The sequence below is a fragment of the Streptomyces sp. NPDC031121 genome (genome assembly GCF_055570615.1).
This window is the reverse complement of record NZ_JBVIGV010000009.1, coordinates 297,098-353,357: the sequence shown is the minus strand read 5'-3', so window position 1 is coordinate 353,357 and position 56,260 is coordinate 297,098. Positions and strand designations below refer to the sequence as shown.

Sequence of the window (56,260 nt, the reverse complement as noted above, 5' to 3'; positions counted from 1 at the left end):
GTGGCGGCAGCGGGCTACCTTCGTCACACAGAGTGACTGCGACGGAGGGGATTGCCATGGAGCTCGCAACGCGGGTGTGCCAGACGGGCGGGGGAGCCGCAGTACCGGCGGCCGGCGGGGCCGAGCCCTTGCCGCCGGGAGAGGCGGTGGGCGGCGTGCGCGCCGCCGCAGAACTCGGCCTCAACAGGAGCGAGTTCGCCCGGGCCGTGCAGCTCGGCATCGTACGGGCTGGACCGCCCGCCCCGGGCGGCGCGGCGCGGTACGCGCGGGCGGAGCTGGACCGCGTCCGGGCGGCCGAGGGATTCCCGCAAGCCCTCCGCGCGCAGGTCGAGACCATGGCCGGGGCGGGCGCCGCCTCCGCCGTGCTGGGCATCGGGCCGACCCGGTTCAACCGGCTCGCCCGGTGCGGGCACCTCACCCCCGTCGGCTACCGCATCAACCGGTACCGGGCGGTGGTGTGGCTCTACCTCGCCGCGGAGCTGCGGGAGTTCGGGGTGCGCCGGACGGCCCTGCTGCACGGCGGCGTCACCCCGCAGGACCGGGAGCTGATGGCCCGCGGGGCGGACCTGCGGCCCCGCCGGTGGCGCGACCGGCACGTGGAGCTGCTGCTCGGCCGGACCGCCGGCCCCTGGGAGCGGGCCGCCGTCCTGGCCTCCGTCCTCCCGGAGGAGGAGGTGGCCCGGGCCGCCCCGGACCCGGCGGAGCGGATCGTGCTCGCCGCGCTCGGCCCGCCCCCGCCGTACGGGCACCCGCAGATCCCGGCGGCCGCGGCCGTGGCGCAGCGGCTGCTGCTGGCCGACCAGCCGGACGAGGTGCAGGGGTACCGCACCAGTCTGGACTTCGCGCTGACCGGGGCGCGGGCTCAGTCGAACGCGACCGGGGAGAGGGGGCCGACGTAGACCCAGGCCCCGCCCTCCCGGCTGAAGGCGCTGTTCTCGTGCAGGGAGCCCGTGTGCCGGCCCTCGCGGTAGTGGGCCCGGAACTCCACCGAACCCTCCGTCTCGAACAGCCCCCCGCGGTCGGTGCCCAGGATCTCCAGCTTCACCCAGCGCTGCCCCGGGTCGAGGTCGAGCCGGTCGGGGCGGGTGGCCGGGTGCCAGGAGCGCATCAGGTAGGCGGTGTCGCCGACGGCGAAGGCGCTGAAGCGGGAGCGCATCAGCAGTTCAGCGGTGGGCGCCTGCCCGGCGCCGGAGTGGAAGCGGCCGCAGCAGTCCGGGTAGGCGGCGGGCAGCCCGCAGGGGCAGGGGTGGGCCGGGCTCGGCATGGGTGTGCTCAGCTCTTCGGGGTCGGTTCGGCGGGAGCGGCCGGCTGCGGCCGCCCGGGCGGATAGGGGCGGAAGAGTCCTTCCTGGACCACGGAGACCAGCAGCCTGCCCTCCAGGTCGTAGATGCGGCCGCGGGCCAGGCCCCGGCCGCCGTGCGCGATCGGCGACTCCTGGTCGTACAGGAACCACTCGTCCGCGCGGAAGGGCCGGTGGAACCACATGGCGTGGTCCAGGGACGCCATGTCGAAGCCCCGTGTGCCCCACAGCGGCTCCACGGGGAGGCGCACGGCGTCGAGGAGGGTCATGTCACTGGCGTAGGTGAGGGCGCAGGTGTGCACCAGCGGGTCGTCGCCCAGCGGGCCGACGGCGCGCATCCACACCGCGCTGCGCGGATCGGCGCCCTTGAGCTCTTCGGGCGTCCAGCGGAGCCGGTCCGCGTACCGGATGTCGAAGGGCTGGCGGCGGGCCATCCGCTCCAGCGCCTCGGGCAGTGCGCCCAGGTGGGCGCGGATCTCGTCGGCGACCTTCGGCAGGGTGTCCGGGTGCGGGAAGTCGAGGCGGGGAGGCAGCTGGTGCTCGATGCTGCCCTCCTCCGGATGGTGGAAGGAGGCGGTGAGGTTGAAGATCGTCTTGCCCTGTTGGACCGCGGTGACGCGCCGGGTGGTGAAGGACCGCCCGTCCCGGACCCGCTCCACCTGGTACACGATCGGCACCCCGGGGATGCCGGGGCGCAGGAAGTACGCGTGGAGGGAGTGGACGGGCCGGTCGCCCTCGGTGGTGCGGCCGGCGGCGACGAGTGCCTGGCCGGCGACCTGCCCGCCGAAGACCCGCTGGAGGGACTCCTGCGGGCTCGCGCCGCGGAAGATGTTGACCTCGATCTGCTCCAGGTCGAGCAGGTCGACGAGTCTCTCGGCGGGGTTCGTCATCAGGGCCTCTCCACTGTCGGTTCCGGCGGTTCCGGCGGTTCCGGTCGGCTGCGGGCGTCGGTCAGAGCGCGCCGAGCTCGCCGACCGAGGTCAGCCGGATCACGGCCCGGCCCTCCTCGTCGGAGGCGGCCAGGTCGACCTCGGCGCTGATGCCCCACCCATGGTCGCCGTTCGGGTCGGCGAAGGTCTGGCGGACTCGCCACAGGCCGTGCGCCGGGTCCTCCTCGATCTGCAGCAGCTTCGGGCCGCGCGCGTCCGGGCCGGTGCCCAGGTCGTCGTACTCGTCCCAGTAGGCGTCCATCGCCTCGCCCCACGCGTCGGCGTCCCACCCGGAGTCGGCGTCCAGCTCGCCCAGCTCGTCGATGCGGTCCAGGGCGGCCAGCTCGACCCGGCGGAACATGGCGTTGCGGACCAGGACGCGGAAGGCGCGCGCGTTCGCGGTGACCGGCTTGACCTGGTCGGCCTTCTCCTGGGCCTCCTCCGCCGTCTCCAGCTCCGGGTTCGCCAGCTGCTCCCACTCGTCGAGCAGGCTGGAGTCGACCTGTCGGACCAGCTCGCCCAGCCAGGCGATGAGGTCTTCGAGGTCCTCGGACTTGAGGTCGTCGGGGATGGTGTGGTCCAGCGCCTTGTAGGCGCTCGCCAGGTACCGCAGCACGATGCCCTCGGTGCGGGCGAGCTCGTAGAAGGAGGTGAACTCGGTGAAGGTCATCGCGCGTTCGTACATGTCGCGGATGATCGACTTGGGGGAGACGGGGTGGTCGCCGACCCACGGGTGGCTCTTGCGGTACACGTCGTAGGCGTGGAGCAGGAGTTCCTCCAGCGGCTTCGGATAGGTGATGTCCTGGAGCCGCTCCATCCGCTCCTCGTACTCGATTCCGTCCGCCTTCATCGCGCCCACCGCGATCCCGCGCTCCTTGTTCTGCTGGGCGGCCAGGATCTGCCGCGGGTCGTCCAGGGTGGACTCGACGACGGACACCATGTCCAGCGCGTACGAGGGCGACTCGGGGTCCAGCAGGTCGAAGGCGGCGAGCGCGAACGTCGACAGCGGCTGGTTCAGCGCGAAGTCCTGCTGGAGGTCGACGGTCAGCCGGATGGTGCGGCCCTCGGCGTCCGGGGTGTCGAGCTGCTCGACCACCCCGCCGTCCAGGAGCGAGCGGTAGATCGCGATCGCCCGCCGGATGTGCTTCAGCTGGGCCTTGCGCGGCTCGTGGTTGTCCTCCAGGAGGCTGCGCATCGCCTGGAAGGCGTCGCCCGGACGGGCGATCACCGACAGCAGCATGATGTTGGTGACCTTGAACCGGGAGGTGAGCGGCTCCGGCTCGGCGGCGATCAGCTTCTCGAAGGTGGTGTCCGACCAGGCGACGAAACCCTCGGGCGCCTTCTTCCGGACGACCTTGCGCCGCTTCTTCGGGTCGTCGCCCGCCTTGGCCAGCGCCCGCTCGTTCTCGATGACGTGCTCCGGCGCCTGGGCGACGACGAAGCCGGCCGTGTCGAAGCCCGCACGCCCGGCCCGGCCGGCGATCTGGTGGAACTCGCGGGCGCGCAGCGTGCGCACCCGGTTGCCGTCGTACTTCGTCAGCGCCGTGAACAGCACCGTGCGGATGGGGACGTTGACGCCCACACCGAGGGTGTCGGTGCCGCAGATCACCTTGAGCAGGCCCGCCTGGGCGAGCTTCTCCACCAGGCGCCGGTACTTGGGCAGCATCCCCGCGTGGTGCACGCCGATGCCGTGCCGGACGTAGCGGGAGAGGTTCTGGCCGAACTTCGTGGTGAAGCGGAAGTTGCCGATCAGCTCGGCGATCCTGTCCTTCTCCTCGCGGGTGCACATGTTGATGCTCATCAGCGACTGCGCCCGCTCGACCGCCTGCGCCTGCGTGAAGTGCACGATGTACACCGGCGCCTGCCGGGTCTCCAGCAGTTCGGTGATCGTGTCGGTGATCGGCGTGGTGACGTACTCGTACGACAGCGGGACGGGCCGGGTCGCGGAGCGGACCACCGACGTCGGGCGGCCGGTGCGGCGGGTCAGGTCCTCCTCGAACCGCTTCACGTCGCCGAGGGTGGCCGACATCAGGACGAACTGCGCCTGCGGGAGCTCCAGCAGCGGGATCTGCCAGGCCCAGCCGCGGTCCGGCTCCGCATAGAAGTGGAACTCGTCCATCACGACCTGGCCGATGTCGGCGTACCTGCCGTCCCGCAGCGCGATGGACGCCAGCACCTCGGCGGTGCAGCAGATCACCGGGGCGTCGGCGTTCACCGAGGCGTCGCCCGTGAGCATGCCGACGTTCTCGGTGCCGAACAGCTTGCACAGGTCGAAGAACTTCTCCGACACCAGCGCCTTGATGGGAGCGGTGTAGAAGGTGACCTTGTCCTGGGCCAGCGCGGTGAAGTGCGCGCCCGCCGCGACGAGGCTCTTTCCGGAGCCCGTCGGGGTGGACAGGATCACGTTCGCTCCGGAGACGACCTCGATCAGCGCCTCCTCCTGGGCCGGGTACAGGCTGATGCCCTGGTCCTCCGCCCACGAGGAGAAGGCCTCGAAGAGCGCGTCGGGGTCGGCGTTCGGCGGGAGCTGATCAATGAGGGTCACACCCCCCATCTTGCCTGCCTTCCGCCCGGATGAGGGAACCGGCGGAAGGAAAGAAGATCATCGCAGGTACGCTGAGCCGTCGATCGGGACCGCGCGACGCGTTCGGCGGGGCCCGCGGGCACACGACCTGGGGTGGGGTAACGAGCATGATGGGTCCGGCGCACTCGCTCTCCGGGGCGGCAGCCTGGCTGGGGGTGGGCGCGGCCACCGCGGCCGCCGGGCACCCGATGCCCTGGCCGGTCCTCGTCGTCGGCGCGCTGATCTGTGCCGGCGCCGCCCTCGCCCCCGACCTGGACCACAAGTCCGCGACGATATCGCGGGCCTTCGGCCCGCTGTCCCGCGGCCTGTGCGAGATCGTCGACAAGCTCTCGTACTCCGTCTACAAGTCCACCCGCTCCCGCAAGGACGCCCGCCGCTCCGGGGGCCACCGCACCCTGACGCACACCTGGCTGTGGGCGGTGCTGATCGGCGCCGGCTCCTCCGTCCTGGCCGCCGCCACCGACCGGTGGGGCGTCCTCGTCCTGCTCTTCGTCCACCTGGTGCTGGCCGTGGAGGGCCTGCTCTGGCGGGCGGCCAGGATGTCCAGCGACATCCTCGTCTGGCTGCTCGGGGCGACGAGCGCCTGGATCCTCGCCGGCGTCCTCGACCAGCCCGGCAACGGCGCCGACTGGCTGTTCGGCCCCGAGTACGCCTACGTGTGGCTGGGCCTCCCCGTCGTCCTCGGCGCCCTGGTCCACGACATCGGCGACGCCCTGACGGTGTCCGGCTGCCCGATCCTGTGGCCCCTGCCGATCGCAGGGAAGCGCTGGTACCCCGTCGGACCGCCCAAGGGGATGCGCTTCCGGGCCGGCAGCTGGGTGGAGCTGAAGGTGCTCATGCCCGCGTTCATGCTGCTCGGCGGCTTCGGCGGAGCCTCCGCCCTCGGGTTCATCTGACCCGCACCCGCGGACCCGGCACCGGGCGCCCCGCGGAGGCCGCGGGGCGCCCGGATCACCCGTGCCAGGAGCGCCACAGGGCCGCGTACGCGCCCCCGGCCGCGACCAGCTCGTCGTGCGAGCCGAGCTCGCTGATCCGCCCGTCCTCGACGACCGCGATCACGTCGGCGTCGTGCGCCGTGTGCAGCCGGTGGGCGATCGCGATGACCGTCCGCCCGTCCAGCACCCGGGCCAGCGAGCGCTCCAGGTGCCGGGCCGCCCGCGGGTCCAGGAGCGACGTCGCCTCGTCCAGGACCAGGGTGTGCGGGTCCGCCAGCACCAGCCGGGCCAGCGCCACCTGCTGCGCCTGCGCCGGCGTGAGCGCCGTGCCGCCCGAGCCGACCTGCGTGTCGAGCCCGTCCCCGAGGGCCCGCGCCCAGCCGTCCGCGTCGACCGCGCCCAGCGCGGCCCACAGCTCGGCGTCCCCGGCGCGGGCCCGCGCGAGCCGCAGGTTGTCCCGCAGCGAGCCCGTGAAGACGTGGTGCTCCTGGTTCACCAGGGCCACGTGCTCCCGGACCCGCTCGGCCGGCATCCGCGACAGCTGCGCCCCGCCGAGGGTCACCTCCCCGGTCCGCGGCGCGTAGATGCCCGCCAGCAGCCGCCCGAGGGTGGACTTGCCCGCGCCCGACGGGCCGACCAGCGCCACCCGGGTTCCCGGCGGCACCGCCATCGACACCTGGTGCAGCACGTCGACGCCCTCCCGGTAGCCGAACCGGACCCGGTCGGCGCGGACGTCCCTGCCCTGCGGGCGGACGGAGGCGTCGCCCGCGTCCGGCTCGATCTCCCGCACGCCCACCAGGCGGCCCAGCGACACCTGGGCGATCTGGAGCTCGTCGTACCAGCGCAGGATCAGGCCGATCGGGTCGACCATCATCTGCGCGAGCAGCGCACCCGTCGTCAGCTGCCCCACCGACAGCCAGCCCCGCAGCACGCAGTAGCCGCCGACCAGCAGCACCGAGCCGAGGATCGTCACGAAGGTGACGTTGACGACGGGGAAGAGGACCGTCCGCAGGAAGAGGGTGTACCGCTCCCACGCCGTCCACTCCCTGATCCGCCGCTCCGACAGCGCGATCCGCGCCGGGCCGAGGCGGTGCGCCTCGACGGTGCGCCCGGCGTCCACCGTCTCCGCCAGCACCGCCGCGACCGCCGCGTACCCGGCGGCCTCCGAGCGGTACGCCGACGGGGCCCGCCGGAAGTACCAGCGGCAGCCGGCCACGAGCACCGGCAGGGCCACCAGCGCGGCCAGGGCGAGCGGCGGCGCGGTCAGCGTCAGTGCCCCGAGGAGCAGGCCCGCCCAGACCACGCCGATGGCGAGCTGCGGCACGGCCTCCCGCATGGCGTTGGCCAGCCGGTCGATGTCGGTGGTGACGCGCGACAGCAGGTCGCCGGTGCCGGCCCGCTCCAGCACGCCGGGCGGCAGCCCCACCGACCGGACGAGGAAGTCCTCCCGCAGGTCGGCCAGCATCTCCTCGCCGAGCATCGCGCCCCGCAGCCGGACGAGCCGCACGAAAGCGGCCTGCACCACGAGCGCCGCCGCGAACAGCAGCGCCGTCCGCTCCAGGTGCAGCTCGCGCGAGCCCTCCGCGAGGCCGTCCACGACCCGGCCCAGCAGGTACGGGCCCACCATCGAGGCGGTCACGGCGACCGCGTTGACCCCGACGAGGACGCCGAACGCCCGCCGGTGCCGCCGCAGCATCCCCCGCACGTACGCCCGTACGGTCGCCGGCGAGCCCACGGGCAGGGTGGCCGCCGATTCCGGGGCCGCCGGGTCGTACGCCGGCTGTGCCACGCCGATCATGCCGATTCCTCGATCCCTGTGAGTTCTCCCCCGAGCCGGGCCGGCCCGAGGCTCGCCACGCGCTGCTCCTCTTCCGTGTCCCGCGTGACGACGGCCCGGTAGCGCGGCTCGCGGCGGAGCAGCTCGCGGTGGGTGCCGGTCGCCGCCACCGCGCCGCCGTCGACCAGCACCACGCGGTCGGCGCGGTCCAGCAGCAGCGGCGAGGAGGCCAGCACCACGGTGGTCCGCCCGGACCGAAGCGCCGCGATCCCCTCGGCGATGCGCGCCTCGGTGTGGGAGTCGACCGCCGACGTCGGCTCGTCCAGGACCAGCACCTCCGGGTCGGCGGCCAGGGACCGGGCCAGGGCCAGCCGCTGGCGCTGCCCGCCCGACAGGGACCGGCCCCGCTCCGTGATCCGGGCGTCCATCGGGTCGTCCACCCCGTCGGGGGCCGCCTGGAGCAGCGCGTCCAGCACGTCCCCGCAGCGTGCGGCGGCCAGGGCGGCCGCCGGCTCCACCTTCCCGGAAGACGGCACGTCGAACAGCTCCCGCAGCGTCCCCGACAGCAGCACCGGGTCCTTGTCCTGGACCAGCACCAGCCGGCGCGCTGTGTCCAGCGGCAGCCCGTCCAGGGCGACCCCGCCCAGCAGCACCGACGGGACGTCCTCCGAGGCGCCGCCGGCCTCCTCTCCGGCGGCCGCCGGGTGCCCGCCGAGCCGCTCCGCCAGCCGTCCCGCGGCGTCGGGGTCGCCGCACACCACCGCGGTGAGCCGGCCCGCGGAGGCCACCAGGCCGGTGGCCGGGTCGCGGAGGTCGCCGGCGAGACCGGCGCCCCCGTCCCCCTCCTGCCCGGCGTCCGCACCAACCGGGCCGGTGCGGGTCAGGGACAGGACCCGGGCGGCCCGCTGGGCGGAGGGGCGGGAGAAGGAGTACGCCATCGCGATCTCCTCCACGTTCCGCAGCGGGTACAGCATCGTGGCCACCGCGCTGAACGCGGCGACCAGCTCGCCCACCTCCAGCCGCCCCGCCTGGACGAGCGAGGCCCCGTACCAGACCACCGTGACCAGCAGGATGCCGGGCAGCAGCACCTGGATCGCGGCGATCAGCGCCCACATGCCCGCGCTGCGCACGGCCGCCTCGCGGACCGCCTGCGAGGCCTCGCGGTAGCGGCCGAGGAACAGCTCCTCCCCGCCGATGCCGCGCAGCACCCGCAGGCCGGCGACGGTGTCGGAGGCCAGCTCGGTCGCCTTGCCGGCCTTGTCGCGCTGGATGTCGGCGCGCCGGGTGGCGTGCGGCAGCAGCGGCAGGACGGACAGGGCGAGCACGGGCACGCCGACGGCGACGACCACGCCGATCGACGGGGCGAGGAAGAGCAGGCCGGCGCAGATCGCGACGATGGCGCAGGCGGCGGCCAGGAACCGGGAGACGGCCTCGACGAACCAGCCGATCTTCTCCACGTCGCCCGTCGAGACCGCGACGACCTCGCCGGCGGCGACCCGCCGGGTCAGGGCGGCGCCCAGTTCGGCCGTCTTGCGGGCCAGCAGCTGCTGGACCCGCGCCGCCGCGGTGATCCAGTTGGTGACGGCGGTGCGGTGGAGCATGGCGTCGCCCACGGCGATCGCCGTGCCGATCAGCAGCAGGAACGCGCCGGCCCGGAGGAGCCCGCTGCCGTCGCGTTCGACGACCGCTCCGACGCCCGTGCCGACCGCGTACGGGAGCCCGGCGATGCCGCCGAAGTGGACCAGGCCCCAGCACAGGCTCCTGGCCTGCCCGCCCAGTTGGCCGCGCCCCAGCCACAGCAGGAAGCGCGGACCGGAGCGGGCGTCGGGAACTCCGGGGTCCGGATACGGAAGGTCGCTGATCTGCATGACGCCCCATGTCTGGTCGAGGAGTTCAAACCGTGCAAGGTTCGCCTCGCGGGACCCTCCGGGGCAATCGATTTTGCGTCGGCCGAAGCCTCACCCGCGGTGTGCTGCGCCGGCGCTGCGCCGGCGCGTCCCCGCAGGCCCGGCACGGTCCCCCGAACTCCCGGCCCGGGTCCGTGCAGGCCGGGTCAGGGGCGCGTCGCCCGCTCCAGTTCCACCAGCACCGACCGGTAGGCGCGGCCGGTGGCCCGCTCCATCCCCACCTCGCACATCCGGTTCGCGGACAGGTGCGCGTCGAACGCGCGGGCTCCCACCTCCTGCGCCTCGCGCGCCGTCGCGGCCGCCGTCAGCTCCGGGTGGAGCATGCCCCGGTCGCCGGCGAAGCCGCAGCAGCCGGCGTCGTCCGGGAGGACCACCTCCGCGGCGCAGGCGGCGGCCACCTCCCGCAGGTGCCCGTCCGTGCCGAGCCGGTGCATCGAGCAGGCGGGGTGGAGGACGGCCGATCCGGCGGTGCGCCGGATCCGCAGGCCGGGCAGCAGCTCCCGCGCCGCCCAGGTGACCGAGTCGACGACCGTGAGCTCCGCGTGCAAAGCCCGGTTCCCGTCGGTCAGGTAGGGGACGACCTCCTGCGCGATGCCGAGCGTGCAGGAGGAGGCGTCCACGACGAGGGGCAGCAGCCCGCCCGCGGTCCAGCCCCAGGCGGCCTCGACGATCCGGTTGGCCATCACGCGGTTGCCGGCCTCGTAGCCCTTCGAGTGCCAGATGGTCGCGCAGCAGGTGCCGGCCGCGTCGCCGGGGATCCACACGCGCTTCCCCGCCCGCTCGGAGACGGCGACGAGCGCCTCCTGGACCGACGGGCCGGGATCGCCCGGCGGGCCGCCGAGGATCCGGTTGACGCACGACGGGTAGTAGACGGCGGCGGCCCCCCTGCGGCGCGTCGCCGGGGGCCTGCGGGCCGCCGCGCCGGGCAGCTGCGGCAGCCACGCGGGCACCAGGTCGGGCCGTACGAGCCGGCGTGCCGCCCCGGTCACCGCGGCCGGCAGCCGGCCCCCGGTGGCGCGGGCGGCCCGGTCGGCGGCGGCCGCGGCCAGCCGCGCCGCGGCCTCGACGCCCCGGAAGCCGCGGGCGGCGAGTTCCGCCGCCCGCTCCTCCGCGGGGCTGTGCCGGCGGCGCCGGAAGTCCTTCATGAGGGCGCCCGTGTCGATGCCGACCGGGCACGCCGTCTTGCACGCGGAGTCGCCGGCGCAGGTGTCGACGGCGTCGTACCCGTACGCGTCGAGCAGGGCGTCCTGGACGGGGGAGCCGGGCTGCTGGCGCACCATCTCCCGGCGCAGCGCGATGCGCTGGCGCGGAGTGGTCGTCAGGTCGGCGCTGGGGCACGCGGGCTCGCAGAACCCGCATTCGATGCAGGGGTCGGCCACGGCCTCGATCGGCGGGATCGTCTTCAGGCCGCGCAGGTGCGCCCGCGGGTCGCGGTCGAGGAGGACGCCCGGGGCGAGTACGCCCTCCGGGTCGACGAGCCGCTTGGTGCGCCACATCAGCGCGGTCGCGGCGGGGCCCCACTCCAGTTCCAGGAACGGCGCCATGTTGCGGCCCGTGGAGTGCTCGGCCTTGAGCGAGCCGTCGAACCGCTCCACGACGAGCCGGCAGAAGGCGTCCATGAACGCGCCGTACCGCTCGACGTCGGCCGGCCGGGCCGCGTCGAAGGCGAGGAGGAAGTGCAGGTTGCCGTGGGCGGCGTGGCCGGCGACGGCCGTGTCGAAGCCGTGCTCCGCCTGGAGGTCCAGCAGGGCCGCGCAGGCCTCGGCGAGCCGGGCCGGCGGCACGGCGAAGTCCTCGGTGACCAGGGTGGTGCCGGCCGCGCGGGCTCCGCCGACCGCGGTGACGAACGCCTTGCGGGCCTTCCAGAAGCCGCCGATGGCGGCCGGGTCGCGCGTGAAGGCGCCCGCAGCCGGGGGAACGGGGGTGACGAGGTCCAGCCCGGCCAGGAGGCCGGCGGCCCGCTGCTCGCACTCCGCCAGCGCGGCCGCGTCCGGGGCGCGGAACTCCACCAGCAGGGCGGTGGTGTCCTTCGGCAGGCCGGCCCAGTCGGCGGGGGCCCCGGCGGTGCCGGCGCAGGCGCGCAGGGTGTTGCCGTCCATCAGCTCGACGGCGGCGGCCCCGGCGCCGTTGAACAGCGGGACGGCCGCCGCGGCGGCGGGCAGGGAGGGGAAGAACAGCAGGGCGGCGGCGGCCGCGCGGTGCAGCGGGAGGGTGTCGAAGACCAGCTCGGCGAGGAAGCCGAGGGTGCCCTCCGAGCCGACCATGAGGCCGCGCAGGATCTCCACGGGGGTGCCGCCGTCCAGGTACGCGTCGAGCCGGTAGCCGGTGGTGTTCTTGATCGCGTACTTGGCCCGGATGCGGGAGACCAGCCCCGGATCGGACTCGATCTCCCGTTTGAGCTCCATCAGGCCCCGGCACAGCGCCGGTTCCGCGCGGGCCAGCTCCTCGTCGGCGAGGGGGTCGGCGGTGTCGACGACGGTGCCGCTCGGCAGGACGAACGTGAGCGCGGACAGGGTGCGGTAGGCGTTGCGGGTGGTCCCGGCCGTCATACCGGAGGCGTTGTTGGCGACGACCCCGCCGAGCGTGCAGGCCGCCGCGCTGGCCGGGTCGGGGCCGAGGACGCGCCCGTACCGGGCGAGGGCGGCGTTGGCGCGCGCGACGGTGGTTCCCGGCCGGACCCGGATCCGCCGCCCCTCCTCCAGCACCTGGACGCCCGTCCAGTGGCGGCGTACGTCGACGAGGACGTCCTCGCCCTGCGCCTGGCCGTTCAGGGACGTGCCGGCGGCGCGGAAGACGACGTCCCGGCCGTGGCCGCGGGCGTAGGACAGCACGGCCGAGACGTCGTCGAGGTCCTCGGCGAGGACGACGGCCTGCGGCACGAACCGGTAGGGGGAGGCGTCGGAGGCGTACCGGACCAGGTCGGACGCCCGCCACAGCACCTTCCGCGGCCCGAGGAGCCGCGTCAGGCCGCCCCGCAGCGGCTCCGGCGTGCCCGCCGCCCGCCGGTCGGGCAGCCGGTCGGGGGAAGGGCCTCGGATGCCGGCGGGGCGCAGGGCCCCGGGCTCGGGTTCCAGCAGCGGCATGGGCGACCCTCGCTCCCGTCAGCAGTGGCGCCCCCGCGGGGCGTCGGTCAGCGCATCCAGCAGGCCGCCGAGCTGGTCCCGCTGTTCGGCGGTCAACGGGGCAAGGATCTCCTCCGCGGCGTCGGTGCGCGCGCTGCGCAGCCGGCGCAGCGTTTCGCGCCCCGTGTCGGTGAGCTCGATCCGTATGACGCGCCGGTTGGCGGGGTCGGGCGCGCGCCGCACGCAGTCGGCGGCCTCCAGGCCGTCCACCAGGGTCGTCACCGCCCGGGGCACCACTTCGAGGCGCGCGGCGAGGTCGGCCATCCGGGGCGGCAGGTCGCCCTCGGCGTACGAGACCAGGCGCAGCAGCCGGCTCTGCGCGGGGGTGATGCCCAGCGGCTCCAGGTGGCGCTTCTGGATCCGGTGCAGGCGCCGGGTCAGCCGCAGCAGCTGCTCGGCGAGCACGCCGTCTGTGCTGTCGGTCTCGGGAGCGGTGCTCATACTGGGAAACAGTACCAGGACCGGGCTCATTGTGAACGTAGGTAACAATGACCTATGCTCAGTGGGAGTCCCGTCAGAAGGAGGCCCATGCGCCCCGAGGAACCGAACTGGACACCGCCCGAGGAGCCCCTCGACCCGCGCCGCCCCGGCCCGAAGGAGCGGCCGCGCGAACTGCGCCGGATCGTCGGCCTCTTCCGCCCCTACCGCGGCCGGCTCGCCGTGGTGGGGCTGCTCGTCTGCGCCTCCTCCCTGGTGGGCGTCGCCTCGCCGTTCCTGCTGCGGGAGATCCTGGACGTCGCCATCCCGCAGGGGCGGACCGGGCTGCTCAGCCTGCTCGCCCTCGGGATGATCCTGACCGCCGTCGTGACCAGCGTCTTCGGCGTCGTCCAGACGCTCGTCTCCACCACCGTCGGCCAGCGCGTCATGCACGACCTGCGCACCGCCGTCTACGCCCGGCTCCAGCGGATGCCGCTGGCGTTCTTCACCCGCACGCGCACCGGCGAGGTGCAGTCCCGGATAGCCAACGACATCGGCGGCATGCAGGCCACCGTGACCTCCACCGCGACCTCGCTCGTCTCCAACCTGACGGCCGTGATCGCGACCGTCGTCGCTATGCTCGCCCTCGACTGGCGGCTCACGCTCGTCTCGCTGCTCCTGCTGCCGGTCTTCGTCTGGATCAGCCGCCGCGTCGGGAACGAGCGCAAGCAGGTCACCACGCAGCGGCAGAAGCAGATGGCGGCCATGGCCGCCACCGTCACCGAGTCCCTGTCGGTCAGCGGCATCCTGCTGGGCCGCACCATGGGCCGCGCCGACTCCCTGACCCGGTCCTTCTCCGAGGAGTCCGAGAAGCTCGTCGCGCTCGAAGTGCGGGCCAGTATGGCCGGACGCTGGCGGATGTCGACCATCGGCATCGTCATGGCCGCCATGCCGGCGATGATCTACTGGGCCGCCGGCATCACCCTCCAGTCCGGGGCGCCCTCACTGTCCGTCGGCACGCTCGTGGCCTTCGTGACGCTCCAGCAGGCGCTGTTCCGGCCGGCCGTGAGCCTGCTGTCGACCGGCGTGCAGATACAGACCTCCCTCGCCCTGTTCGCCCGCATCTTCGAGTACCTCGACCTGCCGGTGGAGATCACGGAGCCGGAGAACCCGGTGCGCCTGGGCCGGGCCCGCGGCGAGGTGCGGCTGGAGGGCGTGGACTTCGCCTACGACGACCGGGGCGGCCCCGCGCTGAAGGGAATCGACATCACCGTCCCGGCCGGCGGCTCCCTCGCCGTGGTCGGTCCGACCGGATCCGGCAAGAGCACCCTCAGCTACCTGGTGCCCCGGCTGTACGACGTCACGGGCGGCCGGGTCGCGATCGACGGCGTGGACGTGCGGGACCTCGACTTCGACTCGCTGGCCCGCTCCATAGGCGTGGTCTCCCAGGAGACCTACCTCTTCCACGCCTCGGTCGCCGACAACCTGCGCTTCGCCAAGCCCGACGCCACCGACGAGGAGATCGCCGAGGCGGCCCGCGCCGCCCAGATCCACGACCACATCGCCTCCCTCCCCGAGGGGTACGACACCCTGGTCGGCGAGCGCGGCTACCGGTTCTCCGGCGGGGAGAAGCAGCGCCTGGCCATCGCCCGGACCATCCTGCGCGACCCGCCCGTGCTGATCCTCGACGAGGCGACGAGCGCCCTCGACACCCGGACGGAGCACGCGGTGCAGCAGGCGATCGACGAGCTCTCGGCGGGCCGCACCACGATCACCATCGCGCACCGCCTCTCGACCGTCCGCGACGCCGACCAGATTGTCGTCCTGGAACAGGGCCGCATAGCCGAGCGCGGCACCCACGACGAGCTCATCGCCGCCGGAGGCCGGTACGCGGCCCTGGTCCGACGTGACCGCGAGACCGCCCGCGCACCCCTGGGGCCGCCCGGGCCCGAGGAGCCGCGCGCAGCCGGCACGACCGGCGCGTTCGGCGGGGAACTCGCCCCCTCCACACCGGTGAACGTGTGATTGTATGACCGCTCGTGGGGTGGTGTGCCGGGAATGCGGCCCGCGCCGGGTTAGCGTGCCCGCATGCGTCATGAGTACCGTCCGCCACGGCGCCGCTCCCGGCTGACCCGCCGGGGCCGTCTGGCGCTCTTCCTCGGCATGCTGCTCGCCACCGGCGCGCTCATCGCCGTCCCGCTGCTGCGGGGCGCCGACGACGCCGCCGACAAGCCCCGCCATCTCCTCGTCCCGGAGGGCTGGCGCGCCCCCCAGGTCTACGCCGCGATCGACCGCGTCCTCGGCCTGCCCGCCGGCTCCGCCAAGGCCGCCGCCGCGACGGCGGCGCTCGACCTGCCCGCCGAGGCGAAGGGCAACCCGGAGGGCTTCCTGTTCCCCGCCACGTACCCGGTCACCTCCCGCACGACCGCCGCCGAACTCCTCACCGCCATGGTCCGCACCGCCAACCGGAAGCTCGCCACGAAGGCCGTCGCCGACGGAGCCCGGGCCCACGGCATGACCCCGTACCAGACCGCCACCCTCGCCAGCATCATCGAGGCGGAGGCCGACTCCCGCGCGGACATGGGCAAGGTCGCCCGCGTCGTGCACAACCGGCTGGCCCGGTCGTTGCCCCTCCAGATGGACTCCACCCTCAACTACGCGCTGAACCGGCACACCGTGGGCACCAAGCTCAGCGAGACCCGCATCGACCACCCCTTCAACACCTACCGGCGGCAGGGCCTGCCCCCGACCCCCATCGACAGCCCCGGCCTCCAGGCCATGGCCGCGGCCGTCGCGCCCACCCCGGGAGACTGGCTCTACTTCGTCACCGTCAAACCGGGGGACACCCGCTTCTCGGCGACCTACGACGAGCACCGCAAGCACATGGCCGAGTTCAACCGGCTCCGCGCGGCCGCAGACGCCGGCACGCGCATGGTGGCCGGCCGCGCCCAGCAGCAGCCCGGAGCGCACACCGGCTGACGCCGCCCCTCAGGAGGCGGCCGCCGCCGGGACCGGCTCCCGGGAGCGGCCGCCGCCGCGGGAGGGCGCGCGGGCCAGCAGGCGGCGGATCTCCCGGACCGCCGCGCCGCCCGCCCGGTTCGCCCCGATCGTCGACGCCGACGGCCCGTAGCCGACCAGGTGGACCCGCTCGTCCCGGACCGCGCGGGTCCCGTCGAGCCGTATGCCGCCGCCCGGCTCGCGCAGCCGCAGCGGCGCCAGGTGGTCGACCGCCGCCCGGAAGCCGGTCGCCCACAGGATCACGTCCGCCTCCAGGTGCCGCCCGTCCGCCCAGGCGACACCGGTCGGCGTGATCCGGTCGAACACCGGCTGCCGCTCCAGGACCCCCGAGGCCAGCCCGGCGCGCACGGCCTCGTTCAGCGCGAGCCCGGTCACGCTGACCACGCTCTGCGGGGGAAGGCCGCGCCGCACCCGCTCCTCGACGAGCGCCACCGCGGCCCGCCCCTCGGCCTCCCCGAACGGCCCGTCCCGGAACACCGGCGGCCGGCGCGTCACCCAGGTGGTCTCCGCGGCCGCCTCCGCGATCTCCAGCAGGTGCTGCACGGCGGAGGTGCCGCCGCCGACCACCACGACCCGCGCCCCGGCGAACGCCTGCGGCCCCGGGTACTGCGCCGTGTGGAGCTGCCGGCCCCGGAACGACTCCTGTCCCGGGTAGCGCGGCCAGAACGGCCGGTCCCACGTCCCGGTGGCGTTGACCAGGGCCCGCGCGGACCAGGCCCCGGCCGGGACTTCCACGCGCAGCCGCCCGTCCCGCCCCTCCCGCACGGCGGTGACGTGCACGGGCCGCCGCACGTCCAGGCCGAACCGCTCCTCGTAGGCGGCGAAGTACGCGCCGATGACCTCCGAGGAGGGGCGCAGCGGGTCTGCGCCCTCCAGCTCCATGCCGGGCAGGGCGTGCATGCCGTGGACCCTGCCGTACGTGAGGGTGGGCCAGCGGAACTGCCAGGCCCCGCCGGGGCGCGGCGCACGGTCCAGGACGACGTGCCCGATGCCCGCCCTGGACAGGTGGTAGGCGGTGGACAGGCCGGCCTGCCCGGCGCCCACGACCACCACGTCGACGTCCTCGCCGCCGGGCCCGGACCGTGCACCGCGCATGATGTCGTTCACGGTTGCACCAACCGGCCGGGCGGCCGGAATCTTCCCCCGGAGGCCGTTCAGGGCCGCCGCAGCAGCGCCGGGACCGGCCGTGCGGGCTGGAGCGTCAGTCCGGGGAATACCGGCACCGGCTCGGGCCCGGTGTCGAGGTGGAAGCGCCGGGCCAGCACCGCGAGCACGAGCGCGGCCTCGACCAGCGCGAACCGCGCCCCGAGGCAGGCCCGCGGTCCGCCGCCGAAGGGGATCCACGCCTGCTCGGCGGCCTGCCCCTCGGCGCCGGCGTCCCACCGCTCCGGCCGGAACTCCTCCGGCTCCGGGAACCACCGCCCGTCCCGGTGCATCGACCAGGGGCTCGTCCACACCGCGGTCCCCTCCGGGACCGCCCGCCCGCCGATCGCCGCCCCGTCCCCGGCGACCGCGGAGATCAGCCAGACCGGCGGGTACAGCCGCAGCGCCTCCTTGACCACCTGGCGGGTGAAGGGCAGCCGCTCGTAGTCCTCGTACGAGGGCAGCCGGCCATCCAACACCCGGTCCAGCTCCTCCGTCAGCCGGGCGCGCGCGTCGGGCGACCCCGCCAGCAGCTGCCAGGCCCAGGTCAGGGTGGTCGAGGTGGTCTCGTGGCCGCCGATGTACAGGGTGATCGACTCGTCGCGCAGCTCCTTGCGGGTCAGGGGCGCCCCCGTGTCGTCGCGGGCGGCGAGGAGCCGGCTCAGCAGGTCGTCGCGTTCGGTGCCGTCGGCGCGGGCCGCCTCGTGCTCGCGTATGACGTGGTCGATCTCGCGGTCCAGCACGGCGACGGCCCGCCGCAGCCGGCGCCGCCCGGGCGTCTGCACCCACGGCGGCAGGAACAGCGTCAGCCCGCGGAACTCCGCGCCGAGTTCCCGCTGGGCCGTGGCCATCGCGGCGCTGATGGGCGCCTCGCGCCCCGCGGCGTCGCTGCCGAACAGGGTCCGCACCGCTATCCGCTGGGTGAGCCCGGCCATCTCGCGGTGCACGTCGATGCGGTCACCCTCGGACCAGCCGCGGACGAGCACGTCCGCGCACTCCACCATCGTCGCGGCGTACGAGCGCACCTGGCGGGGCCGCACCGCCGGCTGCACCAGGGCGCGCTTGCGCCGCCACTCCTCCCCGGTGGCGACGACGACGCCGTCGCCGAGGAGCTGGTGGAAGGCCCAGCCCAGCTCCATCGGCTTGAACGTCTTCTCGACGGAGCCCAGCAGCTCTCCCGCGTGCTCCGGCCGCGACACCAGCACGTTGCGCTGGGGGCCGAGTGCCCAGGGCACCCAGTCGCCGTGCCCGTCGCGCAGGGACTCGAAGAAGGCCAGGGGATCGCGGGCGAAGGCCGGCAGGTTGCCCACGAGGGGCCACCGGCGCGGTCCGCGCTCGGTGCCCGGGGGCGTCAGGGTCGCTGTCACGGACGCATCGTGGCAGCGGACGGCCCGCCCCGCCAGATCCCCGCCGGCCCGATCCGGGCTCCACCGGAGCGAGTTGGACCGGAACGGCACCGCCGCCCGGCTGCCCCGCTCAGGGTTTGCGGGCGGCCCGTCCGACCGCCTCCACCAGCGGCAGCAGCCGGTGCGGGACCCGCTCGCGCAGCGCCACCTCCGTGCGGGTGCGGACCACGCCCGGGAGGCGGATCAGCCGCTGGATGACGTCCTCCAGGTGCTCGTTGTCGCGGGCCGCGACCCGCGTGAGCAGGTCCCCGCCGCCGGTGATCGAGAACGCCTCGATGATCTCGGGCACCGCCGCGAGCGCCTCGCCGACCTCGTCCAGGTGCCCCTGGGTGACCTCGACGTGCACGAACGCGAGCACCGGATGCCCGAGCGCGGCCGGAGACAGCACCGGACCCGTTCCCGTGATCACACCGGTGCGCTCCAAACGGTCCAGCCGCGCCTGGAGCGTGCCGCGCGCCACCCCGAGGATGCGGGCGTACTCGCGGATGCTGGTACGCGGCTGCTCGATCAGGAGCCGCAGGATGCGGGTGTCGAGTTCGTCCACCGCCATGCGGCGACTGTACCAACGGCCCGCCGCCCGGCCGCGCCCCCGCCGCGGCCGGTGCATCCGCGGAGGCCGGACCGGCCGAACCCCGTACGGAACCGCGCCGCGCAGGCGGCCGCGGCGGAGCGGACGAAGCGGCGGGGACGACGGAAGGAGAACCATGGCCGGCCTGCACTGCCTGGTCACCGGCGCCACCGGCTACATCGGCGGCCGCCTCGTGCCCGAGCTCCTCGACGCGGGCCACCGCGTCCGCTGCCTGGCGCGCTCCCCGGAGAAGCTGCGCGACCACCCCTGGGCCGGGCGGGTGGAGGCCGTCCGCGGCGACGTGGGCGACGCGGCCTCCGTCGCGGCGGCCATGCGGGGTATCGACGTCGCCTACTACCTCGTCCACGGGCTGGGCGCCGGATCCGGCTTCGAGGACCGCGACCGGGCCGCCGCCCGGACCTTCGCCGACGCCGCCCGCGCCGCCGGCGTCCGCCGCATCGTCTACCTGGGCGGCCTGACCCCGGCGGGCGTCCCCGCCCGCGGCCTCTCCCCGCACCTGCGCTCCCGCGCCGAGGTCGGCGACATCCTCCTCGACTCCGGCGTCCCGGCCACCGTGCTCCGCGCCGCCGTCGTCATCGGCTCCGGATCGGCGTCCTTCGAGATGCTGCGCTACCTCACCGAGCGGCTGCCCGTCATGGTCACCCCCAGCTGGGTCGGCACCCGCGTCCAGCCCATCGCCGTCCGCGACGTGCTGCGCTACCTCGTGGGCAGCGCCGCCATGCCGCCCGACGTCAGCCGGGCCTTCGACATCGGCGGGCCCGACATCGTCACGTACGAGGAGATGATGCACCGCTACGCCGCCGTGGCCCATCTCCCGCCGCGGTTCATCCTGCGGGTGCCGATGCTGACGCCGCGGCTGTCCAGCCACTGGATCGGCCTCGTCACCCCGGTGCCGCGGGCCCTGGCCCGCCCGCTCGCCGAGTCGCTGCGCCACGAGGTCGTCTGCGCCGAGCACGACATCGCCCGTTACGTCCCCGACCCGCCGGGCTCGCCCATCGGCCTGGACGAGGCGCTGGAACTCGCCCTCAAGCAGGTCAAGGAGGCCCGCGTCGCCACCCGCTGGTCCTCGGCCGGCACCCCGGGCGCCCCCAGCGACCCGCTGCCCACCGACCCGGACTGGGCGGGCGGCAGCCTCTACACCGACGCGCGCGAGCGGGACGTGGACGCCTCCCCGGCCGCGCTGTGGCGGGTGGTGGAGGGGATCGGCGGCGAGAACGGCTGGTACTCCTTCCCCCTGGCCTGGGCGGTACGGGGCTGGCTGGACCGGCTCGTCGGCGGCGTCGGCATCCGCCGCGGCCGCCGCGACGCGGACCGGCTGCGGGTCGGGGACTCCCTCGACTTCTGGCGGGTCGAGGAGATCGAGCCGGGCCGGCTGCTGCGGCTGCGCGCGGAGATGCGGCTGCCGGGCCTGGCATGGCTGGAGATGTACGCCGAGCCGGCCGGCCCCGCCGGGACGCCCGACGGCCGCAGGTCCCGCTACCGCCAGCGGGCGCTTTTCCACCCCCACGGGCTGCTCGGACACCTCTACTGGTGGGGCGTCTCCCCCTTCCACGCCGTCGTCTTCGGCGGGATGGCCCGCAACATCGCCCAGGCCGCGAGCCGCCTGGAGGAGCAGCCCGCCGCTCCGGCCCCCGCTTCCGCATCCGCCGGCGGCGCCCCGGCCGAAGCAGGGGGCGAGGGGAATCCTCCCGGACCCCCGCACGACCCGGAGCGGAGCCCGAAGCCATGAACGTCGCGGTCGTCCTGTACACCTCCGACCTGCGCTTGCACGACCACCCGCCGCTCCGCGCGGCCCTCTCCTCCTGCGACGAGGTCGTCCCCCTCTTCGTCCGCGACCGCGCCGTCGACGCGGCAGGCTTCGCCGCACCCAACCGGCTGGCCTTCCTCGCCGACTGCCTGACCGGCCTCGACGCCGCCCTCCGGGACCGCGGCGGCCGCCTCGTCCTGCGCTCCGGCGACGTCACCCGCGAGGTGTGCGCCCTGGTCCGCGAGTGCGACGCCGACGAGGTCCACATGGCCGCCGGGGTCAGCAACCACGCCCGCGCCCGCGAGGAGCGCCTGCGGGCCGCCCTCGAGGCGGAGGGCCGCCGGCTCTACGTCCACGAGGCGGTGATCACCGCCGCAGCGCCCGGAGCGGTGCTCCCCGCGTCCTCCGACCACTTCGCCGTCTTCACCCCGTACTCCCGCCGCTGGGCCGACCTCCCGCTGCGCCCGGTGCTCGCCGCCCCGCGCACCGTGCCCGTCCCCGACGGCCCCGGATCGGAGCCTCTGCCCCGCCGCCGGGACGTCGCGGGCACCTCCCCGGGCCTCGCGGCCGGCGGCGAGCGCGAGGCGCGGTCCCTCCTGGCGCGCTGGCTCCGCAGCGGCGTCGCCCGCTACGAGGAGGCGCACGACGACCTCGCGGGCGACGCCACCTCGCGGCTCTCCCCGCACCTGCACTTCGGCACCCTCTCGCCCACCGAGGCCGTCCAGCGCGCCCGAGCCGCCGGCGGGCCCGGCACGGAGGCGTTCGTCCGCCAGCTGTGCTGGCGCGACTTCCACCACCAGGTGCTGGCCGCCCGCCCCGACTGCGCCTCCCGGGACTACCGCGCACGCGGGGACCGCTGGCGCACCGGCCGGGACGCCGAGGAGGAGACCGAGGCCTGGAAGGAGGGCCGCACCGGCTACCCCCTGGTGGACGCGGCCATGCGCCAGCTGCGCCACGAGGGCTGGATGCACAACCGCGGCCGGCTCCTCGCCGCCAGCTTCCTCACCAAGACCCTGTACGTGGACTGGCGGATCGGCGCCCGGCACTTCCTCGACCTCCTCGTCGACGGCGACCTCGCCAACAACCAGCTCAACTGGCAGTGGGTCGCCGGGACCGGCACCGACACCCGGCCCAACCGGGTCCTCAACCCGGTCCGCCAGGGGCTCCGCTTCGACCCCGACGGCCGGTACGTGCACCGCTGGGTGCCCGAGCTCGCCGGACTGGCCGCCCCGCAGGTGCACGAGCCGTGGCGGCTCCCCGCGGACGAGCGGGCCCGGTACGACTATCCCGCCCCGCTGGTCGGGCTCGCCGACGGTCTCGACCGGTTCCGCCGCGGCCGGGGCTTCGAGTGAACCGCGCGCCCGCCCGCCCGGACGTATCGTGAGCGGGATGGACAGCACGTCCCCCGCGCCCCCGGCGCAGCCGGCCCTCCCGCGGCCCGAGGCGCCCCCGGAGACTCCGCGGGCGGCCCCGCCCGAGGCCGCCCTGAGCACCGGCGCGGTGGCCCGCCGCCTGGGCGTCTCCCCGACCACGGTCCGCTCCTGGGAGCGCCGCTACGCCATCGGCCCGGCCCACCGCGAGGACGGCCGGCACCGCCGCTGGACCCCGCAGGACATCGCCCGCCTGGAGCTGATGTGCCGGCTCACCGCGCAGGGCGTCCCGCCGGCGGAGGCCGCCCGCACCGCGCTCGGCGGCGCCGCCGAGCCGCCCCGCCCCGCCGAGGCGCCGGTCCCGGCTCCGGGGGAGGGCCCCGGCGGGGCGGGCGGCGGTCTGCCGCTGGGGGCGGTCCGGCCGGAGTGCCGCGGCCTGTCGCGGGCGGCCGTACGCCTCGACGCGCCGGCCGTGGCGGAGCTGCTCGACGCGGCCCTCGCCGAGCACGGCCTCGTCACCGCCTGGGAGGAGGTGATGGCGCCGACCCTGCACGCCGTCGGCCGGAAGTGGGCCACCGCCGGCGAGCGGTACGTGGAGGTCGAGCACCTGCTGTCCTGGCACGTCTCGCAGGCCCTCCACCGGGTCCGGCCCCGGCCCGCACCCCTGCACACCCCGCCCGTCCTCCTCGCCTGCGTCCCGGGCGAGCAGCACACCCTGCCCATCGAGGCGCTGGCCGCCGCCCTCGGCGAACGCGGCGTCCCGACCCGCATGTTCGGCGCGGCCCTGCCCGCCGAGGCCCTGCACGACGCCGTACGGCGCACCGGCCCCCGGGCCGTCGTGCTGTGGGCCCAGTCCCGTACGACCGCCGACCGGGCCCTCGCCCGGTCCCTGGCCCGCATCGAATGGGGGCTGCGGGGCGCCCGCACGCACTCGGCGCTGCTGCTCGCCGGACCGGGATGGGGTGCCGGCGCACCCGTACCGGGCACGGGGCGGCTGCACGGGCTGCGCTCCGCCCTCGCCGTCATCGGAGCGCAGGAGCCGCCTCCGGCAGGGAGCGCCGCAGCTGGTGCAGGGCCCGGCGCATATGGCTCTTGACCGTCCCCAGGGGCAGCCCGGTGCGGGAGGCGATCTGCGCCTGCGTGAGGTCGCCGTAGAACGCGAGCCGCAGCACCCGCTGCTGCGCGGACGGCAGACGGGCCAGCTCCCCGAGGACCACCAGGCGGTCCACCGCCTGCTCCGCGACCGGCCGCGGCGCAGCTGACGCGCCGCCCGGGGACGGAGCGACCCGCGCGGCGGCCGCCGCCGCCCGGGCCCGCCGGGTCCGCGCCTCCAGGGCGTCCGCCACCTTGTGGCGGGTGATGCCGGTCAGCCACGCTCCCAGCCCGCCCGGTCCCGGCCGGTAGCGGTCCCGCCCGCGCCAGGCGGCGAGGAACACCTGCTGCGTGACGTCCTCCGCCTCGCGCTCGTCGCCCAGGCTCCGCTGGGCGAGGGCGTGGACCAGGGGCCGCCAGCGCCGGTAGACGGCCTCCATGCACCGCTCGTCGCCGGCCGCGAAACCGGCGGCCAAACGCTCGTCGTGCTCCGCTTCATCCATGGACCGAGCCTCTCGGGAACCGCCCCCGGCGACCAGTCGCATCGTTTCCGCATCGAATAGGGGGGCTCGGGCGCCACGGGCCGGCGCCCGACGCTCCGGCCCGCCCGCACCGCCGGGCCCGCCGCCGTCCGACCCGCTATCGTCCCCGGTGTGAGCGACCTGCTGCTGGTGAGGCACGGCGAGACCGAGTGGAGCGCATCCGGGCGCCACACGGGACGCACCGACATCCCCCTGACCCCCGCCGGCGAGGAGCAGGCCGCCTCGCTCGCCCCCTGCTTCCGCGACCTGAGCCCCGCCCTGGTGCTCACCAGCCCGCTGCGCCGCGCCGTCGCCACCGCGGAGCTCGCCGGCCTGCCGGCCGCCGCCACCGACCCCGACCTGTGCGAGTGGGACTACGGCGGCTACGAGGGCGTCACCACCGCCGACATCCACCGCACCCGGCCGCACTGGTCGCTGTGGACGGACGGCGTCCCGCCCGGCGGCGACGGCCGCCCCGGCGAGGACGCCGCCGGCGTCGGAGCCCGCGCCGACCGCGTCCTGGCCCGCGTGGCCCCCGTACTGGCCGAGGACCGCGGTCCCGCCGTCCTCGTCGCCCACAGCCACCTCCTGCGCGTGCTCACCGCCCGCTACCTCGGCCTGCCGCCGCAGGACGGCCGCCTGTTCCTGCTGCTCACCGGCACCGTCAGCGCGCTCTCGACCGAACACGGACTGCCGGTGATCGCCTCCTGGAACACCCGCCCCTGACCCTGGTCCGTTGGCCCGGCAGCGGCCCGCACGGACAGCACCACGCCGGGCCATTGGCCCAGTGATCCGGGGCCGTGTTGAGCCAACGGGCCTCCGGATGGTTATCTGTGGCGTATCCATGTACTTAGGCGCCGCGGCGCCGGGCGGCAACGAGGCCGGTCCCGGAGCGCGGTGCCTTCGCCGTGTCCGCCCGCCCACCACCCCCGGGCCGGCGCCGGACCGGCGCGCACCACCTTGAGGGGGGCGGCACACCGCCGTGAAGAGGATGTTCACTGCTCCGGACCCGGGGCGTCTGAGACTGCGCAACTCGCTGCGCGCCGTGATCGGCGTCAGCCTCGCCGTGGCCGCGGCCGAGCTGTCGGGGCTCTCCCTCACCGCCTCCATCACCGGCGGCCTCGCGGCGCTGCTGGCGCTGTTCACCGTGCTCGACCCGAGCGTCCGCGCCCAGCGCGTGACCACCGCGCTGCTGCCGGTCGCCGGCTTCCCCGTCCTCGCCCTGGCCACCACCCTGCACGGCATGCCGGCCGTCCGGGACGCGGCCTTCCTCGCGGTCGTCTTCGCCGGGGTCTACGCCCGCCGGTGGGGGCCGCGCGGGCACGCCCTGGGCGTCTTCGCCTTCATGATGTTCTTCGTCACGCAGTTCCTGCACGCGCTGCCCGCGCAGCTGCCCGAGCTGTACGCCGCCGTCGGCCTGGCCCTCCTCGCCGCGGGCGCCGTGCGCTTCCTGCTGTGGCCGATCGAGCGGCGCACCCCGCCCGCCGCGCCGCCCGCCCTGCCCGGCCGGGGACTGGCCCGGCCCACCACCCGGCAGGCCTTCCAGGCCACCGCCGCCTGCGCCTTCGCCCTGCTCGCCGGCCAGGCGCTCTCGCACGAACGCTGGTACTGGGCCGTCGGCACCGCCTGGTGGATCTTCGTCAACACCACCTCGCGCGGCGAGACCCTGGTCCGCGGGTTCCGCCGGGTCCTCGGCACCGTCGTCGGCATCGCCGCGGGCCTGCTGGTCGCCGTACCGCTGGACGGTGCGCCCGCCCCCACCGCCGCCCTGGTCGCCGTCTGCGTCTTCGGCATCTTCTACACCGCGGCCCCCTCCTACTCCTGGATGATGTTCTTCGTCACCGTCATGGCCGGGCTGCTGTACGGGCTCCTCGGCGTGCTGCACCCGGGTCTGCTGCTCCTGCGCTTGCAGGAGACCGCCGTCGGGGCGCTCGGCGCGGCGCTCGCCGTCGTCCTGATCCTCCCCGTCACCACCCACGCCGTGAACGACGCCTTCATCCAGCGCGCCCTGCACTGCGTACGGGCGGCCACCGCAGCCGCACTCGACCGGCTCGCCGGGGACGGCGCCGCCGACCCCGCGCCGCACACCGCCGAACTGGAACTGCTGCTGGGCCGCGCCCGCACCGCGCTCGCCCCGCTGGTCCACCCCCTCAGCCCGCTGCGCGCCCGCAAGGCCCGAGCCCGCCAGGTCCTCGCCCTGCTCGACGACTGCGCGCGCGAGGTCCGCGGACTCGTGGCCGTCGCCGCCGACCCGCAGGCCTCCCACGACGCCCGGCTGGCCGCCGCCTGCTGGCGCGTCGAGGCCGCCGTCGAGGCCCTGACCGCGCCGCACGGCGCCGCCGGGGCCGAGGCGCCCGCCGGTCCGCGGCCCCAGGGCCGGACCCCGGCCGCCGAGCCCGCACTGGTGCACCTGCACGGGCTGGAGCACGCCCTCGTGGCCCTGCACGCCCCGCTGCGCACCGACCCGCGCTCCCCGCTCGTCATCAGCGCCTGACCGGAGCCGACTCTCGCGCGTGACCGGGGCGGATCCTACGCCCCGTCAGGCGGCCGGGCAGGAGGTTCGGTCGCAGATCACTCGCGGGTGTGATCCGGCGCCCGGCGCGCTGACTCCGCCGAGCTGGGGCCTGTACAACGGGTCACTGTTCACAGCGCATGCATCCGGCACGCACAGGGTGGATCTGTCCGGACAGGGGGTAACGGCCCGGGATGGAAAAACTTCGGGAACGCTCGACCACGATGCAGGTGTGGGCCGCGGCTGAGGAGTTCGTCCGCCTCTTCCACCGGGAGAACCCGCAGGCGGGTGATCCGCACGCGCGGCTCGCCGCCGTGCGGGCCGAGATCGGGGACACGGGGACCTACCGGCACACGCCGCAGGAACTCGCCCACGGGGCCCGCGTCGCCTGGCGCAACAGCAACCGCTGCATAGGCAGGCTCTACTGGAACTCGCTGCGCGTGCGCGACCGCAGGCACCTGGGCGACGCCGACGCGATCGCCGAGGAGTGCTTCGCGCACCTGCGCGAGGCCACCAACGGCGGACGGATCAGACCCACCCTCACCGTCTTCGCCCCCGACGCCCCCGACCGCCCCGGCCCGCTGATCTGGAGCGAGCAGCTGATCCGGTACGCGGGCTACGGCGACCACCCCTCGATAACCGTCGGCGACGCGCGCAACGCCCCGCTCACCGGCGCGCTGCTCGCCCTCGGCTGGTCCGGCGGGGCGGGCACTCCCTTCGACCTGCTGCCGCTGGTCGTGCAGGGCGTCGACGACAAGCCGCGCTGGTTCGACACCCCCGCCGACGCCGTGCTGGAAGTGCCCATCGAGCACCCGGACGACCCCGGCTGGGCGGAGTGGGGGCTGCGCTGGCACGCCGTTCCGGCCATTTCCAACATGTGCCTGGAGATCGGCGGCATCCACTATCCGGCGGCCCCGTTCAACGGCTGGTACATGGGCACCGAGATCGGCGCCCGCAACCTCGCCGACACCGACCGCTACAACCTGCTCCCCGCCGTCGGCCGCCGCCTCGGCCTCGACACCTCCAGCGACCGCTCCCTGTGGAAGGACCGCGCGCTCGTCGAACTCAACCGGGCGGTGCTGCACTCCTACGACCGGGCGGGCGTCACCATCGCGGACCACCACAGCGAGTCCCGGAGGTTCCTGGCGCACCTGGCGCGGGAGGAGCGCAAGGGCCGGGAGGTCGGCGCCGACTGGTCGTGGATCGTCCCGCCGATCTCGGGCGCGGCGACGCCCGTCTTCCATCGCACGTACGAGGACCGGCCCAGCGCGACCGCCTACGTGCACCACCCAGGCGCCCGGGAGCGGGCCCAGGGCCGCGATTTGGTCTAGACCTTCTGTTACCGTCGGCCCGAGGACCCGGGAAGCGGCGGAGAGGGGCATCCGTGGACGGCACGGCAGGCGCGGGCGGCAGCGGCGGCACGGACGACGCCGGCGGCGCCCCCGGTACCGGGGCCGCCCCACCGCGCGTCCACATCGGCTCGTTCACCTCGGCGGGCGGCCGCGGGATCACCACCGCGGCCGCCGACCCGGCGACCGGGGCGCTCACCCCCCTCGCCACCACCGGCGACGCCCTCGCCGACCCCTCCTACCTGGCCGTCGACCGCCGCAGCGGCCTGCTCTACGCCGTCAGCGAGACCGAACGGGGCGCCGTCCGGGCGTTCCGGCCCGACGGCGCCGGCCTCGCCCCCCTCGGGCCGGCCGTCCCCGTGGGCGGCGCCGGGCCCACCCACCTCAGCCTCGCCGGGCGCGCCCTGCTGACCGCCCACTACACCTCCGGCAGCATCAGCAGCATCCCCCTCGCCCCCGACGGCAGCCCCGCCGGCCCCGCCGCCGTCCTTGCCCACCGGGGCGGCGGGCCGGACCCCGAGCGCCAGGAGGGGCCGCACGCCCACCAGGCCCTGCCCGACCCCAGCGGCCGCTGGATCCTCGCCACCGACCTCGGCACCGACTCGGTCCGGGTGTGCCGGCCGGACGCGGCCGGCGGCGCGCCGCTCCCGCACGCCGAGGTCCGGCTGCGCCCGGGCAGCGGGCCGCGGCACCTCGCCTTCCATCCGGAGGGCGGGACGGCGTACGTCGTGCACGAGCTGGAGCCCCTGCTGACCGTCTGCCGCTGGGATCCGCGCTCCGGGCGGCTGGAGCCGCTCGGCGAGGTGCCGCTCGCCCCCGCGCCCCGCGGCGTACGGGCCTACCCCTCGGCAGTGCTGGTCTCGGCCGACGGGCGCTTCGTCCGGGTCGCGGTGCGCGGCGCCGACGCGATCGCGACGCTCTCCCTGGCGGACGGCCCGCAGCGGCCCCGGCCCGTCTCCAGCACCCCGTGCGGCGGGATCTGGCCTCGCGACCTGGCCGCCGACCCCGCCGGGCTCCGGCTGTACGCCGCCAACGAGCGCTCCGGGGACGTCACCTGGTTCGACGTGGACCCGGCGACCGGCGAGCCGCACCGGGCCGGCGCCCTCGCGGTCCCGGCGGCCACCTGCGTCGTCTTCGCCTGACGGGCCGCCCGTGCACGCGGCGAGGGCCCGCCCCCCCGGATCGCGGGGTGCGGGCCCTCGTACGGACGGTGCCGACCGGGGTCAGCGGGCGGGGGCGCCCTGCGGGATCCCGAGGGCGGCGGCGTACTGGGTGACCACCAGCTTGCCGAGCGCGCCGTACGCGCCGAGCACCTCGGAGACCGCGCAGTCGGCCTCCTTGGCCGCGGTGTCCAGCAGACCCTCGGCGGCCTCCGGGCCGATGAGGTACGGCGCCAGCGCGAGCTGCGTGGAGCCCTCGCTGCGCAGCTGCTCGGCGACGGCGGCGACCGCGCCCTCCTGGTCCAGCGCGGCGGCCTTGACCGGCACCGCGAGGCGGGCGGCCAGCAGCATGCCGGTCACGCCGGCGACCTGCACGGCCTCCTCGCCGCCGGTGGTGGCGACGACGATGCCGTCGGCGGCGGTGGTGACCGTGAAGAGCCGGGCGCGGTCGGCGCGGGCCAGGCCCGCCTCCGACAGCCGCACGTGCAGGCCCTCGGCGAGCAGCGGGTGCGGGCCGAGCACCTCGGCCAGCTCCACGGCCGCCGTGGAGTCCATCACGGCCTGGCGGATCCGGCGCAGCAGACCGGCGTCGGGGCCCGCCAGCAGCGGGACGACCACCGCGTCGGGACCGGACTGCTCCGGAACCTCGTGCCCCGCGGCGCGCGCGAACTCGGCGCGCGCGACGCGCTCGGCCGCGACGGCGGTCAGCACGCCCGCCAGGGCCGGGAACTCGGCGCCCTCGGCGTCGTCACCCTCCAGGAAGCCGATACGGGCCTCCAGGCCGGGCAGCTCGGAGCGGCCCATGCTGATGATCTCTTCCGCGAGCCCGCGCGAGGCGGCAGACGGCGCGCCGGGCACGGCGAGCACCAGCGTCGGCGCACCCTCGGGGGCCACCGCGGGCTCGGGCCGGCGGTGGCGTCCCGTCTGGCGGGGTCGCGGCATTCGTACGGGCAGGCCATTTGCGGGCCCAGTGGGGGAGCTCATGGCGCCGCATGCTACTGGCTTATCGGAAGCAGGTGTTCGGGCAGGGTCCGGCCGGGCGGCATCTGTCCGTATTTATCCGTTGAATGTCGTATAAGGTTCAACCGAATGATCAACTTCCGGTCCGGGTCAGACCCCGGTCGGCAGTCGCCAGTCCACCGGCTGCGCCCCCTGTCGGGCCAGCAGGTCGTTGGTCCTGCTGAACGGCCGCGAGCCGAAGAACCCGTTGTCGGCGGACATGGGGGAGGGGTGCACCGACTCCACCGCCGGCAGGTCGCCCAGCAGCGGCCGCAGGTTGCGGGCGTCGCGGCCCCACAGGATCGACACCAGCGGCTTGCCGCGCGCCGCCAGCGCCCGGATGGCCTGCTCCGTGACGGCCTCCCACCCCTTGCCGCGGTGGGCGTTGGGCTTGCGCGGCGCCGTGGTCAGCGAGCGGTTGAGCAGCAGCACGCCCTGCCGGGCCCACGGCGTCAGGTCCCCGTTCGCGGGGCGCGGAACGCCCAGGTCAGCATGGAGTTCGCGGAAGATGTTGTCCAGGCTCGGGGGTACCGGGCGGACCTCCGGGGCCACCGAGAAGGACAGGCCCATCGCGTGACCCGGCGTCGGGTACGGGTCCTGCCCCACGATGAGCACCTTCACCTCGTCGAAGGGCTGCTGGAACGCGCGCAGCACGTTCGCCCCCGCCGGCAGGTAGCTCCTGCCGGCCGCGATCTCCGCGCGCAGGAAGTCGCCCATGGCGGCGACCTGCGCCGCCACCGGCTCCAGAGCCCGGGCCCAGCCCGGCTCGACGATTTCTCTCAACGGTCGTGCAGCCACGGGGAGTCACTCTACTGGCCCAACGCCCCACCCCGTGCCGCACCCCTTCGTGCCGGACCCTCGGCGCGGCCTCAGGCGGGCAGGACCGCCGCCCGCACGCACAGCACGTCCGGCAGGTGCTCCGCGAGCAGCTCCCAGCTGTCCCCGTCGTCGCGGCTGCCGTACAACTCGCCGTTGCGGTTGCCGAAGTAGACGCCGGCCGGGTCGGCGTCGTCGGTGCACAGCGCGTCGCGCAGCACCGTGCCGTAGTGGTCGCCCTCCGGCAGGCCCCGGGAGAGCGGCTCCCAGGTGGCGCCCGCGTCGGAGGTGCGGAACACCCGGCACCGGTGCTCCGCCGGGACGCGGTCGGAGTCGGCGTTCAGCGGGAAGACGTACGCGGTCCCGGGCCGGCGGGGGTGCGCGGCCACGGCGAACCCGAAGTCGGAGGGCAGGCCGGCGCCGATGTCGGTCCAGCTGCCGCCGGCGTCGTCGCTGCGGTACACGCCCCAGTGGTTCTGGAGGTAGAGCCGGTCCGGGTCGCCGGCGTCGCGGGCGACCTTGTGCACGCACTGCCCCCACTCCGGCTGCGGATCGGGCAGGAACACCGCCGACACGCCGCGGTTGGACGGGGCCCAGCTGTCCCCGCCGTCCCGCGTACGGAAGACCCCGGCGGTGGAGACCGCGACGGTGACGGCCGCGGGGTCGGCCGGGTGGGTCAGCACGGTGTGCAGGCCCTCGCCGCCGCCGCCCGGCATCCACTCCCCCCGGGTCGGGTGCTCCCACAGCGGGCGGACCAGCTCGAACGACTCGCCGCGGTCCGCGGAGCGGAACAGCGCGGCCGGCTCGGTCCCCGCGTACACCACGTCCGGCGCCTCCGGCCCGGCCGGGTGCAGCTGCCAGACTCGTTCCAGGGAGGCCCCGGTGTCCTTGGGGAAGCGCACGGCCGGCTGTGCGGGCTCCCGCCACGTCGCCCCCAGGTCGTCGGAGCTGAACACGGACGGCCCCCAGTGCGAGCTGTCCCCGCCGACCAGCAGCCGGGGCACCGGGCGGCGCCGGTCCACCGCCACCGCGTACACGGCCTGGGCGTTGAAATGCGGCCCCTCGAAACGCCACGGCCCACCGTCCCGCCTGCGGCCGATGAAGAGCCCCTTGCGGGTCCCCGCCAGGAGCAGCACCTCTGCCATGATCAGCACCTCCGGCCGTCCTCGGCCCGGCCGCTGTCCGCTCGTCGCGCCGGGCGCCTTCCGGCCAGTCTGCACCCGTGCCGCGGCCGCGGCCCGGCGGCAGGGCCGTGGCCCTGACCGGCTGACCGTCGGCGATCGGGAGGCGCGGTGAACGTGTGGCTACTTGAACGTAGGCGGCCGAAAGGGGTTGACTTCCAGCCTCACCACTGCTCGCGAGAGGCAATACGTGGTCACAGAGCACCTCTCCCCGCTCGACCTCGCCTTCTGGCGGATCGACTCAGCCGGCCACCCCATGCATCTCGGGGCCCTCGCGGTGCTCGACTCAGCCCCGCCGGGCCCCCGGTCCGACCCCTCTCCCGCCACCGCCCTACCCGACCCCGCGGCCCGCGCCGCCGAACTCCTCGCCGCCCGCTGCGCCCGCGTACCCGGCCTGCGTCGCCGCATCCACGACGTGCTCCTCCCGGTGGGCGCGGCCGCCTGGGCGCCGGACGCCGACTTCGACCCGTCCCGGCACGTCTTCCTCGTCCGCACCGACGACCCGCTGGCCGCCGCCGGCCCGCTGATGGCCAAGCCCCTGGACCGGGACCGGCCTCCCTGGGAGGCGCACGTCCTGGCGGGCCCCGACCCGCGCTCCTTCTGCGTCCTGTTCAAGTTCCACCACGCGCTGGCCGACGGGCTCGCCGCCCTGGTCCTGGCCGCCCACCTGTTCGACGAGGGGCCGCCGCCCGGCCGGAGCGCCGCCCGGCCCGTCCCCGCCCCGGCGCCGGCCGGATCGCTGCGCAGCCTCCAAGGCGCCCTCGCCGCCCGCCTCCAGGGCGTCGGCCAGGCGCTGGAGATCGGCGCCGCGGTGGCCCGCTCCGGTCTGCCGATCGGCGTCCCCGCCGCCCTGACGGCCGCCGCGGGCGGGAGCGGCACCCGCGCGGTGGCCGCCCTGGCCCTCGACCTGGACGACGTCAACCGCATCCGCAAGGTCGCCGGCGGCACCGTCAACGACGTCCTGATCAGCCTCGTGGCGGGGGCCCTGAGGCGCTGGCTCGCCGACCGGGGCAGCCCCGCCGCCCCGGGAGCCGGGCCGCGGGCGCTGATACCGGTATCCCGCCGCAGGCCCGGCGCCGGCGCGAAGTACGGCAACCGGCTCTCCGGCTACCTGCTCAGGCTCCCGGTCGACGAGCCCGATCCGCTGCGCCGGCTCCAGCGGGTGCGCAGCGGCATGGACCGCAACAAGGAGGCCGGCCCGTCCCGCGGGGCCGGAGCCGTCGCCCTCCTCGCCGACCACGTCCACCCGCTGGGGCACCGGCTGGGCGGCCCGCTCGTGGCCCAGGCGGCGCGGCTGCTCTTCGACATCCTGGTGACCAGCGTCCCGCTGCCCGGGTTCACCTTCTCCCTCGGCGGCAGCCGGGTCCGGGAGGTCTACCCGCTGGCGCCGCTGGCGCAGGGGCACGCGCTCGCCGTCGCGGTGTCCACGTACAAGGACACCGTCCACTACGGGCTCGTCGCCGACGCGGCGGCCGTCCCCGACGTGGCCGCGCTGGCCGAGGCGCTGCGCACCGAGTTGGAGGACTTCGTCCGCGAGGTTTCCTGACGCCCCGTCCGGGCCCGGCCTCGGGGCCCGGACGGCTCAGGCGGACGGGGCGGCGGCGTGCGCCTGCTCGCCGGGGACCGCCAGCCCGTCCGCGGCGGCGAGCAGCCCCGCCCAGTCCGGGATCTTCACCGAGCGGCGGCCGAGCGACCGGCCCAGATCCGCCTCGGCGGCCTCGATGGCCAGCCAGCCGGGCCACTCCACCGGCCGAAGCCCGGCCGCGCGCAGCGCGTCCAGCGGGTCGCCGGGCAGCTCCCGCCGCGCCAGCGCGCCCGCGTCCTGGAGGAGGGAGGAGGCCGTCTCCTTGGCGCAGGGCCGGTTGGTGCCGATCACCCCGGTCGGGCCGCGCTTGATCCACCCGGCCACGTACTCCCCGACCGAGGCCCGTCCGGCGCGCAGGACCCGTCCGGCCGCGTGCGGGACGGTCGCCTTCGCGGGGTCGAAGGGCAGGCCGGGCAGCGGGACGCCCCGGTAGCCCACCGAGCGCAGCACCAGCTGCGCCTCGACGTCCTCGTACGCGCCGGTCCCGGTGACGCCGCCGGCGCCGTCAGGGGCCGTCCGCTCGAAGCGGACCCCGGCGGCCCGCCCGCCGGGTCCGGCGAGCACCTCCACCGGGCGGAGGTAGAACCGCAGCGCGATGCGGCGCTGCGCGGGGTGGGCGCCCGCGGGGCGGCCGCCGGGCCCGGCCCAGCCGCGGAGCACCTCCAGGTTGCGCCGGGCCACCGCGGGCAGCGCGGCGGCTCCGTCGGGCCCCGCCGCGTACGCGGGGTCGAGCACCAGCTCGGCGGGGTCGGCCAGGACGGCGACACCGGGCAGCGCGCCCAGCTCGCGCAGCTCCTTGGTGGTGAACCTGGCCTGGGAGGGGCCGCGCCGGGCGACCATCGTCACCGTGCGCACTCCGCTGCCGGCCAGGACGCCGAGCGCCGGCTGGGGCATGTCGGTGGGCGCGAGCTCCGGTTCGCCGCGGGCGAGCATCCGGGTGACGTCCACGGCGACGTTGCCCGCGCCGACGACCACCGCCGAGCGGACCCCCGACAGGTCGAAGGCGCCGCCGGCGGCGTCCGGGTGCCCGCTGTACCAGGCGACGAACTCCGTCGCGGAGTGCACGCCGGGCAGCTCCTCGCCGGGGATGCCCAGCAGCCGGTCGCGGGCGGCCCCCACGCAGTACACGACCGCGTGGTAGAGCTCCAGCAGCCGTGCGGTGGACAGCTGCGGCCCGCCGACCTCGACGTTGCCGAGGAAGCGGATCCGCTCGTCCTCCAGCACGGTGCGCAGGCTGCCCTGCAGCGACTTGATCTTCTCGTGGTCGGGGGCGACCCCGTACCGCACGAGCCCGTAGGGCGCCGGCAGCCGGTCCAGGACGTCGACGCGGACGCCCGGCACCTCCCGCTGGGCGACCAGCGTCTGGGCGGTGTAGACCCCGCTCGGGCCCGATCCGACGACGGCGACACGAAGCACGGCGGTACTCCTCCCGCAGGGGTCTCCAGCATGGCACCGCGGCAGCGGGCCGTCAGCCCAGGGCCCGCATCCGGTGGATCTCGGCGCTCTGCGTGGCCACGACCTCGTTGGCCATCTCCTCGACGGCCGCGTTGTTGCCGCCCTTCAGGACCTCCCCGGCCATCGTCAGGGCGCCCTCGTGGTGGGCCGTCATCAGGGTGAGGAAGAGCCGGTCGAAGTCGGCTCCGCGGGCCGCTTCGAGGTCCTTCAGCTGCTGCTCGGTCGCCATGCCCGGCATCGCGCCGTGGTCGTGGACGCCGCCGGCGCCGTCCGGTCCGGGATGGCGGGCCAGCCAGGCCCGCATCACGGCGATCTCCGGGGCCTGCGCCGCCGAGATCCGCTCGGCCAGCCGCCTGACGGCGTCCGCGGCAGCCCTCTGCGGGGCGAGCGCGGTCATGCGGATGGCCTGTTCGTGGTGTTCGACCATGTGCCGCATGTAGGCCCGGTCGGCGGCGTTGGGGCTGTCGTCGGGCCGGCTGCGGGCCGCCTCCTCGGGGGAGAGGGTGCGCGCCTTCTCGCCGGGCCTGCCTGGGGCGATGACGGCGGCTGCACCGGCGGCGGGGGCCGCGCCCCCGTCTCCCGTGCAGCCGGCCAGGGTGAGGAGGACGCCGGCGGCCGCCGCGGCGGGACCGAGGAGCCGGCGGATTCGACCGGGTAAGCCCTTTGCCATGTCCATGGTAAGGAACATACTGCGGTCGTCCGCATTCCACTCCCACCCAGAGCGGAATCGACCGGACAGCATGGGAGGGCACAGTGACCCCGAACCACACCGCCGACCCGCGGCGCACCGGCCGCGGCAGCCGGAGGACCCGCGCCGCGGCCGCCGCGGCGGGCGGACTCCTCGCCGCCCTGCTCGCCGCACACCCCGCGGCCGCCACCCCGGACCCCGGCGACCTGGCGCCCGGAGCGGGCGCCCCGCAGAGCGGGGCCCCGGCGGCCGGACGCGCACTCGCACCCGGCGAGATCCCCGGCCAGGACGAGATCGTCCACAGCCCCAACGTCACACCGCTGGCCACCATCCCCCGGGCGTTCCCGGACGCCATCAACACCGACCTGGCCTTCCAGGGCCGGTATGCCTACGCCGGCAACTACAGCGGGTTCACCATCTACGACATCGCCGACCCCAAGGCCCCGAAGACGGTCAGCACGGTCCTCTGCCCGGGCGGCCAGAACGACGTCTCCGTCCACGGAGACCTGCTCTTCCTCTCCACCGACTCCTCGCGCAGCGACGACTCCTGCAACAGCGTCTCGCAGCCCGCCACCGAGAAGTCCTCCTGGGAGGGCATCAAGATCTTCGACATCAAGGACAAGAAGAACCCCCGCTACATCAAGTCCGTCGAGACCGCCTGCGGTTCGCACACCCACACCCTCGTGCCGGACGGCCCGGACGTCTACGTGTACGTCGCCTCGTACTCACCGAACGAGGCCTTCCCCGACTGCCGCCCGCCGCACGACGGCATCTCCGTCGTCAAGGTCCCGCGCAAGGCCCCCACCCGCGCGGCCGTGGTGGGCTTCCCCGTGCTGTTCCCCGACGGCGGCAACCCGGGCGCACCCGCCAACCCCGGCGTCTCCAAGACCACGGGCTGCCACGACATCACCGTCCTGCCCTCGAAGAAGCTCGCCGCCGGCGCCTGCATGGGCGACGGCATCCTCTTCGACATCCGCGACCCGGAGCGGCCGCGCGTGATCGACCGGGTGCAGGACAACACCAACTTCGCGTTCTGGCACTCGGCGACCTTCAACGAGAAGGCGGACAAGGTCGTCTTCACCGACGAGCTCGGCGGAGGCGGCGGCGCCACCTGCAACGAGGCCACCGGCCCCAACCGCGGCGCGAACGGCGTCTACGACATCACCGGCCGCGGCGACCAGCGCAAGCTCGCCTTCCGCAGCTACTTCAAGATCCCCCGCCACCAGGCCGACACCGAGAACTGCGTCGCCCACAACGGCTCGCTGGTCCCCGCCGCGGGACGCGACATCATGGTGCAGGCCTGGTACCAGGGCGGCGTGTCCCTCTGGGACTTCACCGACTCCGCCCGGCCCCGCGAGATCGGCTACTTCGAACGCGGCCCGCTCAGCACCGACCAGCTCTCCCTCGGCGGCTCGTGGTCCGCGTACTACTACAACGGCCACGTCTACTCGAACGACATCGCCAAGGGCCTCGACGTGCTCCGGATCGACGACCCGCGCACCGACAGCGCCAAGCAGGTCAGGCTCGACCGGCTCAACGTCCAGACCCAGCCCGAGTACCGCTGACCCGCCCCGACCCCGCCTGCCGGGCGGCGGCGGGGGCCCCCTCCGGCGGCGGCGCGGCCTCCGGCGGGAAGCCCAGCTCCCAGTCCAGCCCGTACCGCTGGAACAGTTCGGCCCGCAGCCGGGCCGCCGGCATCGGCGCGCCCGGCAGCAGGACCGCCACCACCGCGCCCATCAGCAGGGCCCGCAGCAGCGGGTAGTCGGTGTCCACGTCGGCCGAGCCGTAGCGCTCGACGGTGTCCCGGAGCAGCGCGGCGAGCCGCTGCTGCTCCGGGCACTGCACGAAGCCCTCGGCCTGCAGGATGCCCGCCATGTGCGTCCGCATCAGCAGCGGCCGGTCGCGGGCCAGCCCCAGCACCGCGTCGACGGCGCGGGCGAGCCTCTCGCGCCCGTCCTCGCTGCGCGGCTCCCGCTCCAAAGCCGCCTCCAGCGTGAGGTGCATCAGGCGGTGCACCGCCGACTGGAGCAGCTGGCGCTTCCCCGGGAAGTAGTACGAGACGAGGCCCCGAGCGGTGCCCGCCCGGTCGGCGATGTCCCCGAGCGTCGTGGCCTCGTAGCCCCGCTCGGCCACCAGTTCCACCGTGGCCTGGAGAAGCCGCTCCCGGGAGCGTCGCCGCAATTCTTCATTGACCGATGCGCTGCGCGGCGACATGCTTACTCCTGCGTTGACTGGCTTCCAGCCAATATACTCGGCGCACGGCGCCGGCTGCTCTGCGCGACGCGGGGGATCGCGCAGAGCAGGCATGCCCGCGCCCGGGGCACCCGTCAGCGCCGGCGGCGCAGCTCCAGGGTGGCGACGACCGCCGCGCCCAGGGTGGCGTGCATCAGCGACAGGGCCGCGACGGTGCCGCCGTCGGTGTCCGACATCAGCGGACCCGCGACCGACAGCAGGGCCAGCCCGCCGCCCACCCACTGCGCGATCCGCAGGAAGACCGGCTTCCACAGCGCGAGCAGCAGGGCGGCGCCCACGCCCGCGACCAGCGGGACGACCGAGGACCCGATGACACCGCCGACCGTGACCGCGTGCTCCTGGCCGCGGTCCATGACGACGAGCGAGGCGCCGGCGGCGCGGGCGGCGGCGAAGACGGCCAGGTTGACGACGGCAGCCCCGGCCGCGCCGGCGGCCAGGAACTTCCACCAGGCGAGGCGGGCGCGGTGGGCCGGGGCTGCGGCGGACGCGGCGGGGGCGGAACCGGAAACGGTGCTGCTCGACATGGGACTCCTCCAAGGGGTGAAGTGCCGCACCGGCCTGCGGCTGCGGCACGGGAGGAAGCCTCCGACCGCAACCGCACTCGAGGTCAAGCCCTGGCCGAGGGCTCCCGCCGCCCGGCCTCCGAGGGGCCCGCGCGGCGCTGCCGCAGGGGCACCGTGATCGCCAGGGCCGCCAGCCCCGCCCCCAGGACCCAGCCGGCCAGCACGTCCGACGTCCAGTGCACCCCCAGGAAGACCCGGGTGAAGCCGACACCGAGCACCGACACCGCCGCGAGGACCGTCGCGGCGGCCACCCCCCACACCGGCGGCCGGGGCACCCGCCGCCGCAGCAGCCACAGCAGCGTCAGGCACACCGCCGCAGCGGTCGCGGCATGGCCCGACGGATAGGCCGCGAACGAAGCGGAATCCACCGGATCCGGCCACTCCGGCCGCTCGCGCCCCACCAGTGACTTCATCCCCTGGTTCACCAGACCCGCCGCCACCGTCGCCGCTGCCAGCCGCAGGGCGAGTTCCCCGCGTCTGCGGCGCCAGAGCCACACGCAGGCGGCCACCGCGAGGGCCCGCATCGTCCACGGGTCCCAGACCACGTCGGAGAAGACCCGCGCCACGGCGGTGGCCTCCGGATGCCGGACGGCGTACGCGTGCAACCGCACCGCCACCGCGCCGTCACCGGACAGCAGCGGCCGCCATCCCGCCGCCACCAGGACCGTGAGCACCACCCACAGCACCGCACAGCCGATGCCAGTCCGCCGAACCCACCCGCATCGCATGCGGAGATCCTCGCACCATCCGGCGCGCGCCGCCGAACGCGCCACGGCCGCCGGCCCCCCGGTTCGGCTCTCAGGCGAGCGCGCGCAGCCCCGGCACGAAGGCCACCAGCAGCGGAACCGCCGGGACGAGCGTCGCCAGCGCCGTCAGCCGCAGCCGGCGCGCGGGCGACAGCCGGGGCGTCGCCGACAGCAGCCGCCGCACCCGCTCGGGCACGTGCGGCTGGGGGGCGGGGGAGGGACCGAAGACACCCCGGTCCTCGTTCAGTCCCACCAGGGCCAGTGCGATGGTCAGCCGCCCGAACCGGCGGGACGCCACGTCGTCCGCGGCCAGCTCCACCAGCCGGTGCATCTCCGCCTCGAACGCCGCGAACACCGGGACCTGGGGGAACCCGCCGGCCAGCGCCCGCGAGCAGTGCAGCAGCCAGTCGTGGCGGGCCGCCGCATGGCCCTGCTCGTGCGCCAGGACGGCATCCAGCTGGCTGCCCTTCAGCCTGCCGAGCGCCGCCGTGGTCACCACCAGCTGCGGCGCCGGGCCGGGCAGCCACCACGCATCGGGCCTCGGCCCCTCCAGTACGACCAGCCGGGCACCCGGCGACGGCACCTCCCCCGGCAGCAGCGGCGCCCGCACCAGCATCTCGGCGCCCCGCGCACGCCGCCCGGCCCGCGCCCGCAGGACCTCCCGGGCCAGCCGCACCCCGGTCCACAGCCCGCCGCCCGCCAGCAGCAGCGCGGTGCCGACGGCCCACGGGCCGCCCGTCGGCCCGAGGCCGTACGCGTCGACCACCCCGTGCGGAGCCCCCGCGAACAGCCGGCCGCGCACCGCCAGCCAGGCGGCTGCCGCGCTGAACACCATCGACAGCGCGAAGCACAGGAGCACCGCCCCCACCACGCACTGCCACGCCCACAGCGCGACGACCGGTTCGCGCTCGGTCCACTGGGCGCGGGCCAGCAGGCGCGGAGCGAGCACCGCGGTCAGGGCGCCGAGCAGGAGGAGAACGGCGGGGACCATCATGTCGCCAGCCTATGAGGGCCGGACTACCGGCGGGTACGCACTCCGGCGATTGGTGACGCAGGACACGTTTCCCCGCCCTCACATCAGCAGCAGCATCGCGAACATGCCGGTTCCCATGGCCAGTCGGCAGGCGCGCGCCACCTCCCCGGCCCCGCTGCCGTGCCCGGCGACTGCTCCCGCACCCGCCACCGCGGCGGGCCCGGCCGAACCCGCGGCCACCAGCCGCGCGCCGCCGTGCAGCACGTACGCCGCGTAGTACAGGAGCAGCGCGCCGGTGACGAGCGGCGGCCCGGCGGCCTCGCCGCCCCCGTGCCCACCGTGGCCGCCGCCCGCGTACATGGCCAGCGCCATGTACGCCATGGCCAGCGACCCGACCAGGTGGTGGGTGTGGTGCAGGCCCCGCCGCAGCAGCCAGAGCGCGTGCAGCGCGGCCCCGACGCACAGGGCCGGCAGGATCCGCGGCCCCCACGGGGCGGTGCCCGGGGGGAGGGCCATGACCACCATCCCCAGCGCCATCAACGCCTCGCCCGCAGCCGGGCCGCGCTCCGCCCGCCCCGCCGTGCACGCCCGGTGCAGGCAGCAGGCGCCGCTCACGGCGCACACCAGCACGGTCAGCCAGGCGGGGAGCGCGGCGGCGAAGGAAGGCCAGGAGGACATCGCTGGACCGTGCACGGCTGGGCCCCCGGTTCTCGTCGGCGTCAGGGGAAGAGATGCCCCGGCCGGACGGCCCCCACGCGGCACCCGGTTAGGCTGTCCTCGCCCCACCGGCATGCCGCATGCCGCTGAGCACGCAGAACGGAGCCCGCCGATGCCGACCGCCCAGCCCGCCGAACTGCAGTTCCGGCACGCCGTCGAGGCCGACGTGCCGGAGCTCGTGGCCCTCGTCGAGTCGGCCTACCGGGGCGATGCGAGCCGCGCGGGATGGACCACCGAGGCGGACTTCCTGGACGGGCAGCGCACCGATCCGGAGGGGGTGCGGGCCGTCATACAGACCCCCGGCAGCGTCCTCCTCGTTGTGGAGCGCGACGGCGAGCTCGTCGCCTGCTGCCAGCTCGAACACCGCGGCGGGTACGCCTACTTCGGGATGTTCGCGGTCCGGCCCGGCCTCCAGGGCGGCGGCCTCGGCAAGGAGGTCCTCGCCGAGGCCGAGCGCCGATGCCGCGAGATGTGGGCGGCCCGGGAGATGCGGATGACGGTGGTCAACGTGCGCGAGGAGCTCATCGCCTACTACGAGCGCCGCGGCTACCGGCGCACCGGCGAGCTGAGCCCGTTCCCGTACGGCGACGAGCGCTTCGGCGTCCCGCTCCGCGACGACCTCGCCTTCGAACTGCTGGTCAAGACGCTGTAGGGCGCGGCTCGCCCGCGGGCGGCTCAGGCCGTGAACCGGCCCGTGCTGCGGATCTCCGGGAAGTCGGTGGCGGCGCCGTCCAGTTCGAGTGCCCGCGCCAGCCGCAGGTGGTCCAGTGAGTTGACCGTCCAGCCGGTGACCCGCAGCCCGGCCCGGTGCGCCGCCTCCACCGTCTCCAGCGTGAGCCGCCGCAGGTTCAGGGCCAGCGTGCGCGCGCCCGCGGCGATCGCCCGGTCGACGATGCCGTCCGCCTCGCCGCCGCCGAGGCCCGAGGACAGGACGGTCCGGCCCCCCGGGATGAGGCGGGCGGCCTCGGCGAGCACCGCGTCGTGGGAGGACGCCACCTCCACGCGCCCGGACAGGTCCCGCTCCACCACCAGCCGCGCCAGCGCCGCGGCGGCCGGCAGATCCCGTACCGACACCTGCAGGGGCGCCCGCACCGCCTCCAGGACCTCCTCGAAGAGCGGGATCCGCTCGCCCTGGCCGGCGTCCAGGCTGCGCAGCTCGGCGGCGGTCAGGTCGGCGACGGCGCCCGTGCCGTCGGTGGTGCGGTCCACCCCGGGGTCGTGCAGGGCGACGAGGACGCCGTCCTTGCTCAGCTGGAGGTCCAGGGCGATGACGTCCATGCCGCAGCGCTCCGCGCGGAGGAACGACCGCAGCGTGTTCTCCGGCTCGACGCCCATGACCCCGCGGTGACCGATGGTGAGGAAAGTCAAGGTTCTCTCGCTTCCGTCGACGGCGGCTGCCCGCGCGGTCGCGGCGTCCCAGGTCCGGCGCGCGCGGTGAGGACGCATGCTAGTGCGCCGCGCACGCGATGAGACCGTCCGTGCACGCACCGCTACGGCGCCGTGGGCCGGTTCCCGCCAGGGCCGCCCGCCCCGGCCCGCCGTCGGACGGCCTTGCCGCGTCACCCGCGGGTGGGCGCGCCCTCGCGCCCTTGACGAACTGACGATGCGTCCGCTCCGGCGGTCGAGAGCGGGAAGAATTGCGGTCGTGACGGGGGGTCCGCCGAATAATTTCCTGGCTCCCCTCTTGAGCGGGACACCCTCCCGTGCATACCCTGGGCTTACGTGAGGTTCTCCTGTGGAGGAAGTGACATGACGGAAACTCTTGTGCCGGGTTCTGGCGGTGCGGTGATAACCGCCGGTGCGCGGGTGGTCGACCACCCGGCGTGGCCCGAGCTCAAGGCCGCCGTGGAGGAGATCCGCCCCTGGCAGGCCAAGGACGGCTCCATCGACTTCGACGCCGCCGGCGCCCCGGCCAAGGCCGACGCCGAAGCCGCCGTCGAGCGCGTGGCCCGCGCCGTCGAGGCGCTGTCGCCGCTGATGCCGCACGCCGCCGAGTACCACCGGGCGCTCGTCGCCGACCTGCGCAAGTGGGTCTCCGAGGGCTTCGGCGTGCCGGACTTCCTTGACTCGCTGCTCGCCTTCCAGCCGGCCGCGGAGCGCGTCGACGGCCGCCAGCACCTCGTCGTGTTCCCGATGTACACGCAGAACGGCAACCCCGACCGAAACTTCGAGGCCGTCGTCCTGAAGATGGTGTGGCCCGAGTGGCTCTCCGAGCTGGAGCGCACCCGGTACGACAACCCGCTCTTCCTCGGCATCACCTTCGAGGACTTCACCCCGGGCTACGACACCCACTCCGCGGTGCTCTTCCCGGAGACCATCGCCGTCCGCGAGGCCCCCGAGCGCTTCAGCTGGGGCGGCATCTTCTGCGACCGCGAGGCCGCCCGCTACCGCAAGGTGACCGAGGCCGCCGTCGACATCCTGGGCATCGAGCTGCCCGAGGACATCGCCCGCATGGTCGAGGACCAGGAGCGCTGCGAGAAGGCCTTCGTCCTGTGGGACATGGTGCACGACCGCACGCACAGCCACGGCGACCTGCCGTTCGACCCCTTCATGATCAAGCAGCGCCAGCCGTTCTGGATGTACGGCCTGGAGGAGCTGCGCTGTGACCTCACCGCCTTCAAGGAGGCCGTGAAGCTCGAGTCCGAGGGCAACGAGCACGGCCGCGACGTGCAGTACGCCGTCCTCTTCGACCGGATGTTCCGCTTCCCGGTCTCCGGCGACCGCAACCGCAACTACGACGGCCTCGGCGGCCAGCTCCTCTTCGCCTACCTCCACAAGCACGACGTCGTGCGCTGGACGGACAACAAGCTGAAGATCGACTGGATGCGCGCCCCGCAGGTCACCAACCAGCTGTGCGCCGACATCGAGGAGCTGTACCGGGCCGGCATCGACCGCCCGAAGCTCGTGCACTGGTTCAAGGCCTACGAGCTGGTCTCCACCTACCTCGCCCCGCACCCGGGCTCGAAGTGGGCGAAGGGCCCCGACGCCCTGGACCTCACGCAGCCGCCGCGCAAGCTCGTGGACGACGTGCTTCCGGACGAGTTTCCGCTCAGCATGTTCTACGAGGCCCTCGCGAAGAAGCTCAAGGGTGTGATCGCCTCCACCAAGGGCATCACCGCCCCGACCGCGGACGCCGCCGAGCGGGCCGCCGCGTGAGCACCCGCCCCCAGGAGGCTGCACAGATGAACACCGGAAACGCCGCGGACGCCGGAACCGCCGGAGCCCCGCTGAAGGGGGCCGTCGTCGCGGTCGCCGGGGCCGGCGGCCCCGCGGGCCGAGCCGCCCTCATGCGCCTCGCCGAGGCCGGCGCCGTCGTGGTCGCGTCCGACGCGGACGCGGCGCGCCTGGCCGAGGCCGTGGACGCCGCCCGGTACGCGCACGGCGGCGCCACCGTCACCGGCGACACCGTGGACCTGCTCGACCTGGAGGCCACCAAGGCGTGGGCCGACCGCACCGAGAAGGAGTTCGGCCGCGTCGACGGCCTCGTCCACCTCGTCGGCGGCTGGCGCGGCAGCACCTCCTTCACCGAGACGGACCTCGCGGACTGGGACTTCCTGGAGAAGCTCCTGATCCGCACGGTCCAGCACACGTCGATCGCCTTCCACGACGCCCTGCTCCGCAGCGGCCGCGGGCGCTACGTCCTGGTCAGCCAGTCCGGTGCGCACAAGCCCGTCGCCAACAACGCCGCCTACAACGCCGGCAAGGCCGCCGCCGAGGCCTGGACCCTGGCGATGGCCGACTCCTTCCGGAAGGCGGGGGGCGAGGACGGCCCCGGAGCGGCGGCTGCGATCCTGGTGATCAAGGCACTGGTGCACGACGCGATGCGCGCCGAGCGTCCCAATGCGAAGTTCGCGGGCTTCACCGACGTGAAGGACCTGGCCGAGGCCGTCGCCGGCGTCTGGGAGAAGTCCGCCATCGATGTGAACGGACAGCGTCTGTGGCTCACACCGCAACCGTGAAGACCGACGCCCGCCGCCACCACGACCCGGCGGTGCGCGGTTTCGCGAGCGACAACTACGCGGGGGTCCATCCGGAGATCCTGGAGGCCCTCGCCCTCGCCAACGGCGGCCACCAGGTCGCGTACGGCGAGGACGAGTACACCGAGAACCTCCAGCGGGTCATGCGCAGCCACTTCGGTCCGTACGCGGAGGCCTTCCCGGTCTTCAACGGCACCGGCGCGAACGTCACGGCCCTCCAGGCCATGACCGACCGCTGGGGTGCGGTGATCTGCGCCAAGACCGCCCACATCAACGTGGACGAGGGCGGCGCCCCGGAGCGGATGGCCGGCCTGAAGCTGCTGGCCGTCCCCACCCCGGACGGCAAGCTCACCCCCGAGCTCATCGACCAGGAGGCCTGGGGCTTCGAGGACGAGCACCGGGCGATGCCGCAGGTCGTGTCGATCACGCAGAACACCGAGCTGGGCACGGTCTACACCGTGGACGAGATCCGGGCCATCTGCGAGCACGCGCACGCGCTCGGCATGAAGGTGCACCTCGACGGCGCGCGCATAGCCAACGCCGCCGCCTCCCTGGACGTGCCGATGCGCACGTTCACCAACGCGGCGGGCGTCGACGTGCTCTCGTACGGCGGCACGAAGAACGGCATGATGTTCGGCGAGGCCGTCGTCGTGGTCAACCCGGACGCCGTGCGCCAGATGAAGCACGTCCGCAAGATGTCGATGCAGCTCGCGTCGAAGATGCGGTTCGTCTCCGTCCAGCTGGAGGCGCTGCTCGCCAAGGACCTGTGGCTGCGCAACGCCCGGCAGGCCAACGGGATGGCGCAGCGGCTGGCCGCCGGCGTCCGCGAGACCGACGGGGTGGAGATCCTCTACCCGGTGCAGGCGAACGCGGTCTTCGCGAAGCTGCCGCACGAGGTGTCGCGGAGGCTCCAGCAGCGCTACCGCTTCTACTTCTGGGACGAGGCCGCCGGCCACGTCCGCTGGATGTGCGGCTTCGACACCACCGAGGAGGACGTCGACGGCTTCCTCCAGGCGCTGAAGGAAGAGCTGGCCCGCTGATCCGACCGCGCACGGCCGCGTGAATGGATATACCCTCGACCGCAATTCCATTGAATTGCGGTCGGGGGTATGCCTATGCTCCGCCCCATGCAGCTGATCCCGCGGAGCCCCGACGAGCGCGCGTACACATCGGCGAGCGAGGCCATCGACCACGACCACCCGTACGTCCGGGGGCTGGCCGGCGGCCTGTGGTCCGCCCACAGCGACGCATACTCATACGCCAAGGCGGCCTTCGAGTTCGTCCGGGACGCCGTCCCGCACTCCGCCGACTCCGGCGACCCGCGGGTGACCTGGCGTGCCTCCGACGTCCTCGCCACCCGCAACGGCATCTGCCACGCCAAGTCCCACGCCCTGGTCGCCCTGCTGCGCGCCCGGGGCATCCCGGCCGGCCTCTGCTACCAGCGGCTGACCGAGGACGACGGCGCCCAGCCCCTCGTCCACGGCCTGGTCGCACTCCGCCTCCCCGGCTCCCGCGGCTGGGCCCGCCAGGACCCGCGCGGGAACAAGCCCGGCGTGGACGCCCAGTTCCGGCTCGGCGCCGAGCGCCTCGCCTTCCCCGTGCGCCCCCGCCTCGGCGAGACCGACTACCCGGAGCTGTACGCCGACCCGCATCCGGCCGTGCTCACGGCCCTCCGGGACTCCGCCGACCGGCGGGAGCTGTGGCGGAAGCTGCCCCAGGCCCTGTAGCGGGCCCCGCCGCGCCCCGTGCGCCCGCCGTGGCGCGCGGCCCCGCCAGCCGGTGCAGCAGCGCCGACGCCAGGACCAGCGCCGCGACCCCGGTCAGCAGCCACCGCGGAGGCGCCTGCGCCGCGAACCCGACCAGCGCCGCACCCAGGGAGGCGGCAGTCAGCTTCAGGCCCGCGCCCAGGGTGAAGACCTGGGCCCGCGTGCCCTGCGGGGCGTATTCCGCCCGGATCCGCAGCGTCGCCGTCAGCATGGGCCCGTCGCAGACTCCGGCCGCGGCGAACAGGACCGCGCCGACCGCGAGGGAGGGCGAGAAGGCGGCCGCCGCCAGCGCTGCGCCCGTCCCGGCCATGGCCCACCGCGCCAGCCGTCCGGGCTCCAGCCCCCTGATCCGGCCCAGCGTCAGCGAACCGGCGAGCGCGCCGACGGCGAACGCCGTCATCAGCACGCCGCCCGCGCCCGCGCTGCCGAGCCGGCCCGCCAGCAGGACCGAGCAGGTCGTCAGCGACCCCAGGCCCACGAAGGCGAGCGTCGTCGCCGCCCACCGCCGCCGCCGACGCGCCGAACGCCCGCCTGCCGGAGAGGGGTGAGCGCGTTCACCGCCCGAACGGTCCGCCCGGTGCGGGCGGCTGTGCCCGGGCAGCGGCTGCCCGGGCCGGCGGCCGGCGCACGGCCGGCCGGGTCCACGGCCGAGACGGCCGCCCGGCACGCTGTGGCGCCGGGGCCCGCCGCGTCAGCGCGGCCGGCCCGCGGCGGTTTCACCCGTCCCGGTGGAGGAGGGTCAGCCCGCTTCCTTGACCTGGGCCGGGGTCGGGGCCGTACCGCCCAGGTGCGCGGGCAGCCACCAGGAGTCCGAGGAGTCCTTCGGGGCGGCCGGATAGGCGCGCTGCGCCGAGTCCAGCAGCTCCTGCACCCGCTCGCGCAGCCGGCGGGTGATCGCGCCGGCGTAGTGGTCCGTCGGCGCCTCGATCGGCTCGCCGACCCGCAGCGTCACCGGGATGTGGCTGCGCTTGAGGTCGCGCGGGCGGCCCTTGGTCCACAGCCGCTGGGTGCCCCACAGCGCCACCGGGATCAGCGGCACCCCCGCCTCCTGCGCCATGCGGGCGGCGCCCGACTTGAAGCTCTTGAGCGTGAAGGACTGCGAGATCGTGGCCTCCGGGAACACGCCGATGATCTCGCCGGACCGCAGCGACTCCAGGGCGTGCTTGTAGGCGGCCTCGCCCTGCTTGCGGTCCACGGGGATGTGCTTCATCGCGCGCATCAGCGGGCCGGACACCTTGTGCCGGAACACCGACTCCTTCGCCATGAAGCGCACCAGCCGCTTCTGCGGGCGGGCCGTCAGCCCGGCGAAGACGAAATCGAGGTAGCCGATGTGGTTCGACACGAGGACCGCACCGCCCTGGCGCGGGATGTGCTCGGTGCCCTTCATGTCGATGCGGATGTCGAGGGCGCGGAACAGGGCGTGCGCTGCGCCGATCACCGGGGGGTAGACGAACTCAGCCATGGTGGGGAGACCCCGCTTTCTGCCTGGGGAGGTGCTCCCGGCCGGAGGTTACGGCAGCGTAGGTACGCGGCCATGGGGATGGTGCCGCATCCGCGGGCGCGAGGCCAGTCCGGAGGGCCTTCCCCGGCGAGATTCTCGTCACGCGGGGAATGCGCCGCGGCCCGGATGCGCTCGTACGGGCGGACGGACGTACTGCAATGATGCGGGACGGGATGCCCGCCGCCGACGGCGGGCGCCCGCAGGGGACGAGGGCGGCGCGGTGACGGGAGAGGCAGTGCACGGGGACGGGCGCGGACCCGCCGAGGACGGCGGGCGGCTCGGGGCGGCCGAGCTGGGCGCCGAGCCCGGGGAGCGGGCCAGCCTGGTGCAGTTCTCCAGCGCGTTCTGCCAGCCCTGCCGGGCCACTCGGCGGATCCTCGCCGAGGTCGCCGGAATGGTCGACGGCGTCGCCCACATCGAGGTCGACGCGGAGCGCAACCTCGGCCTGGTCCGCGCCCTGGGCATCGAGAAGACGCCCACGGTGCTGGTGTTGGACGCCGCAGGGCGGATCGTCCGCCGCGCGGCCGGCATGCCGCGCAAGGCCGACGTGATCGCCGCCCTGGGCGAGGCGGTGTGAGCGCCGTGCCGGTGCATGCGCCCGCACGCAGCGTGACGCGCCTCGCATCTGACCGCCCCCGCTTGACTGTGTACACGGCAGATCGCCAGGCTGGCCGCATGCGGTACGAACTCCTGCTTCACGGGCGGGTCCACGTGGACCTCGTCCGCCACGCGAGCGCGCGCTGTCGGGCGTACTGAACGACCCCGGCACACGACGACGACCCCGCGCGCCCGCGCCGGCCGCCTCCGCGGCAGAGCAGAAGAAAGGCCTCCTCATGACGGCCCCAACGACCCGGACCGCAGCACAGTTCCCGCATCCCGCAACCCTTCCGGCCCCGGACCCGGCCGCCGCGCCCCGCGCCGCGGCGGAGTCCGCGCCGCCCGCCGCCGCCCTGCCCGGCTCGCCCGAGCTGCTGCGCTCGGTGTTCCGGCAGCACGCCGCCGGGGTGGCCGTGGTCACCGCCCGGGACGGCGGCCGCCCCGTCGGCTTCACCGCGACCTCGCTGAACTCCGTCTCCGCCGACCCCCCGCTGCTGTCGTTCACCATCGGCACCGGCTCCTCCAGCTGGCCCGGGATCCGCGACAGCGAGCACCTCGGGGTGCACATACTCGGCGAGCACCAGCAGCAGCTGGCCGGCCTGTTCGCCCGCAGCGGAGCGGACCGGTTTGGGCCCGGCACCGGATGGGCGCCCGGCCCGCACGGCGTACCCCTGCTGGACGGGGTGCTGGCGTGGCTGGTGTGCCGGGTGGTGGCCCGCGTGCCGGCCGGCGCGCACCGGGTGGTCATCGCCGAGGCGGTGTACGGGGACCCGCGGGGCGAGGGCCGGCCCCTGCTGTACCACCAGGGGCGCTTCAACGCGCTGCGTGACTGAATCGTCCCTGCTGGGGACGGTTGGGGCGGCGTTGGACAGATCACAGTTCGACGGCCTTGCCTCATGGGAAGACCCACGGTGTACTGACGAGTAACATTCCGTTCGGAGCGGGGGCCGCCCCGACCGGGATCCGCCCTCGAAAGGCGCCTATGCTGCCTGCACAAGGCGGTATCAGAAACAAGACGATGCGGTAGGAGAGCCGGCGTGAGCCTGAGGATCGTTGTCTGTGTGAAGTACGTGCCCGACGCCACCGGCGACCGGCACTTCGCCGATGACCTGACGGTCGACCGCGACGACGTCGACGGTCTGCTGTCGGAGCTCGACGAGTACGCGGTCGAGCAGGCGCTCCAGATCGCGGAAGAGGCCGACGACGCCGAGATCACCGTCCTGACGGTGGGCCCCGAGGACGCCAAGGACGCCCTGCGCAAGGCGCTGTCCATGGGTGCCGACAAGGCGATCCACGTCGAGGACGACGACCTGCACGGCACCGACGTGATCGGCACCTCGCTGGTGCTGGCCAAGGCCGTCGAGAAGGCCGGCTACGACCTGGTCATCACCGGCATGGCCTCGACCGACGGCACCATGGGCGTTCTCCCGGCGATCCTGGCCGAGCGCCTGGGCGTCCCGCAGGTCACCCTGCTCTCCGAGGTCAAGGTCGAGGACGGCACCGTGACGGGCCGCCGCGACGGCGACTCCGCGAGCGAGCAGCTGGAAGCCTCCCTCCCGGCCGTCGTCTCCGTGACGGACCAGTCGGGCGAGGCCCGCTACCCGTCCTTCAAGGGCATCATGGCCGCCAAGAAGAAGCCGGTCGAGTCCTGGGACCTGTCCGACCTCGAGATCGAGGCGGACGAGGTCGGCCTCGAGGGCGCCTGGACCGCGGTGGACTCCGCCGCGCAGCGTCCGGCCCGCACGGCCGGCACGATCGTCAAGGACGAGGGCGAGGGCGGCAAGCAGCTGGCCGAGTTCCTGGCCGGCCAGAAGTTCATCTGAGCTTCAGCCAGCACCCTCCACATCGCCCCCTGACTACTTCGCATTCGCAGGAGCATTCCCATGGCTGAAGTCCTCGTCTACGTCGACCACGTGGACGGCGCCGTCCGCAAGCCCACCCTCGAGCTGCTGACCCTGGCCCGCCGCATCGGCGAGCCCGTCGCCGTCGCCCTGGGCGCCGGTGCGGGGGACACCGCCGCCGTGCTCGCCGAGCACGGTGCGGTCAAGGTCCTCACCGCCGACGCCCCCGAGTTCGCCGAGTACCTCGTCGTACCGAAGGTGGACGCGCTCCAGGCCGCCTACGAGGCCGTGTCCCCGGCCGCCGTGCTCGTCCCGTCCTCCGCCGAGGGCAAGGAGATCGCGGCCCGCCTCGCCGTCCGTATCGGCTCCGGCATCATCACCGACGCCGTGGACCTGGAGGCGGGCGACGAGGGCCCGATCGCGACGCAGTCCGCGTTCGCCGCGTCCTTCACCACCAAGTCCCGCGTGTCCAAGGGCACCCCGGTCATCACGGTCAAGCCGAACTCGGCCCCGGTCGAGGCGGCTCCGGCAGCCGGCGCCGTCGAGGCCCTGGCCGTCACCTTCGGCGCCCTGGCCACCGGCACCAAGGTCACCTCGCGCACCCCGCGCGAGTCGACGGGCCGCCCCGAGCTGACCGAGGCCGCGATCGTGGTCTCCGGCGGCCGCGGCGTCAACGGCGCCGAGAACTTCTCGATCATCGAGGCGCTGGCCGACTCCCTCGGTGCCGCCGTCGGCGCCTCCCGCGCCGCCGTCGACGCCGGCTGGTACCCGCACACGAACCAGGTCGGCCAGACCGGCAAGTCGGTCTCCCCGCAGCTGTACGTCGCCGCCGGCATCTCCGGCGCGATCCAGCACCGCGCCGGCATGCAGACCTCGAAGACCATCGTCGCCGTCAACAAGGACGCCGAGGCCCCGATCTTCGAGCTGGTGGACTACGGAGTCGTCGGCGACCTCTTCGAGGTTGTCCCGCAGCTGACCGAGGCGATCAAGGCGCGCAAGGGCTGACCTGGCGCCTCTCCTCTCGTCCGGGGCCGTGCGGTGATCCTCACCGCACGGCCCCGAGTCGTATCCGCAGGAGCGCGGGGCCACCATTGACGGAGTGGAACCCCGTGGCTAAATTCTGCTATGCGGATCTAGGCTTCCGTAAAGCGGAATGAGGAGAGTGCACGATGGGTCAGCAGGAGAAGGTGGCGACGAGCCTCGCCGGCGCGGTCAGCGAGGGCATCAGCGCCTCCCTCGCCCCGGTGGACGCGGAGCTCGCCCGCCACTACCCGGGCGACCCCGGCACCCGCCAGCCCGTCCACACGGTCTACGTCCCCGGCGACGTCTTCAGCGCGGACACCATCCGCTCCTGGGGCGACCAGGCCCTCGCCGCCCTCGACGAGCACGCTCCGGACGCCGCCGCCTTCGCCGAGGTCCTCGGCATCCGCGACGACCTCGCCGGCCCCGTCCACGAGCGCGTCCGCGCCAAGCTGCAGCGCGAGCCGATCGAGGACCTGCGCGTCGACTTCGAGGACGGCTTCGGCGTCCGCTCCGACGAGGAGGAGGACCAGGCCGCCGCCCGCGCCGCCCGCCTCGTCTCCCAGGCCTTCTCCAACGGCACCAACGCCCCCTACATGGGCATCCGCATGAAGTGCATGGAGGCCAACGTCCGCGACCGCGGCATCCGCACCACCGACGTCTTCCTGTCGGGCCTCCTGGAGCACGGCGGCCTCCCGGACGGCCTCGTCCTCACCCTCCCCAAGGTCACCTACGCCGAGCAGGTCTCCGCCTTCGTCGCGCTGCTGGAGGCCTTCGAGAGCACCCGAGGCCTGCGCCCCGGCCGGATCGGCTTCGAGATCCAGATCGAGACCAGCCAGTCCATCCTGGCCTCCGACGGCACCGCCACCGTGGCCCGCATGATCGAAGCCGCGAAGGGGCGCGCCACCGGCCTGCACTACGGCACCTTCGACTACAGCGCCTGCGTCGGCGTCTCGGCCGCCTACCAGGCCAGCGACCACCCGGCCGCCGACCATGCCAAGGCCGTCATGCAGGTCGCAGCCGCCGGCACCGGCGTACGCGTCTCCGACGGCTCGACGAACGTCCTGCCCGTCGGCACGACCGAGAAGGTCCACGAGGCGTGGAGGCTGCACTACGGGCTGACCCGCCGCGCCCTGGCCCGCGCCTACTACCAGGGCTGGGACATGCACCCGGGCCACCTCCCGACCCGCTACGCCGCCGTCTTCACCTTCTACCGCGAGGGCCTCGAAGCGGCCGCCGCGCGCCTGAAGGCGTACGTGGCCCGGATCGAGGGCGACGTGATGGACGAGCCCGCCACCGCGAAGGCCCTGGCCGGGTACCTCGTGCGCGGCCTGGACTGCGGTGCGGTCGGCGCGGACGAGGTCACCGCCCTCACCGGTCTGACCCGCGCCGAACTCGACGCCTTCGCGATCCCGCGCCGCTCGGCCACCCTGACGGCCACCGCCTGACCGGAGCCGCCCGCCCGTGGGCCCGGCCGGGCCCACGGGCGTCAGGAATGCGACGGGATCTCGCCCTAGCCGCGCGGGACGAGCCGGGTCGCCGGCTCGATGCGGGCCGGCAGGAGCGCGGCCCCGGCGAGGCGCCGGAAGAGGCGGTCCACGGCCGTCCGGCCGAGGGCCGCGGCGTCCTGCGCGACCACCGTCACGCCGGGCGGCAGCAGGTCGGCGAGCTCGAAGTCGTCGAAGCCGACCAGCGCGACGGGGCGGGGCTGCCCTGCCAGGACCCGTACGGCCGTGACCGTCACCCGGTTTGTTGCCCGCGAAGAGCGCCGTCACGGGCTCCGGCCCCGACAGCATCGCCCGCGCCGCGGCCGACACCGCCTCCGGCGCGGTCGGGCCGAGCGACACCCAGGACGGCTCCACCGGGAGCCCGGCGGCGGCCACGGCCTCCCGGTGGCCGGTCAGCCGCTCCGCGGCCGTGTGGATGGGGGCCGGTCGCCGACGAACCCGATGCGGCGGTGCCCGGCCGCGATCAGGTGGGCGGCGCCCCCGCGCGCCCGAGGCTGTCCGGCAGCACGACGTCCGCGTCGATCCGGCCCGCCGGCCGGTCCACGAACACCGTCGCCACGCCGGCCGCGGTCTCCGGCTCCGGGTAGCGGTGGTCGTCCCCGGCCGGGACCACGACGAGCCCGTCGACCCGCCGCGCGCACAGCGCCGGCGCCAACTCCCGCTCCCGGTCGGGTCCTCGGCGCCGGAGCCGCTGATCAGCAGCGTCCCGTGCGCGCGGGCCACCTCCTCCACCGCCCGGTCCAGCGGCCCGCGGAAGGGGCCGGCGAGGTCCTCCAGGACCAGCCCGGCGGCGGCGGTACGGCCCTTGCGCAGGACGCGGGAGCTGTCGTTGCGACGGAGGCCCAGGGCCTCGACGCCTCCTGGACCCGGCCGACCGTCTCCGCGCGACGCCGGTTCGCCGTTGACGACCCGTGAGACGGTCTTCGGCCCGGCCCCCGCCCGGGCCGCCGCGTCCTGCATGGTCGGCCGGTGGCCGTGGCGGGGCTCGGACGGGCGGCGGGTCTGCGGCACGGGGCGCAATCCTCCGAGGGCTGTGGCGGTCTGGCGGCCTGACGGCCGACGGCCCGCCGGGCGGTGCGCGCCGCGGTCCCGAGGACGAGCCCGCCGGTGCCGGCGGGTTTCCGTGGCAGGGTGGTGCGGGCAGGCCACTGGGGGCTCCGGACGAGCCAAGGGGAAAAGGGGTAGACGTGATTGTCTGGATCAACGGCACATTCGGCGCCGGGAAGACCAGCACGGCCCGCGAACTGACCGGCCTGCTGCCGGGCAGCACCCTGTTCGACCCGGAGCGCGTCGGGGAGGGGCTGCTCCGGCTCCTGCCGCCCGAACGCCGCGCGGGGGTGGCGGACTACCAGGACCTGCCCGGCTGGCGGCGCCTGGTCGTGGAGACCGCGGCGGCGCTCCTCGCGGAGGCGGGCGGTGTGCTCGTCGTCCCGATGACCCTGCTGCGCCAGGAGTACCGGGACGAGATCTTCGGCGGGCTGGCGGCCCGCCGGATCACGGTGCGGCACGTGCTCCTGGCCCCGGAGGAAACGATCCTGCGCCGGCGGATCGCCACCCGCGAGGAGCCGGGGGATCCGGCCGCGGTCGACGTCAGGGTGCGGCAGTGGGCGTACGACCACATCCCCGCCTACCAGGAGGCGCTCGGCTGGCTCAAGGCCGATGCGCACGTCGTCGACAACGGCGTGCTCAGCGTGCGCGAGACGGCCGAGCGCATCGCCGAGGCCGTCCGCACCGAGGCCGCCGGCGTCTGCGACATCGTCCAGACGCCGGAGCCGACGCGGGAGACCGTCGCCTCCGGGGTGCTCCTCTTCGACGACGAGGACCGGGTCCTGCTGGTGGATCCGACGTACAAGGCGGGCTGGGAGTTCCCGGGCGGAGTCGTGGAGCCGGGCGAGGCGCCCGCCTGCGCGGGCGTCCGCGAGGTGGCCGAGGAACTCGGCGTCGAACTCGGCGGGATGCCGGGGCTGCTCGTCGTGGACTGGGAGCCGCCGGCGCCCCCCGCGTACGGCGGCCTGCGGCTGCTGTTCGACGGCGGCCGGCTCGCCGCCGAGGAGGCGGCCCGGCTGCGGCTGCCGGGTCCGGAGCTGCGGGCCTGGCGGTTCGTGACGGAGGCGGAGGCGGCGGAACTCCTCCCGCCGGTCCGCTACGAGCGGCTGCGCTGGGCCCTGCGGGCCCGCGAACGCGGCCGCCCGCTGTACCTGGAGGCGGGCCGCCCCACCCCGTAGCGGCCGGCCCCGGGTCGGCGTCAGGGCAGGGCGGGATCCGCGGCCGCCGCGGCCTGGAGGGCGGCCGCGGTGTTCCCGGTCAGCGGGTCCCCGTGCCCGAAGCAGGCCACGGCCGGCTCCAGCGCGGCCAGCCGGCGGAAGGAGGCGAGCGCCTGCCCGCGGTCCGTGTTGAACACGCCGGGCATCACCTGCTCCACCGCGGCGACGCAGTCGCCCGTGAACAGCACGCCGTGCTCCGGCAGGTGGATGCCGATGCTGCCGGGCGTGTGGCCGGGGGAGTGCACCACGACCGCGCCGCCGCCGAACGGGAGCACGTCCCCGTCCTCCACCTCCCGGTCGACCCGGGTCGGCGGCGCCCCGGGGACGGTCAACCCGTGCCGGTACAGCGGCACCTCCCAGTCCAGCAGTGCCGGCTCCGGGGCAGGCAGCTCCCCGCGGACCACCGGCGCGTCCAGGCGGTGCGCCACCACCTCCGCGCCCCAGCGCCCGGCGAGCTCCTCCGCCGCGCCGACGTGGTCGCGGTGGCAGTGGGTCAGGACGATCCGCTCCAGCCGCTCCGGGCCGTCCCCGAGGGTGCGCAGGGCCCCTTCGATGTCCGCGGCGCGGCCGGCGTGGCCGGCGTCCACGAGGGTCAGCGAGCCGTCGGCGTCCTGCCACGCGTACGCCTGGCCGATCGGGAAGCGGAGCATGTGCAGCCGCCCGGGAAGTATCTCCACGAGGTCCATGGGCCCGACCGTAGGGCGGCCCGCCCGCCACCCGGAACGCCTTTCACCCGCAGCGGAGTTCGCCCGCAGCAGACCCCGCGGATCCGGCCCCTCCGTGCCGGCGGGGGGGGGGGGGGGGGGGGGGGGGGGGGGGGGGGGGGGGGGGGGGGAGAAGGGAGGGGGGGGGGGGGGGGGGGGGGGGGGCCACCCCACATGGCGTAGAGGCGATTTGCCGTCCCTGTTTTGTATCGTTGGGGCGAAAAAACA

49 protein-coding genes and 1 pseudogene are annotated in these 56,260 nt (G+C 75.1%); 24 read left to right on the top strand and 26 right to left on the bottom strand.

What is annotated here, in order from left to right; genetic code table 11:
- Positions 1–56 precede the first annotated feature (56 nt).
- Positions 57–899, top strand: coding sequence for a DUF6397 family protein (locus tag ACZ462_RS19385; RefSeq protein ID WP_467804205.1), 843 nt, complete (start codon positions 57–59; stop codon positions 897–899).
- Here ACZ462_RS19385 and ACZ462_RS19380 read toward each other — a convergent pair.
- The 3 genes from ACZ462_RS19380 to ACZ462_RS19370 all read right to left on the bottom strand — a co-directional run bounded on the left by ACZ462_RS19380 (position 863) and on the right by ACZ462_RS19370 (position 4,774).
- The gene (locus ACZ462_RS19380; protein WP_467804206.1) at positions 863–1,264 is read right to left on the bottom strand and encodes a YchJ family protein; all 402 of its coding nucleotides are present in this window, start codon (positions 1,262–1,264) and stop codon (positions 863–865) included. The genes ACZ462_RS19385 and ACZ462_RS19380 overlap by 37 nt on opposite strands.
- Positions 1,265–1,272: 8 nt before the next feature.
- The gene (locus tag ACZ462_RS19375) at positions 1,273–2,190 is read right to left on the bottom strand and encodes an acyl-CoA thioesterase (protein ID WP_467804207.1); all 918 of its coding nucleotides are present in this window, start codon (positions 2,188–2,190) and stop codon (positions 1,273–1,275) included.
- 61 nt (positions 2,191–2,251) lie between these two features.
- The gene (locus tag ACZ462_RS19370; protein WP_467804209.1) at positions 2,252–4,774 is read right to left on the bottom strand and encodes a DEAD/DEAH box helicase; all 2,523 of its coding nucleotides are present in this window, start codon (positions 4,772–4,774) and stop codon (positions 2,252–2,254) included.
- 146 nt (positions 4,775–4,920) lie between these two features.
- Between ACZ462_RS19370 and ACZ462_RS19365 the strand changes: the two genes are divergently transcribed.
- Positions 4,921–5,709: a metal-dependent hydrolase gene (locus ACZ462_RS19365; protein ID WP_467804210.1), complete on the top strand. Its 789-nt coding sequence runs from the start codon at positions 4,921–4,923 to the stop codon at positions 5,707–5,709.
- A 55-nt stretch (positions 5,710–5,764) separates the two neighbouring features.
- On the opposite strand, the gene ACZ462_RS19360 is transcribed toward ACZ462_RS19365, so the two are convergent.
- The 4 genes from ACZ462_RS19360 to ACZ462_RS19345 all read right to left on the bottom strand — a co-directional run bounded on the left by ACZ462_RS19360 (position 5,765) and on the right by ACZ462_RS19345 (position 12,995).
- Complete coding sequence (locus tag ACZ462_RS19360; protein WP_467804212.1) at positions 5,765–7,546, bottom strand: ABC transporter ATP-binding protein; 1,782 nt, start codon at positions 7,544–7,546, stop codon at positions 5,765–5,767.
- Positions 7,543–9,393, bottom strand: coding sequence for an ABC transporter transmembrane domain-containing protein (locus ACZ462_RS19355; RefSeq protein ID WP_467804213.1), 1,851 nt, complete (start codon positions 9,391–9,393; stop codon positions 7,543–7,545). Before ACZ462_RS19355 ends, ACZ462_RS19360 begins: the two co-directional genes overlap by 4 nt.
- Before the next feature lie 185 nt (positions 9,394–9,578).
- Positions 9,579–12,515, bottom strand: a complete 2,937-nt coding sequence (locus ACZ462_RS19350) for an FAD-binding and (Fe-S)-binding domain-containing protein (protein ID WP_467804214.1) — start codon at positions 12,513–12,515, stop codon at positions 9,579–9,581.
- Between the two features lie 18 nt (positions 12,516–12,533).
- Entirely contained in the window at positions 12,534–12,995 is a 462-nt protein-coding gene (locus ACZ462_RS19345; protein ID WP_467804216.1) for a MarR family winged helix-turn-helix transcriptional regulator, read from the bottom strand.
- 87 nt (positions 12,996–13,082) lie between these two features.
- Between ACZ462_RS19345 and ACZ462_RS19340 the strand changes: the two genes are divergently transcribed.
- Complete coding sequence (locus ACZ462_RS19340) at positions 13,083–14,996, top strand: ABC transporter ATP-binding protein (RefSeq protein ID WP_467804217.1); 1,914 nt, start codon at positions 13,083–13,085, stop codon at positions 14,994–14,996.
- A 63-nt stretch (positions 14,997–15,059) separates the two neighbouring features.
- Entirely contained in the window at positions 15,060–15,950 is an 891-nt protein-coding gene (gene mltG, locus ACZ462_RS19335) for an endolytic transglycosylase MltG (protein ID WP_467804218.1), read from the top strand.
- A gap of 9 nt (positions 15,951–15,959) precedes the next feature.
- Here the strand turns inward: mltG and ACZ462_RS19330 are convergent, their stop codons facing one another.
- The 3 genes from ACZ462_RS19330 to ACZ462_RS19320 form a co-directional block, all read right to left on the bottom strand.
- Positions 15,960–17,084: an FAD-dependent oxidoreductase gene (locus ACZ462_RS19330; RefSeq protein WP_467804398.1), complete on the bottom strand. Its 1,125-nt coding sequence runs from the start codon at positions 17,082–17,084 to the stop codon at positions 15,960–15,962.
- Between the two features lie 59 nt (positions 17,085–17,143).
- Positions 17,144–18,499, bottom strand: coding sequence for a cytochrome P450 (locus tag ACZ462_RS19325; protein WP_467804219.1), 1,356 nt, complete (start codon positions 18,497–18,499; stop codon positions 17,144–17,146).
- 109 nt (positions 18,500–18,608) lie between these two features.
- On the bottom strand, positions 18,609–19,088 hold the full coding sequence (locus ACZ462_RS19320) for an Lrp/AsnC family transcriptional regulator (protein WP_114056455.1): 480 nt from the start codon (positions 19,086–19,088) through the stop codon (positions 18,609–18,611).
- A gap of 154 nt (positions 19,089–19,242) precedes the next feature.
- Between ACZ462_RS19320 and ACZ462_RS19315 the strand changes: the two genes are divergently transcribed.
- The 3 genes from ACZ462_RS19315 to ACZ462_RS19305 are packed head-to-tail and all read left to right on the top strand — an operon-like array spanning position 19,243 to position 23,340.
- Positions 19,243–20,856, top strand: coding sequence for an SDR family oxidoreductase (locus ACZ462_RS19315; protein WP_467804220.1), 1,614 nt, complete (start codon positions 19,243–19,245; stop codon positions 20,854–20,856).
- Positions 20,853–22,226 carry a cryptochrome/photolyase family protein gene (locus ACZ462_RS19310; protein ID WP_467804221.1) on the top strand — a complete coding sequence of 458 codons (1,374 nt, stop codon included), beginning with the start codon at positions 20,853–20,855 and terminating at the stop codon, positions 22,224–22,226. The genes ACZ462_RS19315 and ACZ462_RS19310 overlap by 4 nt, the downstream gene beginning before the upstream one ends.
- A gap of 37 nt (positions 22,227–22,263) precedes the next feature.
- Positions 22,264–23,340: a MerR family transcriptional regulator gene (locus ACZ462_RS19305; protein WP_467804222.1), complete on the top strand. Its 1,077-nt coding sequence runs from the start codon at positions 22,264–22,266 to the stop codon at positions 23,338–23,340.
- Here ACZ462_RS19305 and ACZ462_RS19300 read toward each other — a convergent pair.
- Positions 23,267–23,839, bottom strand: a complete 573-nt coding sequence (locus ACZ462_RS19300) for an RNA polymerase sigma factor (RefSeq protein ID WP_467804223.1) — start codon at positions 23,837–23,839, stop codon at positions 23,267–23,269. The two genes, ACZ462_RS19305 and ACZ462_RS19300, sit on opposite strands and share 74 nt — an antisense overlap.
- Before the next feature lie 150 nt (positions 23,840–23,989).
- On the opposite strand from ACZ462_RS19300, the gene ACZ462_RS19295 reads away from it, so the two are divergent.
- The 4 genes from ACZ462_RS19295 to ACZ462_RS19280 all read left to right on the top strand — a co-directional run bounded on the left by ACZ462_RS19295 (position 23,990) and on the right by ACZ462_RS19280 (position 28,860).
- On the top strand, positions 23,990–24,583 hold the full coding sequence (locus ACZ462_RS19295) for a histidine phosphatase family protein (RefSeq protein ID WP_467804224.1): 594 nt from the start codon (positions 23,990–23,992) through the stop codon (positions 24,581–24,583).
- A gap of 265 nt (positions 24,584–24,848) precedes the next feature.
- Entirely contained in the window at positions 24,849–26,351 is a 1,503-nt protein-coding gene (locus ACZ462_RS19290) for an FUSC family protein (protein ID WP_467804225.1), read from the top strand.
- A 212-nt stretch (positions 26,352–26,563) separates the two neighbouring features.
- Positions 26,564–27,700 carry a nitric oxide synthase oxygenase gene (locus tag ACZ462_RS19285; RefSeq protein ID WP_467804226.1) on the top strand — a complete coding sequence of 379 codons (1,137 nt, stop codon included), beginning with the start codon at positions 26,564–26,566 and terminating at the stop codon, positions 27,698–27,700.
- Positions 27,701–27,843: 143 nt separating this feature from the next.
- Entirely contained in the window at positions 27,844–28,860 is a 1,017-nt protein-coding gene (locus tag ACZ462_RS19280; RefSeq protein WP_467804399.1) for a lactonase family protein, read from the top strand.
- 81 nt (positions 28,861–28,941) lie between these two features.
- On the opposite strand, the gene ACZ462_RS19275 is transcribed toward ACZ462_RS19280, so the two are convergent.
- The 3 genes from ACZ462_RS19275 to ACZ462_RS19265 all read right to left on the bottom strand — a co-directional run bounded on the left by ACZ462_RS19275 (position 28,942) and on the right by ACZ462_RS19265 (position 31,838).
- The gene (locus tag ACZ462_RS19275) at positions 28,942–29,862 is read right to left on the bottom strand and encodes a sirohydrochlorin chelatase (RefSeq protein ID WP_467804227.1); all 921 of its coding nucleotides are present in this window, start codon (positions 29,860–29,862) and stop codon (positions 28,942–28,944) included.
- A gap of 126 nt (positions 29,863–29,988) precedes the next feature.
- Positions 29,989–30,675: a uracil-DNA glycosylase gene (locus ACZ462_RS19270; protein WP_467804228.1), complete on the bottom strand. Its 687-nt coding sequence runs from the start codon at positions 30,673–30,675 to the stop codon at positions 29,989–29,991.
- Between the two features lie 71 nt (positions 30,676–30,746).
- On the bottom strand, positions 30,747–31,838 hold the full coding sequence (locus ACZ462_RS19265) for a WD40/YVTN/BNR-like repeat-containing protein (RefSeq protein WP_467804229.1): 1,092 nt from the start codon (positions 31,836–31,838) through the stop codon (positions 30,747–30,749).
- Between the two features lie 226 nt (positions 31,839–32,064).
- Here ACZ462_RS19265 and ACZ462_RS19260 point away from each other — a divergent pair, with 226 nt between their 5' ends.
- Complete coding sequence (locus ACZ462_RS19260; protein ID WP_467804231.1) at positions 32,065–33,420, top strand: wax ester/triacylglycerol synthase family O-acyltransferase; 1,356 nt, start codon at positions 32,065–32,067, stop codon at positions 33,418–33,420.
- A 36-nt stretch (positions 33,421–33,456) separates the two neighbouring features.
- On the opposite strand, the gene ACZ462_RS19255 is transcribed toward ACZ462_RS19260, so the two are convergent.
- Positions 33,457–34,875: an FAD-dependent oxidoreductase gene (locus ACZ462_RS19255; protein ID WP_467804233.1), complete on the bottom strand. Its 1,419-nt coding sequence runs from the start codon at positions 34,873–34,875 to the stop codon at positions 33,457–33,459.
- Between the two features lie 52 nt (positions 34,876–34,927).
- The gene (locus tag ACZ462_RS19250) at positions 34,928–35,590 is read right to left on the bottom strand and encodes a DUF305 domain-containing protein (RefSeq protein WP_467804234.1); all 663 of its coding nucleotides are present in this window, start codon (positions 35,588–35,590) and stop codon (positions 34,928–34,930) included.
- 77 nt (positions 35,591–35,667) lie between these two features.
- Here ACZ462_RS19250 and ACZ462_RS19245 point away from each other — a divergent pair, with 77 nt between their 5' ends.
- Positions 35,668–37,167 carry an LVIVD repeat-containing protein gene (locus ACZ462_RS19245; RefSeq protein WP_467804235.1) on the top strand — a complete coding sequence of 500 codons (1,500 nt, stop codon included), beginning with the start codon at positions 35,668–35,670 and terminating at the stop codon, positions 37,165–37,167.
- Here ACZ462_RS19245 and ACZ462_RS19240 read toward each other — a convergent pair.
- The 5 genes from ACZ462_RS19240 to ACZ462_RS19220 all read right to left on the bottom strand — a co-directional run bounded on the left by ACZ462_RS19240 (position 37,136) and on the right by ACZ462_RS19220 (position 40,815).
- A complete protein-coding gene (locus ACZ462_RS19240; RefSeq protein ID WP_467804236.1) occupies positions 37,136–37,816 on the bottom strand; it encodes a TetR/AcrR family transcriptional regulator in 681 nt (226 codons plus the stop codon). The genes ACZ462_RS19245 and ACZ462_RS19240 overlap by 32 nt on opposite strands.
- A gap of 113 nt (positions 37,817–37,929) precedes the next feature.
- Complete coding sequence (locus ACZ462_RS19235; protein ID WP_467804238.1) at positions 37,930–38,379, bottom strand: DUF6069 family protein; 450 nt, start codon at positions 38,377–38,379, stop codon at positions 37,930–37,932.
- An 83-nt stretch (positions 38,380–38,462) separates the two neighbouring features.
- A complete protein-coding gene (locus tag ACZ462_RS19230; protein WP_467804239.1) occupies positions 38,463–39,095 on the bottom strand; it encodes a phosphatase PAP2 family protein in 633 nt (210 codons plus the stop codon).
- A 121-nt stretch (positions 39,096–39,216) separates the two neighbouring features.
- On the bottom strand, positions 39,217–40,158 hold the full coding sequence (locus ACZ462_RS19225) for a M56 family metallopeptidase (RefSeq protein ID WP_467804240.1): 942 nt from the start codon (positions 40,156–40,158) through the stop codon (positions 39,217–39,219).
- A 78-nt stretch (positions 40,159–40,236) separates the two neighbouring features.
- Positions 40,237–40,815 carry a DUF5134 domain-containing protein gene (locus tag ACZ462_RS19220; protein WP_467804241.1) on the bottom strand — a complete coding sequence of 193 codons (579 nt, stop codon included), beginning with the start codon at positions 40,813–40,815 and terminating at the stop codon, positions 40,237–40,239.
- Positions 40,816–40,966: 151 nt separating this feature from the next.
- On the opposite strand from ACZ462_RS19220, the gene ACZ462_RS19215 reads away from it, so the two are divergent.
- The gene (locus ACZ462_RS19215; protein WP_467804242.1) at positions 40,967–41,506 is read left to right on the top strand and encodes a GNAT family N-acetyltransferase; all 540 of its coding nucleotides are present in this window, start codon (positions 40,967–40,969) and stop codon (positions 41,504–41,506) included.
- Between the two features lie 23 nt (positions 41,507–41,529).
- Here ACZ462_RS19215 and ACZ462_RS19210 read toward each other — a convergent pair whose 3' ends face one another.
- Positions 41,530–42,222, bottom strand: a complete 693-nt coding sequence (locus ACZ462_RS19210; protein ID WP_467804243.1) for a glycerophosphodiester phosphodiesterase — start codon at positions 42,220–42,222, stop codon at positions 41,530–41,532.
- A gap of 381 nt (positions 42,223–42,603) precedes the next feature.
- Between ACZ462_RS19210 and ACZ462_RS19205 the strand changes: the two genes are divergently transcribed.
- The 4 genes from ACZ462_RS19205 to ACZ462_RS19190 all read left to right on the top strand — a co-directional run bounded on the left by ACZ462_RS19205 (position 42,604) and on the right by ACZ462_RS19190 (position 46,558).
- A complete protein-coding gene (locus ACZ462_RS19205; RefSeq protein WP_467804244.1) occupies positions 42,604–44,010 on the top strand; it encodes a DUF6421 family protein in 1,407 nt (468 codons plus the stop codon).
- Between the two features lie 26 nt (positions 44,011–44,036).
- The gene (locus ACZ462_RS19200; protein WP_467804245.1) at positions 44,037–44,813 is read left to right on the top strand and encodes an SDR family NAD(P)-dependent oxidoreductase; all 777 of its coding nucleotides are present in this window, start codon (positions 44,037–44,039) and stop codon (positions 44,811–44,813) included.
- Positions 44,810–45,871 (top strand): threonine aldolase family protein, encoded by a 1,062-nt coding sequence (locus ACZ462_RS19195; protein ID WP_467804401.1) that lies wholly within the window; start codon positions 44,810–44,812, stop codon positions 45,869–45,871. Before ACZ462_RS19200 ends, ACZ462_RS19195 begins: the two co-directional genes overlap by 4 nt.
- 87 nt (positions 45,872–45,958) lie before the next feature.
- The gene (locus ACZ462_RS19190; protein WP_467804247.1) at positions 45,959–46,558 is read left to right on the top strand and encodes a transglutaminase-like domain-containing protein; all 600 of its coding nucleotides are present in this window, start codon (positions 45,959–45,961) and stop codon (positions 46,556–46,558) included.
- Here the strand turns inward: ACZ462_RS19190 and ACZ462_RS19185 are convergent.
- Positions 46,494–47,075, bottom strand: coding sequence for a hypothetical protein (locus ACZ462_RS19185; protein ID WP_467804248.1), 582 nt, complete (start codon positions 47,073–47,075; stop codon positions 46,494–46,496). The genes ACZ462_RS19190 and ACZ462_RS19185 overlap by 65 nt on opposite strands.
- A gap of 261 nt (positions 47,076–47,336) precedes the next feature.
- Positions 47,337–48,059, bottom strand: a complete 723-nt coding sequence (locus tag ACZ462_RS19180; RefSeq protein WP_467804249.1) for a lysophospholipid acyltransferase family protein — start codon at positions 48,057–48,059, stop codon at positions 47,337–47,339.
- Between the two features lie 259 nt (positions 48,060–48,318).
- Between ACZ462_RS19180 and ACZ462_RS19175 the strand changes: the two genes are divergently transcribed.
- The 5 genes from ACZ462_RS19175 to ACZ462_RS19155 all read left to right on the top strand — a co-directional run bounded on the left by ACZ462_RS19175 (position 48,319) and on the right by ACZ462_RS19155 (position 53,004).
- On the top strand, positions 48,319–48,675 hold the full coding sequence (locus tag ACZ462_RS19175) for a thioredoxin family protein (RefSeq protein WP_467804250.1): 357 nt from the start codon (positions 48,319–48,321) through the stop codon (positions 48,673–48,675).
- A gap of 256 nt (positions 48,676–48,931) precedes the next feature.
- Positions 48,932–49,528, top strand: a complete 597-nt coding sequence (locus tag ACZ462_RS19170) for a flavin reductase family protein (RefSeq protein ID WP_467804251.1) — start codon at positions 48,932–48,934, stop codon at positions 49,526–49,528.
- A 204-nt stretch (positions 49,529–49,732) separates the two neighbouring features.
- On the top strand, positions 49,733–50,518 hold the full coding sequence (locus tag ACZ462_RS19165; RefSeq protein WP_114056428.1) for an electron transfer flavoprotein subunit beta/FixA family protein: 786 nt from the start codon (positions 49,733–49,735) through the stop codon (positions 50,516–50,518).
- A gap of 60 nt (positions 50,519–50,578) precedes the next feature.
- The gene (locus tag ACZ462_RS19160) at positions 50,579–51,541 is read left to right on the top strand and encodes an electron transfer flavoprotein subunit alpha/FixB family protein (protein WP_467804252.1); all 963 of its coding nucleotides are present in this window, start codon (positions 50,579–50,581) and stop codon (positions 51,539–51,541) included.
- A gap of 164 nt (positions 51,542–51,705) precedes the next feature.
- On the top strand, positions 51,706–53,004 hold the full coding sequence (locus ACZ462_RS19155; protein ID WP_467804253.1) for a DUF6986 family protein: 1,299 nt from the start codon (positions 51,706–51,708) through the stop codon (positions 53,002–53,004).
- 65 nt (positions 53,005–53,069) lie between these two features.
- On the opposite strand, the pseudogene ACZ462_RS19150 reads toward ACZ462_RS19155, so the two are convergent.
- Positions 53,070–54,075: pseudogene (locus ACZ462_RS19150) on the bottom strand (LacI family DNA-binding transcriptional regulator).
- A 176-nt stretch (positions 54,076–54,251) separates the two neighbouring features.
- Here ACZ462_RS19150 and ACZ462_RS19145 point away from each other — a divergent pair.
- Positions 54,252–55,289 (top strand): NUDIX hydrolase, encoded by a 1,038-nt coding sequence (locus ACZ462_RS19145; RefSeq protein ID WP_467804254.1) that lies wholly within the window; start codon positions 54,252–54,254, stop codon positions 55,287–55,289.
- Between the two features lie 20 nt (positions 55,290–55,309).
- Here ACZ462_RS19145 and ACZ462_RS19140 read toward each other — a convergent pair whose 3' ends face one another.
- Positions 55,310–56,014, bottom strand: a complete 705-nt coding sequence (locus ACZ462_RS19140; RefSeq protein ID WP_467804256.1) for an MBL fold metallo-hydrolase — start codon at positions 56,012–56,014, stop codon at positions 55,310–55,312.
- Positions 56,015–56,260 lie beyond the last annotated feature (246 nt).

Bases quoted from the DNA above. Each gene is read 5' to 3' on its own strand.
- ACZ462_RS19215 (WP_467804242.1), top strand. From the start codon at position 40,967: ATGCCGACCGCCCAGCCCGCCGAACTGCAGTTCCGGCACGCCGTCGAG.
- ACZ462_RS19300 (WP_467804223.1), bottom strand. From the start codon at position 23,839: ATGGATGAAGCGGAGCACGACGAGCGTTTGGCCGCCGGTTTCGCGGCC.
- mltG (WP_467804218.1), top strand. From the start codon at position 15,060: ATGCGTCATGAGTACCGTCCGCCACGGCGCCGCTCCCGGCTGACCCGC.
- ACZ462_RS19380 (WP_467804206.1), bottom strand. From the start codon at position 1,264: ATGCCGAGCCCGGCCCACCCCTGCCCCTGCGGGCTGCCCGCCGCCTAC.
- ACZ462_RS19340 (WP_467804217.1), top strand. From the start codon at position 13,083: ATGCGCCCCGAGGAACCGAACTGGACACCGCCCGAGGAGCCCCTCGAC.
- ACZ462_RS19170 (WP_467804251.1), top strand. From the start codon at position 48,932: ATGACGGCCCCAACGACCCGGACCGCAGCACAGTTCCCGCATCCCGCA.
- ACZ462_RS19200 (WP_467804245.1), top strand. From the start codon at position 44,037: ATGAACACCGGAAACGCCGCGGACGCCGGAACCGCCGGAGCCCCGCTG.
- ACZ462_RS19385 (WP_467804205.1), top strand. From the start codon at position 57: ATGGAGCTCGCAACGCGGGTGTGCCAGACGGGCGGGGGAGCCGCAGTA.
- ACZ462_RS19205 (WP_467804244.1), top strand. From the start codon at position 42,604: ATGACGGAAACTCTTGTGCCGGGTTCTGGCGGTGCGGTGATAACCGCC.
- ACZ462_RS19235 (WP_467804238.1), bottom strand. From the start codon at position 38,379: ATGTCGAGCAGCACCGTTTCCGGTTCCGCCCCCGCCGCGTCCGCCGCA.
- ACZ462_RS19140 (WP_467804256.1), bottom strand. From the start codon at position 56,014: ATGGACCTCGTGGAGATACTTCCCGGGCGGCTGCACATGCTCCGCTTC.
- ACZ462_RS19360 (WP_467804212.1), bottom strand. From the start codon at position 7,546: ATGATCGGCGTGGCACAGCCGGCGTACGACCCGGCGGCCCCGGAATCG.
- ACZ462_RS19220 (WP_467804241.1), bottom strand. From the start codon at position 40,815: ATGTCCTCCTGGCCTTCCTTCGCCGCCGCGCTCCCCGCCTGGCTGACC.
- ACZ462_RS19305 (WP_467804222.1), top strand. From the start codon at position 22,264: ATGGACAGCACGTCCCCCGCGCCCCCGGCGCAGCCGGCCCTCCCGCGG.
- ACZ462_RS19310 (WP_467804221.1), top strand. From the start codon at position 20,853: ATGAACGTCGCGGTCGTCCTGTACACCTCCGACCTGCGCTTGCACGAC.
- ACZ462_RS19345 (WP_467804216.1), bottom strand. From the start codon at position 12,995: ATGAGCACCGCTCCCGAGACCGACAGCACAGACGGCGTGCTCGCCGAG.
- ACZ462_RS19320 (WP_114056455.1), bottom strand. From the start codon at position 19,088: ATGGCGGTGGACGAACTCGACACCCGCATCCTGCGGCTCCTGATCGAG.
- ACZ462_RS19180 (WP_467804249.1), bottom strand. From the start codon at position 48,059: ATGGCTGAGTTCGTCTACCCCCCGGTGATCGGCGCAGCGCACGCCCTG.
- ACZ462_RS19330 (WP_467804398.1), bottom strand. From the start codon at position 17,084: ATGCGCGGTGCACGGTCCGGGCCCGGCGGCGAGGACGTCGACGTGGTG.
- ACZ462_RS19290 (WP_467804225.1), top strand. From the start codon at position 24,849: ATGTTCACTGCTCCGGACCCGGGGCGTCTGAGACTGCGCAACTCGCTG.
- ACZ462_RS19355 (WP_467804213.1), bottom strand. From the start codon at position 9,393: ATGCAGATCAGCGACCTTCCGTATCCGGACCCCGGAGTTCCCGACGCC.
- ACZ462_RS19160 (WP_467804252.1), top strand. From the start codon at position 50,579: ATGGCTGAAGTCCTCGTCTACGTCGACCACGTGGACGGCGCCGTCCGC.
- ACZ462_RS19275 (WP_467804227.1), bottom strand. From the start codon at position 29,862: ATGAGCTCCCCCACTGGGCCCGCAAATGGCCTGCCCGTACGAATGCCG.
- ACZ462_RS19190 (WP_467804247.1), top strand. From the start codon at position 45,959: ATGCAGCTGATCCCGCGGAGCCCCGACGAGCGCGCGTACACATCGGCG.
- ACZ462_RS19375 (WP_467804207.1), bottom strand. From the start codon at position 2,190: ATGACGAACCCCGCCGAGAGACTCGTCGACCTGCTCGACCTGGAGCAG.
- ACZ462_RS19350 (WP_467804214.1), bottom strand. From the start codon at position 12,515: ATGCCGCTGCTGGAACCCGAGCCCGGGGCCCTGCGCCCCGCCGGCATC.
- ACZ462_RS19285 (WP_467804226.1), top strand. From the start codon at position 26,564: ATGGAAAAACTTCGGGAACGCTCGACCACGATGCAGGTGTGGGCCGCG.
- ACZ462_RS19315 (WP_467804220.1), top strand. From the start codon at position 19,243: ATGGCCGGCCTGCACTGCCTGGTCACCGGCGCCACCGGCTACATCGGC.
- ACZ462_RS19155 (WP_467804253.1), top strand. From the start codon at position 51,706: ATGGGTCAGCAGGAGAAGGTGGCGACGAGCCTCGCCGGCGCGGTCAGC.
- ACZ462_RS19365 (WP_467804210.1), top strand. From the start codon at position 4,921: ATGATGGGTCCGGCGCACTCGCTCTCCGGGGCGGCAGCCTGGCTGGGG.
- ACZ462_RS19240 (WP_467804236.1), bottom strand. From the start codon at position 37,816: ATGTCGCCGCGCAGCGCATCGGTCAATGAAGAATTGCGGCGACGCTCC.
- ACZ462_RS19265 (WP_467804229.1), bottom strand. From the start codon at position 31,838: ATGGCAGAGGTGCTGCTCCTGGCGGGGACCCGCAAGGGGCTCTTCATC.
- ACZ462_RS19250 (WP_467804234.1), bottom strand. From the start codon at position 35,590: ATGGACATGGCAAAGGGCTTACCCGGTCGAATCCGCCGGCTCCTCGGT.
- ACZ462_RS19225 (WP_467804240.1), bottom strand. From the start codon at position 40,158: ATGATGGTCCCCGCCGTTCTCCTCCTGCTCGGCGCCCTGACCGCGGTG.